At 67.8% G+C, this 55,140-nt stretch carries 62 protein-coding genes (1 of these 62 only partly in view); 45 read left to right on the top strand and 17 right to left on the bottom strand.

Annotated elements, in window-relative coordinates; genetic code table 11:
• Positions 1-105 precede the first annotated feature (105 nt).
• Positions 106-531, bottom strand: a complete 426-nt coding sequence (locus ACFV15_RS09100) for a hypothetical protein (protein WP_378349666.1) — start codon at positions 529-531, stop codon at positions 106-108.
• Positions 532-852: 321 nt separating this feature from the next.
• On the opposite strand from ACFV15_RS09100, the gene prmC reads away from it, so the two are divergent.
• The 3 genes from prmC to ACFV15_RS09115 are packed head-to-tail and all read left to right on the top strand — an operon-like array spanning position 853 to position 3,534.
• A complete protein-coding gene (gene prmC, locus ACFV15_RS09105; protein WP_378349667.1) occupies positions 853-1,725 on the top strand; it encodes a peptide chain release factor N(5)-glutamine methyltransferase in 873 nt (290 codons plus the stop codon).
• A 16-nt stretch (positions 1,726-1,741) separates the two neighbouring features.
• Positions 1,742-2,392: an L-threonylcarbamoyladenylate synthase gene (locus ACFV15_RS09110; protein ID WP_370944229.1), complete on the top strand. Its 651-nt coding sequence runs from the start codon at positions 1,742-1,744 to the stop codon at positions 2,390-2,392.
• Positions 2,389-3,534 (top strand): glycosyltransferase family 4 protein, encoded by a 1,146-nt coding sequence (locus tag ACFV15_RS09115; protein WP_378349668.1) that lies wholly within the window; start codon positions 2,389-2,391, stop codon positions 3,532-3,534. The genes ACFV15_RS09110 and ACFV15_RS09115 overlap by 4 nt, the downstream gene beginning before the upstream one ends.
• Before the next feature lie 57 nt (positions 3,535-3,591).
• Here the strand turns inward: ACFV15_RS09115 and ACFV15_RS09120 are convergent, their stop codons facing one another.
• Positions 3,592-3,969: a hypothetical protein gene (locus ACFV15_RS09120; RefSeq protein ID WP_378349669.1), complete on the bottom strand. Its 378-nt coding sequence runs from the start codon at positions 3,967-3,969 to the stop codon at positions 3,592-3,594.
• A 95-nt stretch (positions 3,970-4,064) separates the two neighbouring features.
• Between ACFV15_RS09120 and ACFV15_RS09125 the strand changes: the two genes are divergently transcribed.
• The 10 genes from ACFV15_RS09125 (at position 4,065) to ACFV15_RS09170 (ending at position 12,372) form a co-directional block, all read left to right on the top strand.
• Positions 4,065-4,511, top strand: coding sequence for a hypothetical protein (locus ACFV15_RS09125; RefSeq protein WP_378349670.1), 447 nt, complete (start codon positions 4,065-4,067; stop codon positions 4,509-4,511).
• 329 nt (positions 4,512-4,840) lie between these two features.
• Complete coding sequence (gene atpB / locus ACFV15_RS09130) at positions 4,841-5,638, top strand: F0F1 ATP synthase subunit A (protein WP_378349671.1); 798 nt, start codon at positions 4,841-4,843, stop codon at positions 5,636-5,638.
• Positions 5,639-5,699: 61 nt separating this feature from the next.
• Positions 5,700-5,957 carry an ATP F0F1 synthase subunit C gene (locus tag ACFV15_RS09135; protein ID WP_378349672.1) on the top strand — a complete coding sequence of 86 codons (258 nt, stop codon included), beginning with the start codon at positions 5,700-5,702 and terminating at the stop codon, positions 5,955-5,957.
• Between the two features lie 29 nt (positions 5,958-5,986).
• Positions 5,987-6,541, top strand: coding sequence for a F0F1 ATP synthase subunit B (locus tag ACFV15_RS09140; protein ID WP_378349673.1), 555 nt, complete (start codon positions 5,987-5,989; stop codon positions 6,539-6,541).
• Between the two features lie 6 nt (positions 6,542-6,547).
• The gene (locus ACFV15_RS09145) at positions 6,548-7,369 is read left to right on the top strand and encodes a F0F1 ATP synthase subunit delta (RefSeq protein ID WP_378349674.1); all 822 of its coding nucleotides are present in this window, start codon (positions 6,548-6,550) and stop codon (positions 7,367-7,369) included.
• 63 nt (positions 7,370-7,432) lie between these two features.
• Positions 7,433-9,073 (top strand): F0F1 ATP synthase subunit alpha, encoded by a 1,641-nt coding sequence (atpA, locus tag ACFV15_RS09150; RefSeq protein ID WP_378349675.1) that lies wholly within the window; start codon positions 7,433-7,435, stop codon positions 9,071-9,073.
• A gap of 11 nt (positions 9,074-9,084) precedes the next feature.
• Positions 9,085-10,008, top strand: coding sequence for a F0F1 ATP synthase subunit gamma (locus ACFV15_RS09155; RefSeq protein WP_378349676.1), 924 nt, complete (start codon positions 9,085-9,087; stop codon positions 10,006-10,008).
• A complete protein-coding gene (gene atpD, locus ACFV15_RS09160) occupies positions 10,008-11,432 on the top strand; it encodes a F0F1 ATP synthase subunit beta (RefSeq protein WP_378349677.1) in 1,425 nt (474 codons plus the stop codon). Before ACFV15_RS09155 ends, atpD begins: the two co-directional genes overlap by 1 nt.
• 114 nt (positions 11,433-11,546) lie before the next feature.
• A complete protein-coding gene (locus ACFV15_RS09165; protein ID WP_378349678.1) occupies positions 11,547-11,912 on the top strand; it encodes a F0F1 ATP synthase subunit epsilon in 366 nt (121 codons plus the stop codon).
• A gap of 25 nt (positions 11,913-11,937) precedes the next feature.
• Complete coding sequence (locus ACFV15_RS09170) at positions 11,938-12,372, top strand: DUF2550 domain-containing protein (RefSeq protein WP_378349679.1); 435 nt, start codon at positions 11,938-11,940, stop codon at positions 12,370-12,372.
• A 66-nt stretch (positions 12,373-12,438) separates the two neighbouring features.
• Here the strand turns inward: ACFV15_RS09170 and ACFV15_RS09175 are convergent, their stop codons facing one another.
• The gene (locus ACFV15_RS09175) at positions 12,439-13,017 is read right to left on the bottom strand and encodes a cob(I)yrinic acid a,c-diamide adenosyltransferase (protein ID WP_378349680.1); all 579 of its coding nucleotides are present in this window, start codon (positions 13,015-13,017) and stop codon (positions 12,439-12,441) included.
• Between the two features lie 61 nt (positions 13,018-13,078).
• Between ACFV15_RS09175 and murA the strand changes: the two genes are divergently transcribed.
• The gene (murA, locus tag ACFV15_RS09180; RefSeq protein WP_378349681.1) at positions 13,079-14,353 is read left to right on the top strand and encodes a UDP-N-acetylglucosamine 1-carboxyvinyltransferase; all 1,275 of its coding nucleotides are present in this window, start codon (positions 13,079-13,081) and stop codon (positions 14,351-14,353) included.
• 275 nt (positions 14,354-14,628) lie between these two features.
• On the opposite strand, the gene ACFV15_RS09185 is transcribed toward murA, so the two are convergent.
• The 4 genes from ACFV15_RS09185 to ACFV15_RS09200 form a co-directional block, all read right to left on the bottom strand.
• Positions 14,629-15,504 (bottom strand): trypsin-like serine protease, encoded by an 876-nt coding sequence (locus tag ACFV15_RS09185; protein ID WP_378349682.1) that lies wholly within the window; start codon positions 15,502-15,504, stop codon positions 14,629-14,631.
• A gap of 103 nt (positions 15,505-15,607) precedes the next feature.
• A complete protein-coding gene (locus ACFV15_RS09190) occupies positions 15,608-16,255 on the bottom strand; it encodes an LPXTG cell wall anchor domain-containing protein (protein WP_378349683.1) in 648 nt (215 codons plus the stop codon).
• 62 nt (positions 16,256-16,317) lie between these two features.
• Positions 16,318-16,944: a LysE family translocator gene (locus ACFV15_RS09195; RefSeq protein WP_378349684.1), complete on the bottom strand. Its 627-nt coding sequence runs from the start codon at positions 16,942-16,944 to the stop codon at positions 16,318-16,320.
• Positions 16,945-16,993: 49 nt separating this feature from the next.
• The gene (locus ACFV15_RS09200) at positions 16,994-17,698 is read right to left on the bottom strand and encodes a TetR/AcrR family transcriptional regulator (protein WP_378349685.1); all 705 of its coding nucleotides are present in this window, start codon (positions 17,696-17,698) and stop codon (positions 16,994-16,996) included.
• Between the two features lie 90 nt (positions 17,699-17,788).
• On the opposite strand from ACFV15_RS09200, the gene ACFV15_RS09205 reads away from it, so the two are divergent.
• The 3 genes from ACFV15_RS09205 to ACFV15_RS09215 all read left to right on the top strand — a co-directional run bounded on the left by ACFV15_RS09205 (position 17,789) and on the right by ACFV15_RS09215 (position 21,695).
• Positions 17,789-18,961: a DUF418 domain-containing protein gene (locus ACFV15_RS09205; RefSeq protein ID WP_378349686.1), complete on the top strand. Its 1,173-nt coding sequence runs from the start codon at positions 17,789-17,791 to the stop codon at positions 18,959-18,961.
• Between the two features lie 60 nt (positions 18,962-19,021).
• On the top strand, positions 19,022-19,588 hold the full coding sequence (locus tag ACFV15_RS09210; RefSeq protein WP_378349687.1) for a hypothetical protein: 567 nt from the start codon (positions 19,022-19,024) through the stop codon (positions 19,586-19,588).
• Positions 19,589-19,673: 85 nt separating this feature from the next.
• Entirely contained in the window at positions 19,674-21,695 is a 2,022-nt protein-coding gene (locus tag ACFV15_RS09215) for a protein meaA (RefSeq protein ID WP_378349688.1), read from the top strand.
• Here ACFV15_RS09215 and ACFV15_RS09220 read toward each other — a convergent pair.
• Positions 21,684-22,217, bottom strand: a complete 534-nt coding sequence (locus tag ACFV15_RS09220) for a cysteine hydrolase family protein (protein WP_378349689.1) — start codon at positions 22,215-22,217, stop codon at positions 21,684-21,686. The two genes, ACFV15_RS09215 and ACFV15_RS09220, sit on opposite strands and share 12 nt — an antisense overlap.
• A gap of 70 nt (positions 22,218-22,287) precedes the next feature.
• On the opposite strand from ACFV15_RS09220, the gene ACFV15_RS09225 reads away from it, so the two are divergent.
• The gene (locus tag ACFV15_RS09225; protein WP_378349690.1) at positions 22,288-23,229 is read left to right on the top strand and encodes a GlxA family transcriptional regulator; all 942 of its coding nucleotides are present in this window, start codon (positions 22,288-22,290) and stop codon (positions 23,227-23,229) included.
• An 11-nt stretch (positions 23,230-23,240) separates the two neighbouring features.
• The gene (locus ACFV15_RS09230; protein WP_378349691.1) at positions 23,241-24,014 is read left to right on the top strand and encodes an enoyl-CoA hydratase-related protein; all 774 of its coding nucleotides are present in this window, start codon (positions 23,241-23,243) and stop codon (positions 24,012-24,014) included.
• Here ACFV15_RS09230 and ACFV15_RS09235 read toward each other — a convergent pair.
• Positions 24,011-24,556 (bottom strand): NUDIX domain-containing protein, encoded by a 546-nt coding sequence (locus tag ACFV15_RS09235; RefSeq protein WP_378349692.1) that lies wholly within the window; start codon positions 24,554-24,556, stop codon positions 24,011-24,013. The genes ACFV15_RS09230 and ACFV15_RS09235 overlap by 4 nt on opposite strands.
• Positions 24,557-24,593: 37 nt before the next feature.
• Between ACFV15_RS09235 and nucS the strand changes: the two genes are divergently transcribed.
• From nucS to ACFV15_RS09305, 14 genes are all read left to right on the top strand, one after another.
• Positions 24,594-25,253, top strand: a complete 660-nt coding sequence (gene nucS / locus ACFV15_RS09240; protein ID WP_378349693.1) for an endonuclease NucS — start codon at positions 24,594-24,596, stop codon at positions 25,251-25,253.
• Between the two features lie 148 nt (positions 25,254-25,401).
• Positions 25,402-26,046 (top strand): hypothetical protein, encoded by a 645-nt coding sequence (locus tag ACFV15_RS09245; RefSeq protein WP_378349694.1) that lies wholly within the window; start codon positions 25,402-25,404, stop codon positions 26,044-26,046.
• A gap of 62 nt (positions 26,047-26,108) precedes the next feature.
• A complete protein-coding gene (locus ACFV15_RS09250) occupies positions 26,109-27,017 on the top strand; it encodes a hypothetical protein (protein ID WP_378349695.1) in 909 nt (302 codons plus the stop codon).
• A 648-nt stretch (positions 27,018-27,665) separates the two neighbouring features.
• Complete coding sequence (locus ACFV15_RS09255; protein ID WP_378349696.1) at positions 27,666-28,442, top strand: hypothetical protein; 777 nt, start codon at positions 27,666-27,668, stop codon at positions 28,440-28,442.
• A 60-nt stretch (positions 28,443-28,502) separates the two neighbouring features.
• Positions 28,503-28,973 (top strand): hypothetical protein, encoded by a 471-nt coding sequence (locus tag ACFV15_RS09260; RefSeq protein WP_378349697.1) that lies wholly within the window; start codon positions 28,503-28,505, stop codon positions 28,971-28,973.
• A 169-nt stretch (positions 28,974-29,142) separates the two neighbouring features.
• On the top strand, positions 29,143-29,643 hold the full coding sequence (locus ACFV15_RS09265) for a rhomboid family intramembrane serine protease (RefSeq protein ID WP_378349698.1): 501 nt from the start codon (positions 29,143-29,145) through the stop codon (positions 29,641-29,643).
• A gap of 42 nt (positions 29,644-29,685) precedes the next feature.
• A complete protein-coding gene (locus tag ACFV15_RS09270) occupies positions 29,686-31,383 on the top strand; it encodes a sodium:solute symporter family protein (RefSeq protein WP_378349699.1) in 1,698 nt (565 codons plus the stop codon).
• Between the two features lie 9 nt (positions 31,384-31,392).
• On the top strand, positions 31,393-31,641 hold the full coding sequence (locus ACFV15_RS09275; RefSeq protein WP_378349700.1) for a hypothetical protein: 249 nt from the start codon (positions 31,393-31,395) through the stop codon (positions 31,639-31,641).
• Positions 31,642-31,688: 47 nt separating this feature from the next.
• Positions 31,689-32,669, top strand: a complete 981-nt coding sequence (locus ACFV15_RS09280) for a DUF3558 family protein (RefSeq protein ID WP_378349701.1) — start codon at positions 31,689-31,691, stop codon at positions 32,667-32,669.
• Positions 32,670-32,738: 69 nt separating this feature from the next.
• Entirely contained in the window at positions 32,739-33,740 is a 1,002-nt protein-coding gene (gene dhaK, locus ACFV15_RS09285) for a dihydroxyacetone kinase subunit DhaK (protein WP_378349702.1), read from the top strand.
• A 2-nt stretch (positions 33,741-33,742) separates the two neighbouring features.
• The gene (dhaL, locus tag ACFV15_RS09290) at positions 33,743-34,375 is read left to right on the top strand and encodes a dihydroxyacetone kinase subunit DhaL (protein WP_378349703.1); all 633 of its coding nucleotides are present in this window, start codon (positions 33,743-33,745) and stop codon (positions 34,373-34,375) included.
• Entirely contained in the window at positions 34,372-35,043 is a 672-nt protein-coding gene (gene dhaM, locus ACFV15_RS09295; RefSeq protein WP_378349704.1) for a dihydroxyacetone kinase phosphoryl donor subunit DhaM, read from the top strand. The genes dhaL and dhaM overlap by 4 nt, the downstream gene beginning before the upstream one ends.
• Positions 35,040-35,954, top strand: a complete 915-nt coding sequence (locus tag ACFV15_RS09300) for a hypothetical protein (RefSeq protein ID WP_378349705.1) — start codon at positions 35,040-35,042, stop codon at positions 35,952-35,954. The genes dhaM and ACFV15_RS09300 overlap by 4 nt, the downstream gene beginning before the upstream one ends.
• A 95-nt stretch (positions 35,955-36,049) precedes the next feature.
• Positions 36,050-37,831: a 3-hydroxyacyl-CoA dehydrogenase family protein gene (locus ACFV15_RS09305; RefSeq protein ID WP_378349706.1), complete on the top strand. Its 1,782-nt coding sequence runs from the start codon at positions 36,050-36,052 to the stop codon at positions 37,829-37,831.
• Between the two features lie 55 nt (positions 37,832-37,886).
• Here the strand turns inward: ACFV15_RS09305 and ACFV15_RS09310 are convergent, their stop codons facing one another.
• Positions 37,887-38,366, bottom strand: coding sequence for an Lrp/AsnC family transcriptional regulator (locus tag ACFV15_RS09310; RefSeq protein ID WP_378349707.1), 480 nt, complete (start codon positions 38,364-38,366; stop codon positions 37,887-37,889).
• A 58-nt stretch (positions 38,367-38,424) separates the two neighbouring features.
• Between ACFV15_RS09310 and ACFV15_RS09315 the strand changes: the two genes are divergently transcribed.
• Positions 38,425-39,543 (top strand): trans-sulfuration enzyme family protein, encoded by a 1,119-nt coding sequence (locus tag ACFV15_RS09315; protein WP_378349708.1) that lies wholly within the window; start codon positions 38,425-38,427, stop codon positions 39,541-39,543.
• On the opposite strand, the gene ACFV15_RS09320 is transcribed toward ACFV15_RS09315, so the two are convergent.
• Positions 39,540-39,764, bottom strand: a complete 225-nt coding sequence (locus tag ACFV15_RS09320; protein WP_378349709.1) for a zinc ribbon domain-containing protein — start codon at positions 39,762-39,764, stop codon at positions 39,540-39,542. The genes ACFV15_RS09315 and ACFV15_RS09320 overlap by 4 nt on opposite strands.
• Before the next feature lie 99 nt (positions 39,765-39,863).
• Here ACFV15_RS09320 and ACFV15_RS09325 point away from each other — a divergent pair, with 99 nt between their 5' ends.
• Together ACFV15_RS09325 and ACFV15_RS09330 are read left to right on the top strand one after the other, a co-directional pair.
• On the top strand, positions 39,864-40,937 hold the full coding sequence (locus ACFV15_RS09325) for an alkaline phosphatase family protein (RefSeq protein WP_378349754.1): 1,074 nt from the start codon (positions 39,864-39,866) through the stop codon (positions 40,935-40,937).
• A 76-nt stretch (positions 40,938-41,013) separates the two neighbouring features.
• Positions 41,014-42,066, top strand: a complete 1,053-nt coding sequence (locus ACFV15_RS09330; RefSeq protein ID WP_378349710.1) for an NAD/NADP octopine/nopaline dehydrogenase family protein — start codon at positions 41,014-41,016, stop codon at positions 42,064-42,066.
• Here the strand turns inward: ACFV15_RS09330 and ACFV15_RS09335 are convergent.
• Positions 42,053-42,622 carry a class I SAM-dependent methyltransferase gene (locus ACFV15_RS09335; protein WP_378349711.1) on the bottom strand — a complete coding sequence of 190 codons (570 nt, stop codon included), beginning with the start codon at positions 42,620-42,622 and terminating at the stop codon, positions 42,053-42,055. The two genes, ACFV15_RS09330 and ACFV15_RS09335, sit on opposite strands and share 14 nt — an antisense overlap.
• Before the next feature lie 55 nt (positions 42,623-42,677).
• On the opposite strand from ACFV15_RS09335, the gene ACFV15_RS09340 reads away from it, so the two are divergent.
• Both ACFV15_RS09340 and ACFV15_RS09345 read left to right on the top strand, forming a co-directional pair.
• Entirely contained in the window at positions 42,678-43,424 is a 747-nt protein-coding gene (locus tag ACFV15_RS09340) for an AraC family transcriptional regulator (protein ID WP_378349712.1), read from the top strand.
• Positions 43,425-43,447: 23 nt separating this feature from the next.
• On the top strand, positions 43,448-43,741 hold the full coding sequence (locus ACFV15_RS09345) for a hypothetical protein (RefSeq protein WP_378349713.1): 294 nt from the start codon (positions 43,448-43,450) through the stop codon (positions 43,739-43,741).
• Between the two features lie 33 nt (positions 43,742-43,774).
• Here the strand turns inward: ACFV15_RS09345 and ACFV15_RS09350 are convergent, their stop codons facing one another.
• Entirely contained in the window at positions 43,775-44,281 is a 507-nt protein-coding gene (locus tag ACFV15_RS09350) for a GNAT family N-acetyltransferase (RefSeq protein ID WP_378349714.1), read from the bottom strand.
• Between the two features lie 39 nt (positions 44,282-44,320).
• On the opposite strand from ACFV15_RS09350, the gene ACFV15_RS09355 reads away from it, so the two are divergent.
• Positions 44,321-45,073: an alpha/beta fold hydrolase gene (locus tag ACFV15_RS09355; protein ID WP_378349715.1), complete on the top strand. Its 753-nt coding sequence runs from the start codon at positions 44,321-44,323 to the stop codon at positions 45,071-45,073.
• A 454-nt stretch (positions 45,074-45,527) separates the two neighbouring features.
• Here the strand turns inward: ACFV15_RS09355 and ACFV15_RS09360 are convergent, their stop codons facing one another.
• Positions 45,528-46,355 carry a phosphotransferase gene (locus ACFV15_RS09360; protein ID WP_378349716.1) on the bottom strand — a complete coding sequence of 276 codons (828 nt, stop codon included), beginning with the start codon at positions 46,353-46,355 and terminating at the stop codon, positions 45,528-45,530.
• Between the two features lie 126 nt (positions 46,356-46,481).
• On the opposite strand from ACFV15_RS09360, the gene ctaD reads away from it, so the two are divergent.
• The 6 genes from ctaD (at position 46,482) to ACFV15_RS09390 (ending at position 54,352) form a co-directional block, all read left to right on the top strand.
• Positions 46,482-48,263: a cytochrome c oxidase subunit I gene (gene ctaD / locus ACFV15_RS09365; protein WP_091289493.1), complete on the top strand. Its 1,782-nt coding sequence runs from the start codon at positions 46,482-46,484 to the stop codon at positions 48,261-48,263.
• Between the two features lie 75 nt (positions 48,264-48,338).
• Positions 48,339-49,568: a phosphoserine phosphatase SerB gene (serB, locus tag ACFV15_RS09370; RefSeq protein ID WP_378349717.1), complete on the top strand. Its 1,230-nt coding sequence runs from the start codon at positions 48,339-48,341 to the stop codon at positions 49,566-49,568.
• Complete coding sequence (locus ACFV15_RS09375) at positions 49,565-50,329, top strand: peptidyl-tRNA hydrolase (RefSeq protein ID WP_378349718.1); 765 nt, start codon at positions 49,565-49,567, stop codon at positions 50,327-50,329. Before serB ends, ACFV15_RS09375 begins: the two co-directional genes overlap by 4 nt.
• Before the next feature lie 21 nt (positions 50,330-50,350).
• Entirely contained in the window at positions 50,351-50,758 is a 408-nt protein-coding gene (locus ACFV15_RS09380) for an OsmC family protein (protein ID WP_378349719.1), read from the top strand.
• Between the two features lie 30 nt (positions 50,759-50,788).
• The gene (locus ACFV15_RS09385) at positions 50,789-52,534 is read left to right on the top strand and encodes a serine/threonine-protein kinase (protein WP_378349720.1); all 1,746 of its coding nucleotides are present in this window, start codon (positions 50,789-50,791) and stop codon (positions 52,532-52,534) included.
• Between the two features lie 42 nt (positions 52,535-52,576).
• Positions 52,577-54,352, top strand: coding sequence for a serine/threonine-protein kinase (locus ACFV15_RS09390; protein WP_378349721.1), 1,776 nt, complete (start codon positions 52,577-52,579; stop codon positions 54,350-54,352).
• On the opposite strand, the gene ACFV15_RS09395 is transcribed toward ACFV15_RS09390, so the two are convergent.
• The 3 genes in view from ACFV15_RS09395 to ACFV15_RS09405 are tightly spaced (at most 56 nt apart) and all read right to left on the bottom strand, a layout consistent with a single transcriptional unit that may run on beyond the window.
• The gene (locus tag ACFV15_RS09395) at positions 54,349-54,594 is read right to left on the bottom strand and encodes a hypothetical protein (RefSeq protein ID WP_378349722.1); all 246 of its coding nucleotides are present in this window, start codon (positions 54,592-54,594) and stop codon (positions 54,349-54,351) included. The genes ACFV15_RS09390 and ACFV15_RS09395 overlap by 4 nt on opposite strands.
• On the bottom strand, positions 54,591-54,938 hold the full coding sequence (locus ACFV15_RS09400; protein ID WP_378349723.1) for a hypothetical protein: 348 nt from the start codon (positions 54,936-54,938) through the stop codon (positions 54,591-54,593). Before ACFV15_RS09400 ends, ACFV15_RS09395 begins: the two co-directional genes overlap by 4 nt.
• Positions 54,939-54,994: 56 nt before the next feature.
• Positions 54,995-55,140, bottom strand: partial view of an ATP-dependent DNA helicase gene (locus ACFV15_RS09405; protein WP_378349724.1) — the 3' portion only. The gene runs 1,900 nt beyond the window's last position; only the last 146 of its 2,046 coding nucleotides appear in the window; its start codon lies off the right edge, out of view; the stop codon is at positions 54,995-54,997.

A 55,140-nucleotide genomic window follows, 5' to 3' on the forward strand; every position in this document is an offset into this window, starting at 1 on the left:
TGGTTCACCCCCCACCGGGAAGAGCGACGCGCCACCATTCCCGTTTTCGGTGTGTTGTGTTTACCCGACTGTTCGAACCGGGGGCAACACTCACGAGCCTTTCAATCAGAGGTTCTGGCAGGGCAGCCCGACGGAAACGTAACCCGATCCCGTCCATTCCCAGCCTTCGGCGCAGGTCTGGCCGGAACCCCGGCCTACTCCCGCCACGCCGGGGTACTCGCTGTCCTTGCCTTCAACCCACATACCGCCGGGTCCCCAGACATTGACGTGGCCGTAAAAGCGGTTGGAGCCCCTGTAGTAGCCACTCGTCTTGTAGCTGGAAGAGTTGCCGGTGACGTTGATGCACACCTTGTGGTTACAGCCGTACAGGTCAAGGACCGTGTCGGCGCCATCGGGGACGACGCGGATGCAGGCATCCCCGTCGCAGCTCCAGTTCGAGGAGCTTCCGGTGCTTTCGGTGGCACTCGCGGTGCCCGCCAAGCCCGCCAGGCAGGTCAGCGCGGTCGCCAAAACAACAAATGAACGTCGCATATCATCCCCAAGATTGTCATGAACGAAAGAGTGACCAGGGCGCGCGGAAACGTCGATCGGCCGAATCGACCCGAAGGCGCGCACGGAGAAGCACTCGTCGAATGAATGAACAGTCGGACGCCGGGACTCCCCAGATTGGTCCCGCTCCGGCTGACAGAGAACCAGCAGCTGGCTGCTTTCGAAACTAGCCAAACCCGCGAAAAGGTGGAATAGGCTGATCGGGTGGTTGATCTTGAAGTGGCCGCTCAGCGGGTTGAGCCGCAGGGCGGCCGCCGCGATCGATACCCTGGTGACTGACGACGAGCAGTGGAGAGGCGGACAGTGAAGCGGCAGCCCTTGCGCCTGGCGATCATCGAGGCGACCAGGATCCTGGAGGAAGCCGGTGTGTCCTCCCCTCGCTTCGACGCCGAGCTGCTCGCCGCGCACGTGCTGGGTGTGGAGCGCAGCCGCCTGCCGATGATCCCGCTGGTCGACCCGCCGGTCGTCGACGCGATCGGCCAGCTCGTCGCGCAGCGCGCGAAGCGGGTGCCGTTGCAGCACCTGACCGGCTGGGCCGCGCTCGGGCACATCACCGTCGATGTCGGATCCGGCGTTTTCATCCCCAGACCCGAGACCGAGCTGCTGCTCGAATGGGGCCTGAAACTGTTGCGCGGCAGGGAATTCCCGGTCGTCGTCGATCTCTGCACCGGGTCGGGCGCGCTCGCGCTCGCGGTGGCGCACGCGGTGCCGGACGCGGTCGTCTACGCCGTGGACATCGACGCGCAGGCACTCGCCTGGGCACGCCACAACGCGGACGCGCGCGCGGCGGAGGGGGACACCCCGATCCGGCTGTATTCCGGCGACATCGCCGACAGCACCTTGTTCGCCGAACTCGACGGGCTCGTCGACCTCGTGCTGTGCAACCCGCCGTACGTTCCCGAGGGCACCCCGGTCCCGCCTGAGGTCTCCGACTACGACCCGGCACGCGCCGTGTTCGCCGCCGAGAGCGGCCTGGCCGCGATCCGCCACGCATTGGCCGTTTCGGCCCGCCTGCTGCGCCCTGGCGGCGGCCTGGCCATCGAACACGACGACACTCACGGCGCTGCCGTTCCGGCGCTCGTACGGGCACGCAGGGTGCTCACGGACGTCGAAGGCCACCTCGACCTCACCGGCAGGCCCCGCTACGTCACCGCGAGGCGAGTGCAGGACGCGTGAGGGATAGGCTCCGGGCATGAGCTCGGTTTACGACTGCAGCCGCCGGGAATCACGGGCCGATGGCTTGGCGGCGGCGGCGGGCGCGGTGCGGTCAAGCCGCCTGGTCGTCCTGCCGACCGACACGGTGTACGGGATCGGCGCCGACGCCTTCGACGGCGGCGCGGTGCAATCACTGCTGCGCGCCAAGAATCGCGGCCCCGACATGCCGGTCGGCGTTCTGGTCGGTTCTTGGTCCACAATAGACGGTCTGGTGCTCGGCGTTCCGCCGCAGGCCCGCGCCCTGATCGAGGCATTCTGGCCGGGCGATCTGTCCATCGTGCTGCCGCACGCGCCGAGCCTGCAGTGGGACCTCGGCCAGTCGCGCGGCACGGTGATGCTGCGCATGCCGCTGCACCCGGTCGCGCTCGAACTGCTGCGTGACGTCGGCCCGATGGCCGTGTCCAGCGCCAACGTCTCCGGCCAGCCGCCCGCCTCCACCGTCGAGGAGGCGCAGGAGCAGCTCGGCGACTCCGTCTCGGTGTACCTCGACGGCGGCTCGTCCGGCGAGCCGGTGCCGTCGACCATGGTCGACCTGACCGGCGGCGACCCTGTCGTGCTGCGCGAAGGAGCGGTCAGCAAGGCCGCCGTCGCCGAAGTGCTCGGGATCCCGGCGGAATCGCTGGCATGAACGAAGGCCTCCCCATCAGGGAGTACCTGCTGGTCGCGCTCACCGCCACGGTGGTGACCTTCCTGCTGACGGGCGTGGTGCGGCGGCTGGCGATCAAGGTCGGTGCCATCGCCAACCCGCGTGCCCGCGACGTGCACGTCACGCCCATTCCCCGGATGGGTGGCGTCGGCATCTACCTCGGCGTGCTCGGCGGGATGGCGCTCGCGCACCAGCTGCCGGTGCTGCGGCGCGGCTTCGAGTTCTCGTACGACTCGGTCGGCGTGCTGCTCGCCGCGGGCGTGATCGTGCTGATCGGCGCGCTCGACGACCGGTTCGAGCTCGACGCCTGGACCAAGCTCGCGGGCCAGGTCATGTGCGCGGGCATCCTGGTCATCTTCGGCCTGCAGTGGGTGCAGTTCTGGGTACCGTGGGGCGGCGGCGCCGACTCGCTCGGCTCGGTGATCGTCCTCAACCAGACCCAGGGCGCGCTGCTCACGGTCATCATGGTCGTCGTCATGGTCAACGCGATGAACTTCGTCGACGGACTTGACGGACTCGCGAGCGGCTTGGGCTTCATCGCCGCGGCCGCGACCTGCGCGTTCTCGCTCGGCCTGCTCGGCAGCTCCGGCAACGCCGTCGAGGCATACCCGCCCGCGCTGATCGCCGCGACACTGGCGGGCGCGTGCCTCGGCTTCCTGCCCTACAACTTCCAGCCCGCCAAGATCTTCATGGGCGACTCCGGCTCGATGATGATCGGCCTGATGCTCGCGGCAGCCACCACCTCGGCGTCCGGCCGGGTCAGCTACACCCAGTTCGGCGCTTCGGACGCGCTCGCCCTGCTCTCGCCGCTGGTCGTGGTCGCTGCCGTGCTGTTCGTCCCGCTGCTGGACCTGATCATGGCCGTCATCCGGCGCACCCGGCGCGGGGAGAGCCCGTTCGCGGCGGACAAGATGCACCTGCACCACCGCCTGCTGGAGATCGGCCACTCCCAGCGCCGCGCCGTACTGCTCATCTACTTCTGGGCAGGCTTGCTCGCTTTCGGCGCCGTCTCGGTGACGCTGTTCGACAATCCCGCCGTGTTCTGGGTATTCGGCTGCGGACTGGTGTTCGCGATCCTCGTCTCGGTCATCCCGAGGCTCAAGTCGCGGAACCAGGGAGCCTGACGGTCGCCCCGCACGCCGGATCTGGCCGGTGTGCGGAGCGATCTGTCGCAGGGATATCTACAGCGGCACGGATTTGCCGCAGGTGACCATTTCTTCGTCCCGGCACAATTGTGCTCGCACTTCCGGGAAGTATCGCGAGGCGACATAGTCGACCTTCGTGCTGGAGGCTCCGCAGGTCGTCGCTTCCTTGTGATATCTCAGGAAACCGGGCTGGCCCGGGACGATGCCACCCGGTTCGCCGATCCACAGTGAATAGCAGCTCTTGTCCGTGCTGGACAGTTCGCCGCGCAATTGCGTGCGGGGGACGGCCTTTCCGGAAACCGAGGCCGTTTCGAACGCGAGCGAGAACGGATATTCCACGTCGGCGGACGCGCTGGTCGAGACGCCCGCGAAAGCGATGCCCGCGAGCACCGCGCCGGTCAGAATTCGCTTCATGACCGCAGCGAACCAGCGCACGCTGAGGCGGTCAGCGTCTGAACGGGCAGGCAGGCGGTCCGCCCCGCGGTCGGAGCCGGTTCTACACTGGCCTGGTGAGTGAACCCGCCGACGTCGCAGAGAAGCCGAACCCGCACGCTGAGTCAGTATTGAAGCTGGCCGGAGCGATGCAGAAGGCGACACTCGTCGTGGTGCCTCCGCTGATCGCGATCTGCGCGGTCATCTTCCTCATTGCCAAGGGCACGCCGGGATTGCTCGGCGCGCTGGTCGGCGGTGCGATCGCGCTCGCGTCCTCTTTGGTCACCATCGGGATGATGCGATTCTCCGCTGGCATGGATCCGATGTTCGTCATGGTCATCGCGCTCGGTGGCTACATCGTGAAGATCCTGGTCCTTTTCGTCGCGCTCAACCTGCTGCGGGGTGTCGAGTCGCTCCAGCCGCTCGCGCTCGGTATAACAATGCTCTCGGTGATCGTCATCGCCGCCGCGGTCGAGGTCAGGGCCTACAAGCGCACCAAGATCCCGACCATCATCCCGAACTGAGCTAGGCCGGACGGCGGCTTAGGAGTACGCCTGTACGGCGTCCGTGGACCGGCTGGTAGTGTCCGGTTCGTGGGAGACGCGGTCTAGGCCGCGCACCCGCCGACGAACCTCGATCAGCAGCGTGGCGACCGTGTTGGCTCGTCTTGTCTCCGCTGGTCGGACCCCGTTGAGCGGGAGTGGTCCCCTCATACGAAACATGACATTCATGTTCACCGTGTGGTGGGATGGCCGCCTCCGACTACCCGAAACTGATCGGGTACGTTACGTCCAGATCGTGACGATTCCCCCGGCGGAGTGAACGCCGGCCGGGAGAACCGGAAGGAGCCCAGTTGGGCGCGCTGGTATTGGCCGAGGGTGACACGTTCAAGCCCCCCGGTTCCGCAGACTTTGAGCTGCCTGCGATTTTTGGCTCGGGTGACTGGGGTAGCGTCACCAAGCCGATGATCATGGTCGTCTTCTCGGTCATCATCATCCTCGCTTACTTCCTGATCTCGACGCGCAAGCTCAAGGTCGTTCCCGGGAAGAATCAGTTCGTGGCGGAGTCCATCTACGACTTCAGTCGCAACAACATCGCGCGTGAACAGATCGGTGCGAAAGATTTCAGGCCGTTTGTGCCTCTTCTTTTCGCGTTGTTCACCTTCATCCTGGTGAACAACATCTACGGGATCATCCCGGTGTTCCAGTTCCCGACGATGTCGCGGATCGGCTTCCCGCTCGCGCTGTCGGTGCTCGTGGTCTACCCCGTGTACCACTACGTCGGCATCAAGCGGCACGGTTTCGGCCACTACATGAAGAAGGAACTGGCGCCGCCGGGCGTGCCCGGGTTCGTGCTGCCGCTGTTCATCCCGATCGAGTTCTTCTCGAAGTTCTTCATGGCCCCGCTGACGCTGGCCATCCGTGTTTTCGCCGCGATGTTCGCCGGTCACTTGATCATCATGGTCTTCACACTGGGCGGCAGCTTCTTGCTGACCGAGGTGGCCGGTCCGGTGAAGATCGTCTCTCCGATCGCATTCCTCTTCGCGATCGCGATGACCTTCCTGGAGGCCTTCATCCAGGTCCTGCAGGCGTACATCTTCGCGACCTTGGCCGCGAGCTACATCGGCGCCGCGCTGGCAGCGGAGCACTGAGTTACCAACAGAAGCCCCCGATCCGCGTGACCACGTGGACCGAGTTTGAAGGGAAATGCAAGTGAGCAACATCGTTCTTGCGGCTGAGACGTTCTCCGGCAACATCAACCCGGGCCTTGCTGCCATCGGTTACGGCCTTGGCGCCATCGGCCCCGGTGTCGGTGTGGGTCTGATCTTCGCCGCCGTCATCAACGGCACCGCCCGTCAGCCGGAGGCGCAGGGCAAGCTGCAGAACCTCGCCTTCACCACGTTCGTTCTGGTCGAGGTCCTCGCGCTGATCGGTATCGTTATTTACTTCATCGCTTCCGCCGGCGTCTGAGTTATCCGCTCACCGCGTAAGGAGACGTTGTGGTGAAGACTGAAATCTTGCTCGCGGAAGGTGCGCCGAACCCGATTCTGCCGCACTACCCCGAGCTGATCCTCGGCTTCATCTCGTTCCTGATCCTGCTCTTCGTGCTCAAGAAGTTCGTGGTTCCTCGTTTCGAGGCCGCGTACAAGGAGCGCACCGACAAGATCGAGGGCGGGATCGAGAAGGCCGAGCAGGCTCAGGCCAAGGCCGAGGCCGCGCTCGAGAAGTACACCGCGCAGCTGGCCGAAGCTCGTACCGAGGCAGCCAAGATCCGCGATGACGCCCGGCAGGAAGCCGAGCAGATCAAGGTGGAGCTGCGTGCCGAGGCGCAGGCGGAGTCCGAGCGGATCGTCGCTCAGGGCCACGCCCAGCTGCAGGCGCAGAAGCAGCAGATCGTCGCCGAGCTGCGTGCCGAACTCGGCCGCAACGCCGTCGAGCTGGCCAGCCGCATCGTCGGCGAGTCGCTCGAGGACGAGGTGCGCCGCCGGGGCACGGTCGACCGGTTCCTCGCCGAGCTCGAAACCAGTGCCGCTGCTACCGGAGCGGGGAAGTAGAACCAGATGACGCTGCATGCTGCGAGCCGCGAAGCGCTCGGCCTCGCTGAGACCCGTCTCAGCGAGGTTCTGGCGGACGCGGGTACCGACCCCGCCACCGTCGGCGACGAGCTGCTCTCGGTCGTCGACCTGCTCGGCAGGGAGATCACCCTGCGCCGGGCCGTCAGTGACGCCTCCGCTTCGGAGGACTCACGGAAGGCGCTGCTCAGGTCCGTGCTGGCGGGCAAGATCTCCGAGCCGACGCTGCAGGTGCTCGACACCGTGGCCGGCAGCCGGTGGTCCAGCCCCCGTGAACTGGTCGACGGTGTGGAGTCCCTCGGGCGCTCGGCACTGCTGACCAGCGCGGAGAAGAGCGGCAAGCTCGACGCCGTCGAGGGCCAGTTGTTCCAGGTTGCCCGTATCGTTGCAGGTGAGCCGGAGCTCGAACGGGCTCTGTCCGACCAGACGGCGCCCGCGGAAGCCAAGCGGAACCTGGTGCGTGGCCTGTTCGCCGACAAGGTGGACCTGGTCACCAAGACCCTGGTCGAGGCAGTCGTACTGCGCGCCAAGGGACACGGGCTCGGCGAAGCTCTCGACGAGCTGGTCAGGCTGACGGCCGAGCGCCGCGAACGCTCGGTCGCACACGTGACCAGCGCGAGCGAGCTGTCCGACGAGCAGAAGGCTCAGCTGGCCGAGAAGCTCACGCGCCTCTACGGGCGGGCCATCGCGCTGCACGTCGAGGTCGACCAGAAGCTCGGCGGCGGTCTCATCGTCCGGGTGGGCGAAGAGGTCATCGACGGCAGCGTCGCTGGACAACTCGAGTCGCTGCGCAAGCGGCTGGCCGGCTGACCCCAGCGTCGGCAACCACAGACTTTTTGACACTGGCAAGAACGAAGCGAGAGCGGGAACGAAATGGCGGAGCTGACGATCTCCTCGGATGAGATCCGCAGTGCGATCGAGAACTACGTCTCGAGTTACGCCCCGGATGTAAGCCGGGAAGAGGTCGGCGTCGTGCTCGACGCCGGTGACGGCATCGCCCACGTCGGGGGCCTGCCCTCGGCCATGGCCAACGAGCTGCTCGAGTTCCCCGGCGGGGTGCTCGGCGTCGCGCTGAACCTGGAGCAGCGCTCCATCGGTGCCGCGATCCTGGGTGACTTCGAGACGGTCGAAGAGGGCCAGCAGGTCAAGCGGACCGGCCAGGTCCTCTCGGTCCCGGTCGGCGACGGCTACCTCGGCCGCGTGGTGAACCCGCTCGGCGCGCCGATCGACGGCCTCGGCGAGATCGAGACCACCGACCGCCGCCCGCTGGAGGTCAAGGCCGCTTCGGTGGTCGAGCGCCAGCCGGTGTCGGAGCCGCTGCAGACCGGTATCACCGCGATCGACGCGATGACCCCGATCGGCCGTGGCCAGCGTCAGCTGATCATCGGTGACCGCAAGACCGGCAAGACGGCGGTCGCGGTCGACACGATCATCAACCAGAAGGCCAACTGGGAGACCGGCGACCCGCAGAAGCAGGTTCGCTGCATCTACGTCGCGGTCGGCCAGAAGGGCTCCACGATCGCCTCGGTCAAGAAGTCGCTCGAGGACGCCGGCGCGATGGAGTACACCACCATCGTCGCCGCCCCGGCTTCCGACTCCGCCGGCTTCAAGTGGATCGCCCCCTACACCGGCTCGGCCATCGGCCAGCACTGGATGTACGAGGGCAAGCACGTCCTGATCGTGTTCGACGACCTGACCAAGCAGGCCGACGCCTACCGCGCGATCTCGCTGCTGCTGCGCCGCCCGCCGGGCCGTGAAGCGTTCCCCGGCGACGTCTTCTACTTGCACTCGCGCCTTCTCGAGCGTTGCGCGAAGCTCTCCGACGAGCTGGGCGCCGGCTCGCTGACCGGTCTGCCGATCATCGAGACGAAGGCCAACGACGTTTCGGCCTACATCCCGACGAACGTCATTTCGATCACCGACGGCCAGTGCTTCTTCCAGTCGGACCTGTTCAACGCCGGCCAGCGCCCGGCCATCGACGTGGGTATCTCGGTCTCCCGAGTCGGTGGCGCCGCGCAGGTCAAGGCGATGAAGTCGGTCTCCGGCTCGCTGCGTATCGACCTGTCGCAGTACCGCGAGCTGGAGGCGTTCGCCGCCTTCGCCTCGGACCTCGACGACGCGTCGAAGGCGCAGCTCGAGCGTGGTGCCCGCCTGTACGAGGTGCTCAAGCAGCCGCAGTACTCCCCGATCCCGGTCGAGGAGCAGGTCGTCACGGTGTACCTGGGCACGAACGGTCACTTCGACTCGGTCCCGACCGAGGACGTGCGCCGCTTCAACCACGAGCTCGCCGACTCGCTGCGCCGCCGCCACGCGGACCTGTTGAAGGACATCCGCGAGAGCGGCAAGTTCTCCGACGAGACCGCCAAGGGCGTCGTCGACGCGACCGAGGAGTTCAAGAAGGAGTTCACCACCTCCGAGGGCAAGCCCCTGGTCGAGGCCGGTGCCGACGCGATGGACGCCGACAAGGTCGGGCACGAGACCGTCAAGGTCAACAAGCCCGCGCCGAAGAAGTGAGCTGGTAGCTCATGGCCGCACAACTCCGAGAACTCCGGTCGCGGATCAAGGCGACGAAGTCGATCGGCAAGATCACCAAGGCGATGGAGCTCATCGCCACCTCGCGCATCACGAAGGCGCGTGCCAAGGTGGCCGCTTCCCGCCCGTACGCCGACGAGATCACCAACGTGCTCTCGGCGCTGGCGAGCGGCGCGTCCACTTTGGACCACCCGCTGCTGACCGAGCGGGCGAACCCCAAGCGGGCCGCCGTGCTGGTCGTGACCAGTGACAAGGGGCAGTGCGGTGGTTACAACTCCAACGTGCTGCGTGCCACCGAAGAGCTGCTCTCCCTGCTGCGTGAAGAGGGCAAGGAGCCGCAGATCTACCTGGTCGGCAACAAGGGGCTGAGCTACTACCGGTTCCGCGGCCGCGAGGTCGTCCAGAGCTGGACGGGCTTCTCCGACCAGCCTGGCTACGTCAACGCGGTGGACGCCGGTGAAGCGCTGGTGGAGACCTTCCTCGCGGGGGTCGACGACGCGTCGAAGGGCGTGGACGAGATCCACGTCGTCTACACCGAGTTCATCTCGATGCTGACCCAGAAGCCGGTCGCGAAGCGGGTCGCCCCGCTCGACGTGGAGTACACCGACTCCGAGGCGGAGCAGGCCAGCGATGGCCTGCAGTCCACCTACGAGTTCGAGCCCAGCGCCGAGACGCTGCTGGGCGCGCTCCTGCCGAAGTACATCAACACGCGGATCTACGCGGCGTTGCTGGAATCGGCCGCGTCGGAGCTCGCCGCCCGCCGTACCGCCATGAAGGCGGCGTCGGACAACGCGAACGAACTGGTCGGCACGCTGACGCGGGAGATGAACCAGGCCCGTCAGGCGCAGATCACCCAGGAGATCTCAGAAATCGTCGGTGGCGCGAACGCGCTCACCGCTGCAGGAAGTGATGACTGATGACCAGTACTGAAGCCCGCGCCAAGGGGCGCATCGTCTCGGTGACCGGCCCGGTCGTCGACGTCGAATTCCCGCGCGGTTCCGTTCCCGACCAGTTCAACGCGCTCAAGGTCGAGATCGAGTTCGAGCAGCTCCGCAAGACCGTGACCCTCGAGGTCGCCAGCCACCTCGGCGACAACCTCGTGCGCACCATTTCGCTCCAGCCGCAGGACGGCCTGGTTCGTGGTGCCGAGGTGACCGACACCGGCGGCCCCATCACCGTGCCCGTGGGTGACAAGGTCAAGGGTCACGTCTACAACGCGCTCGGCGAGTGCCTCGACACCCCCGGCTACGGCGACGACCTGGAGCGGTGGGGCATCCACCGCAACCCGCCGTCGTTCGACCAGCTCGAGGGCAAGACCCAGATGCTGGAGACCGGCCTCAAGGTCGTCGACCTGCTGACCCCGTACGTGCAGGGTGGCAAGATCGGCCTGTTCGGCGGTGCCGGCGTCGGCAAGACGGTGCTCATCAAGGAGATGATCACCCGTGTCGCCCGTAACTTCGGTGGCACCTCGGTGTTCGCCGGTGTCGGCGAGCGCACCCGTGAGGGCAACGACCTCTTCCTGGAGATGAGCGAAGACGGCGTCATCAACGACACCGCACTCGTGTTCGGCCAGATGGACGAGCCGCCGGGCACGCGTATGCGCGTCGCACTGTCCGCGCTGACCATGGCGGAGTACTTCCGCGATGTGCAGAACCAGGACGTGCTGCTGTTCATCGACAACATCTTCCGGTTCACCCAGGCGGGTTCCGAGGTGTCGACCCTGCTGGGCCGCATGCCTTCCGCGGTGGGTTACCAGCCGACGCTGGCCGACGAGATGGGGCAGCTCCAGGAGCGGATCACCTCGACCAAGGGCCGTTCGATCACCTCGATGCAGGCGATCTACGTCCCCGCGGACGACTACACCGACCCGGCCCCGGCGGCGACGTTCGCCCACCTGGACGCCACCACCGAGCTTTCCCGGTCGGTGTTCCAGAAGGGCATCTTCCCGGCGGTCGACCCGCTGGCGTCGACGTCCACCATCCTCGACCCGGCCATCGTCGGTGAGGAGCACTACCGCGTCGCGTCCGAGGTCATCCGGATCCTCCAGAAGTACAAGGAGCTCCAGGACATCATCGCGATCCTCGGTATGGACGAGCTGTCCGAAGAGGACAAGCTGACTGTCCAGCGCGCCCGCCGGATCGAGCGGTTCCTCTCGCAGAACATGCTGGTCGCGGAGGCGTTCACGCAGATCCCGGGCTCGACCGTGCCGCTGGCCGAGACGATCGAGTCGTTCGACCGCATCGCCAAGGGTGACTTCGACCACTACCCGGAGCAGGCGTTCCTGGGTATCGGTGGCCTCGAAGACCTCGAGAAGAAGTACAAGGAAATCACCAAGAAGTGATTTCCGGTCGCGGCGGGGTTTCGGTGTCCTTTGTGGACCCGGGCCCCGTCGTTCTCGTAACTGGACTTGGAACTATTACACTCGGTTGTAGCGCCCGAGTTGAAGGAGTGCGACGTGGCTGAGATCGCTGTCGAGCTGGTGGCCGTCGAACGCCGTCTGTGGTCGGGCACGGCCTCGTTCGTGGTGGCCCAGACCACCGAGGGTGAGATCGGCATCCTGCCCGGTCACGAGCCCGTGCTGGGTCAGCTCGTCGAGGGTGGCGTGGTGAAGGTGACCACCACGGACGGTGAGACGGTGTGCGCCGCGGTGCACGGCGGTTTCCTGTCGGTGACGGCCACCGGGGTCAGCATCCTGGCGGAGAGTGCCGAGCTGTCGGACGAGATCGACGTGGCCGAGGCCAAGGCCGCTTTGTCGGCCGACGACGAGGCCGAACGAGCCAAGGCCGCCGCGAGGCTTCGCGCCGCCGGCCAGTCGGTCTAGAGCGAGTGACGGGCAGGGGCCGGACGTGACGATCACCTTGGTTGTCCTCGGGCTCCTGCTCGTGCTCGTCGTGGTGGCGCTGTGGTACTCGCTGCGATGGGTACGCATGCGCCGTGGCGGCGGCGTCAGTGTCGCGCTGCGCTGGAGCCCCGATTCGGCCCGCGCGGGCTGGCATCTGGGGCTCGGCCGCTACGAAGGTGAGTCTTTCGCCTGGTACCGGGTCTGGAGCCTGCGTACCGGCCCCGATCGCGTCTTCGAACGCGACGCTCTCGAAATCGCCGACCGCCGTGACCCGTCCGGCTCGGAGGCGTACGCCGTCCCCGCCGGTTCGACGGTCCTGCGGTGCGAGTCGGACACCCAGGAAGCGATCGAGATCGCGATGGGCCCCGGCGCGCTGACCGGCTTCCTCTCGTGGCTCGAATCGGCCCCGCCCGGGCACCGCATCCGCCGCGCCAGCTGAAAGGGTCGTGAGCGTTGGGGGGGGGGGGGAAACCCCCCCCCCCCCCCCCCAACGCTCACGAGTCCTTCAGCGCGCTTCGACGCCGCCGGGCGTCCAGAGGATGTCGCCGTCAGGGTTCGCCAGTCGCGACAGGATGAACAGCAGGTCCGAGAGCCGGTTCAGGTACTTCACCGCGAGCGAGTTCGTGCGCTCGGCGTCGTCCTCCATCAGCGCCCAGCCGGACCGCTCGGCGCGACGTGAGACCGTCCGCGCCTGGTGCAGGAAAGCGGCCCCAGGTGTCCCGCCGGGCAGGATGAACGACGTCAGCTTCGGGACGCGCTCATTGAACGTGTCGCACCAGTCCTCGAGCCGCGAGATGTACGGCTCGGTGATGCGCAAGGGCGGGTAAGGCGGGTCCGGCACCACGGGGGAGCACAGGTCCGCGCCCACGTCGAAGAGGTCGTTCTGGATCGACCGCAGCACCGAGACGATCTCTTCGGGCAGCGAGCCCAGCGCTATCGCCAGGCCGATGACCGAGTTGGTCTCGTCGACGTCGGCGTACGCGGCTAGGCGCACGGAAGTCTTGGGTACACGCGAACCGTCACCGAGTGCGGTCGTGCCGTTGTCGCCGACCTTGGTGTACACGCGATTGATCCGAACGGGCATAACCCGACACTACCGCCCCTGCCGCACAGCAAAACCAGGCGAGAAGGCATGATTGGCCCCCATGAGCGAGCACTTCGACGTCCATGGCGGGGCACGGCTGGTCGGCGAGGTAGAGGTCGTCGGCGCGAAGAACAGCGTGCTCAAACTGATGGCCGCGGCTTTGCTGGCCGAGGGCACCACGACCATCACCAACTGCCCCCAGATCCTCGACGTCCCCCTGATGGCGGACGTACTGCGCAGTGTCGGCTGCGAGGTCGTCATCGACGGCGGCACGGCCACCATCACCACCCCGGCGGAACTGTCGCACCGCGCCGACTCGGCCGCGATGGGCAAGCTGCGCGCGTCCGTCTGCGTGCTGGGCCCACTGGTCGGGCGGCTTAAGAAGGCCATCGTCGCGCTGCCGGGCGGCGACGCGATCGGCCAGCGCCCGCTGGACATGCACCAGAGCGGCCTGCGCAAGCTGGGCGCCACCACGACCATCGAGCACGGCTGTGTCGTCGCGGACGCGGAGTCGCTGCAGGGCGCGCAGGTCTGGCTCGACTTCCCGAGTGTCGGCGCCACCGAGAACATCCTGATGGCCGCCGTGCTCGCCGAGGGCACCACGGTCATCGACAACGCCGCGCGCGAGCCCGAGATCGTCGACATCTGCACGATGCTCATCGAGATGGGCGCCAAGATCGAAGGCGCGGGCACCTCGACGCTGACCGTGCACGGCGTCGAGACGCTGCACCCGACCGAGCACCGGGTGATCGGCGACCGGATCGTCGGCGCGACCTGGGCGTTCGCCGCCGTCATGACCCGCGGCGACCTGACCGTCACCGGCGTCAACCCGCATCACCTCGACCTCGTGCTGGAGAAGCTGCGGCACGCGGGCGCCGAGATCACCACGTTCGACGGGAAGGGCTTCCGGGTCGTCCAGCGCGACCGGCCGAAGTCGGTCGACTTCGTCACGCTGCCCTACCCTGGCTTCGCGACCGACCTGCAGCCGTTCGCGGTCGCGCTCTCCGCGATCTCCGAGGGCACCGCGATGATCACGGAGAACCTCTACGAGGCCCGTTTCCGTTTCATCGAGGAGATGATGCGCCTGTCGGCCGACGCGCGCACCGACGGCCACCACGCCGTCGTCCGCGGTGTCGAGCGGCTTTCGAGCGCGCCGGTATGGGCGTCGGACATCCGCGCGGGCGCCGGGCTGGTGCTGGCCGGGCTGTGCGCGGACAGCGTCACCGAGGTGTGGGACGTCTTCCACATCGACCGCGGCTACCCGCACTTCGTGGAGAACCTGAACCGCCTCGGCGCGCGGATCCAGCGCGTCGCGGGCGAACCCGAGCGCGCCTAGGCGTCGTGAGTGTTGCCGACGGTTCTATTGGGCGGGAAGCCAAAGGTGGCGTGCTCGGTGTGAGGTGAGGGGGCCGTTGGGTGCGTAGTACGCATTCGGGGGCACCCTCGCTTCGCGATGAGGCTCTGGCAAGCGGTCGTGAGTGGTACGGCCGGTTCTAACCGGTCTAAACACTCACGACCCAAGCCTCCCGAAGCGAAGACCCCGCCGGCCCGCCCGGAGCGCGCCACCTTTTGCCCTTCCCCTCAATAACCGTCGGCAACACTCACGACCACTTACGGCAGGGCCACGAACGGCGCGAGGAAGGTGCGCGCGGTCGGGGTGTCCAGCCGGTAGGTGACATTGGTGGCGTAGCACGGGCTGTCGCCGGTGATGGTCGTCGCGACCAGAACGAGCTTTCCGCCGATGGTGGCGAAGTTCGGGCCGCCGGAGTCGCCGTAGCAGGCGCCGCCGTTGCCCTGCGGCGCCGTCATGGCGAGCCGGACCCAGGTCTTGTTCAGCGCGTCGAAGGTGACCGGCGCCTTCATGCGCACTCCGCCGCCGGGATGCGTCTGGCCGCCAGGCCCGTTGACCGCCTCTTGCGTGCCGTAGCCCGCGACCAGGAACGGCGTCGCGTTCAGCGCCTGCGGGCCGAGCTTGTCCAGCTGCCCGGCGCCGGGCAGCGTGGCAGGCTTGAACGTCCAGCGTGCGGCGACCTGCTTGGCGGGCAACTGGACGACGGCGATGTCGTGTGAGTCGGCGGAGTTGCCGGGGTAGCCGGACTCCGTGTGCGAGGTCCCTGCCACCGCGACGGCCTTCGCGATCGCGGTCGGGTCGCCGGGGTACTTCTTCGCGGCGTTGTCCAAGCCGGTCTGCACGTCCTGGTCGAGTGAGACGTAGAACCGCACGTTGGCAGGCCAGTCGCTGGTGCAGTGCGCGGCGGTGAGGAACGTGTCAGCGTCGACCATGGTGCCGGAGCAGACCCAGTCGACGCGGTCGGGCGTCGCCGGGTTTCCGTCGTTGTCCCAGGTGGCCACGAGCGCACCGACCTCGGTGCGTTCGGGGGCGGGCGTCGCGTTGTACGAGTTGATCGCCGGTACCGCGGTGGCGGTGGCCAGTGTCGCGGCCGCCGCCACCGCGGTGACGGTGACAGCGCGTGTGATGACTCCCAAGGAATGACTCCCGTGCCAGGGGACCGTCCCCGCTGAACGGCCCTGGACCCGGGAGTCAACACGGACGATCGGCGAATGAACACCAACTGCCGGTAAAAAACCTTCAGTCCGTGCGGCGGCGCCTCGCCACCGCCACGGCCACGCCGCCGGCCCCGAGCAGGCCGAGCCCGGCGAGCAGCGGCAGTTCGAGGTCGAAACCGGTCTGTGCCAGCGATTGCGCGCGTTCGGTCGCGACGTCGGCCGGTGCCACGGCCGCCATGACGAGTGGCGGAGCTTCAGGTGCCGGGCCGGCGGGCGGCTGCCCGACGGGAGGCGTCTTGCCGGGCGGCACGTTCGGCGTGCAGCCGGTGTGTGCCGGGTTGCCCCGGCCGACACCGTGGTTGGTGTCGCATTCGTAGCCCGCGTTGGCGTCCGAGCCACCGGGCAGCTGGCCGTGCGGGTTCTTGTTGTCCGCCTTGCCGACACAGCCGGCGCACGGCTTGCCGTTGGCCTGGCCGCCGCCGTTGCCGTTCGCCGAGGCCGAGCCGTCACGGGTGGAGTCGTAGGGACCGTGCGTGTTCGCGCCGTTGCCGGAGAAGTCGGCGCCGGACGGTGGCTGCGGACCGCTCGTGTCCGATGTGGACTTCGAGTTCTTGGCGTGTTCCTGCGCGTTCGCATTCGGATTGCCGCCCTGGTCCGCCCATGCGGGGCTGGTGAGCAACAGCATGGTCAGCAGTGCGGCCGGTGCGCTCAGCACGGTCTTGGTCCTCATCGACGCCTCCGAAGCTCTGCCCCTTGACGACAAGATCGGCGACCATGTGACCTGCGTTACAGTCAGTTATCCAACGCCAGCGCCGCGCCGAAACCGACGAGCGCGGTGCCGGTGACGCCGTCGAGTGCTCGGCGGACCTTGCGCTTGCCGAGCCACGCGCGCACGCGGTGGATGAAGAACATCAGGACCAGCAGCCACGCCATGCCGAGCACGGCGACGGTGTACGCGAGTAGCAGCGCGTCCCAGGTCGACGTCGTCGCCGGGTCGAGGAACTGCGGCAGCACCGACAGGTACAGCACCAGCACCTTCGGGTTGGTGATGTTCGACAGGAACCCCTCGCGCCAGCGGCGGAAACCCTTGGTACGCGAGCGTCCGGAGTCCTCGAGCCCGGTGTAGTCACCGCGCCACGCGCCGCGCAGCGCCTGGAAGCCCAGGAACGCCAGGTAGGCGGCGCCGACCCACTTGAGGGTGACGAAGACGGGTTGTGACCTGGCGATGACGACGCCGAGGCCGAGCGCCGCGGCGCTGCCCTGCACGGCGTTGCCGACGAAGATGCCGAAGCTCGCCAGCAGCCCGCCGCGCCAGCCGCCCGCGAGCGAGTTCTTCAGCACGACCATGGTGTCCGGGCCGGGCGCGAGCACGATCAGCACGACGATCAGCAGATAGCTGCCGTAAACACTCCAAGTCACGGCTTCCGACAGTAGACGGCCTGGCCGGGTGAACGCTCGCGGATTTCCGTCACAGTGCTCGGGCGATGGCGGCCTCGGTCCCGTCGAGCAGCCGTTCCAGCCCGAACGCGTAGTCGTCGCCCGGCGTCTGGAACGTGGGCGAGGCGAACAGTTTCGCGGTCTCGGGGAAGCGCTCGGGATCGATCAGCTTCATGAGCGCCATGCCGTAGCGCTGCTCCTCTTCGACCCGGTCTTCGCCCAGTTCCTGGAACAGCAGTGCGTGGTTGCGGTTGTACCCGCTGAACAGCATCAGCGTGCCGACCTTCGACGGCCAGGCGAGCCCGGTGTCCCGCAGCACGCGCAGCGCGCTTTCCATCCACGCGATCTGGTTCGGCCCGGACGGCGGGCCGCTGACCGGCACCTGGGGCAGCCACGGCCGCCGCTGGTAGACCGCCAGTTCCGCGTACGCCCACAGCGTCAGGCCCTCGCGCCAGCCCGCATCCGGTGAGATCTCGGGCGCGGGCCCGACCGCGAAGTCACGCATGAGCACCAGCAGCTCGTCCTTGGAACCGACGTACCGGTAGAGCGACATCGGCGTGACGCCGAGTTCCTTCGCCACCTTGGGCAGGGTCACGCCTGCCAGCCCGTCGCGGTCCGCCAGGTCGACGGCGGCACCGACCACGCGCGCGACGTCCAGCTCGGCCGGACGCCCGAGCCGGGACTCCAGCGGTACTCCCCAGAGCCTGCGCAGCTGGTCTGGCAGGTCGTCGGTCATGGCATCCCCTCCCGAAGGTGGTTGCAGTATGTCGCACCGATATAGTATAACTCATATAGTTTATTACATATGGAAAGTTCGGGGGAACTCATGACTGTTCACGCGGCCACTCGTGGCCCGGTCCACCGCACCGAGCGGGCACTGGCGCCCGACCTCGCCCGTGGGGGAATGCTGCTGTTCATCGCGGTGGCCAACGCGCTCGGCTGCGTCGCGGGCGGCATGCCCGGTTTCGTCCCGTCGGCGTCCGGCATCGACCGCGGGCTCGACTTCTTCATGTTCACGTTCGTGCACAGCCGCGCGTACCCGGTGTTCGCGGTGATGTTCGGCTACGGCCTCGTTCAACTCGCCCGCCGCCAAGAGCGCGCGGGTGCGGAGCCGCGCCAAGTGCGTTCGGTACTGCTCCGGCGCAACGCCTGGCTGGTCGGTTTCGGCTTGGTGCATGGGGTTTTGCTGTACTTCGGTGACTTCTTGGGCGCCTACGGCCTGGTCGGTATCGTCGCGACGCTCTTGCTGTTGCAGCGCAGTGATCGCGTCTATCGCTTCGTCCCGTGGATCTGGGGCTTCCAGCTCGTCTACGCACTCGTGCTGTTCGTGATCACGCTGACCGGGGTCACCACCGGCACCGCGAGCGTTCCGTTCGAGCAGGTCGGGTCGCTGGTCGCGCCGGACTACGCGACCTCGGTGCTCGACCGGCTCGGTGAGTGGCCGACGCACACCGCGACCGTGCTGGGCTTCATCCTCATCGTCTGGCTCGGCATGTGGGCGGCGCGCAAACGTCTGCTGGAGGACCCGGCGAGCAACCGCGTCCTGCTGCGCCGGGTCGCGATCGGCGGGCTGAGCATCGCCGCCGCCGGTGGCCTGCCGATCGCTTTGGTCAGCGCCGGGGCGCTTTCGGTCGACGAGCCGTCCGCGTCGGCGATGCTGATGCTGCACGGCGTGAGTGGCATGTTCGCCGGTCCCGGTTATGTCGCGCTCTTCGGCCTGCTGGCGTTGCGGCTCACCAAGCCGAGCCCGTTCGTGGGATCGATCGCCGCGCTGGGGCAGCGCTCGCTTTCGGGCTACCTGCTCCAGTCGGTCGTGTGGTTGCTGGCCCTGGCGCCGTTCACGCTCGCGCTGGGCACCCGCTTCGGCAGCCCGACGGTCACCGCGATCCTGCTCGCGGTCGTGGTGTGGCTGGTCAGCGTGTTCGCGGCGGGCAAGCTCGGTTCGCGGCCAGGCCCCGCGGAGTTCGTGCTGCGGCGGCTGACCTACGGCCGCCGGTGAGCCGGCGTCCCCCGGCGCAAGGGGTGGGCCGGGGGACGCCTCATGGCGTACGGTTCCGCCATGTACCTGGGGGAATTCGACCTTTTGCCCGGTGAGCGCCTGCTGTGGTCGGGTGCGCCGAAGCGCTATCCGGTCTTCGATGAGTCAGACAAGTTGTTCGTCCCGTTCATGCTGTTCTGGCTGGCGTTCGTCGGGTTCTTCACGTTCAGGGCTTCCAGCGGTGGTGCCGTTCTTCCGTTGGTCATCGGCCTGCTCTTCGTCAGCGTCGGCCTGTATGTCGCCTTCGGCAGGCTCTTCATCCGGTGGCGGCGGCTGACCAGGACGACCTACGCGGTGACCGATCGCCGCGTCATCGCCCGATGCGACGGCAAGGAACAGACGGAGTACCTCTCACAGATCAAGCCGCCGTCGATCAAGGCCGACGTCAACGGAATCGGCACAATCACCTTCGGCGATGTCGGTGGCTGGGCGCAGCTGAGGCAGGCTCAGGCGAAGCAGGCGCAGAGCGGCAAGCTCACTCCTATGTACCACCGGCCGCTGATGTTCATCGCCATCGAAGAAGCCGAGCGGGTTCGCGGCATCCTGGCCACCGCGCGGGAGGATTCAGTTCGCAAGGACGCCCCCTAGACACACCCCAGACGTGTCCGATTCCACTGGGTCGAGCATGTTACCGACGGGTATAGTCGATGAATCGTCCATCGGGAGGTTCACCGTGCCCTATCCAACGGATCGCGAACGGGACCGGCCGTGGGTTATGCGCACCTACGCGGGCCATTCGTCGGCGGCGGCGTCGAACGAGCTCTACCGCCGTAACCTCGCCAAGGGGCAGACCGGGCTTTCGGTCGCCTTCGACCTGCCGACGCAGACCGGGTACGACGCCGATCACCAGCTGTCCAAGGGCGAGGTCGGCAAGGTGGGCGTGCCGGTCGCGCACATCGGCGACATGCGGCGGCTGTTCGACGGCATCCCGCTCGCCGAGGCCAACACCTCGATGACGATCAACGCGCCCGCGATGTGGCTGCTCGCGCTCTACGTGAGCGTGGCCGAAGAGCAGGCGAAAGCCGAAGGCCGCGATGTGGCCGAGGTGCTCGCGAAGCTGACCGGCACCACGCAGAACGACATCATCAAGGAATACCTGTCCCGCGGGACCTACATCTTCCCGCCGGGGCCGAGCCTGCGGCTGATCACCGACATGATCGCGTGGACCGTGCACCACGTGCCCAAGTGGAACCCGATCAACATCTGCAGCTATCACCTGCAGGAGGCAGGCGCGACGCCGACGCAGGAGGTCGCGTACGCGCTGTGCACCGCGATCGCCGTGCTCGACGCCGTCCGCGACTCCGGGCAGGTCGAAGCCGACGACATGGCCAAGGTGGTCGCCCGCATCTCCTTCTTCGTCAACGCCGGTGTGCGGTTCGTCGAGGAAATGTCGAAGATGCGCGCGTTCACCGCGCTCTGGGACGAGATCACCCGCGATCGCTACGGCGTGACCGACGCGAAGGCCCGCCGTCTGCGCTACGGCGTGCAGGTCAACTCGCTCGGGCTGACCGAGGCGCAGCCTGAGAACAACGTCCAGCGCATCGTGCTGGAAATGCTCGCGGTCTCGCTTTCGCGCGGCGCGCGGGCGCGGGCGATCCAGCTTCCCGCGTGGAACGAGGCGCTCGGGCTGCCGCGTCCGTGGGATCAGCAGTGGGCGCTGCGGATGCAACAGGTGCTCGCGTTCGAAACCGATTTGCTCGAATACGAAGACATCTTCGACGGCTCGCACGTCATCCAGGCCAAGGTGGACGAGATCATGGCGGGCGCGCGTGAGGAGATCGCGCGCGTGCAGGATCTCGGCGGCGCGGTGGCGGCCGTCGAAAGCGGTTACATGAAGTCGCAGCTCGTGACCTCGCTCGCCGAATACCGGCGTGGCATGGAAAACGGCGAGCGCATCCTGGTCGGTGTCAACAAATTCGACACCACCGAGCCGAGCCCGCTGCAGGCCGAGGGTGCCAAGGCGATCGAGACGATCGACCCGGCTGTGGAGAAGCAGGCCGTCGCGGCGATCGAGGAATGGCGAGCGCACCGCGACAACGACCTCGTCGCGAGTTCGCTGGAACGGCTCAAGCTCACCGCCAAGACGACGGACAACCTCTTCGACGCCACGCTCGCGTGTGCGCGCGCCGGCGTCACCACCGGCGAATGGTCCGGCGCGCTGCGCGAGGTGTTCGGCGAGTACCGGGCGCCGACCGGGGTTTCCGCCTCGGCCATGTCCGCCACCGGCAACGCCGAGCTGCTGCGCGTGCGCGACCGCGTCAAGGCGACCGGCGAGGAGATCGGCGAGCGGCTGCGCATCCTGGTCGGCAAACCCGGTCTCGACGGCCACTCGAACGGCGCCGAGCAGGTCGCCGTCCGCGCCCGCGACGTCGGGTTCGAGGTCATTTACCAGGGCATCCGCCTCACTCCGGAGCAGATTGTCGCGGCGGCCGTCCAGGAAGGCGTGCACGTCGTCGGGCTTTCCGTGCTCTCCGGCTCGCACCTGGAAGTCGTCCCGCAGGTCGTCGACGGCCTGCGCGACGCGGGCGCGGGCGATGTCCCGGTGATCGTCGGCGGCATCATCCCGCCCGACGACGCGAAGCTGCTGACAGACCGGGGCATCGCCCGCGTCTTCACGCCCAAGGACTACGAGCTCACCGACATCATGGACGGCATCGTGAGCCTGGTGCGCGAGCGGCATGGGCTAGCGGGCTAGCACGTCACGGGTCTTGACCACCTTGGCGAAGCCGCCGCCGCCCAGATTCGCGGCGGTGGCTTCGCTCAGCTGATCGGCGGTCAGGCCTTCCAGATCGAAGGTGTACGTCGCGTCGAGTGCGAAAGTGACGTCGTAGCCGAGGTTTCCGCCGACGCGGGCGGTGGTCTCGCAGCACATGTTGGTCTGGATGCCCGCGATCACGATGCTCGTGATGCCGCGTGTCTTCAGCCAGCCGTCGAGGTCGACGTCGCCGTGGAACGCCGAGTTCACCTTCTTGCCGAACACCAGGTCGGCGCGCACACCGTCCAAAATGGACTGGAAGTCGTTGCCTTCCTGGCCGGGCCGCAGCGGTGATTCCGGCTTCGGGGAATCGTGGTGCACCAGCACGATCGGCTCCCGGCGCTCCTGCCAGGCGTCGAGCAGTGCCTTGATGTTCGACTCGGCGTCGGGGTTGTTGCGCTTGCCCCAGAACGGTTCGTCGAAGCCCTTTTGTACGTCGATGACGATCAATGCGGTGGTCATACGACTAGTTTGAGTGCGTTCCCGGCGCCAGGGGAGTGGCAAAGAACGCGCGATGCGGTACTTTTCTGCCATGCGAACCGTGGGTGTTCTCCTGCTGCCCGGCAGCCGGTCGTTCGACCTGGCCGTGATCGGGGAGGTCTGGGGCGTCGACCGCACCGACGACGGCATCGGCCCGTTCGAGCTGCGCCTGTGCAGTGCGGGCCGCGCGCCCGTCGAACTGCATCCGGTCGGCAAGATCGGTGCCACACAAGGGCTTTCCGGGCTCAAGGGTTGCGATCTCGTGCTGACGACTGGCCGTGTCGACCCGCTCGCGCCCGTCCCCGATTCGGCCATCCGCGCGCTGCGGAGCGCGGACCGGGTCGCCGCGCTGTGCTCCGGCGCGTTCACCCTCGCCGCCGCCGGGTTGCTCGACGGCCGCGCCGCCACCACGCACTGGCGCCTGCTCGATGACCTCGAACGCGCCGCGCCCGCCGCGGACGTCCAGCGCGACGTGCTGTTCACCGACGACACCGACGTGCTCACGTCCGCGGGTGTCGTCGGCGGCCTCGACCTCTGCCTGCACCTCGTGCGCAAGGACCATGGCGCGGACGTCGCCGCCGCACTCGCCAAGCGGCTGGTCATGCCGCCAGCCAGGGAAGGCGGGCAGCGCCAATATGTCGACATGCCGGTGCCGCCACGGCCTTCGCGGCCCGGCATAGCGTCCACAATGGACTGGGCGATGGCCAGGCTCGGCACCGGGATCGGCGTCGACGACCTGGTCGCGCACGCCGGGATGAGCGCGCGGACGTTCCACCGCGAATTCACGGCCGCCGCGGGCGCCACCCCCGGCCGCTGGCTGCGGATGCAGCGCGTCCGGCACGCGCAGCGCCTGCTCGAGGCCACCGAGCTGCCGGTCGAGCGGGTCGCCCAGCGCTCGGGGCTCGGCACCGCGGCGAACCTGCGCCGCCGGATGCACGCCGAACTCGGCGTCGGCCCCGATTCCTATCGGCGCACCTTCCGGCAAAGCGCGTAACGTCCCTGACCATGGCTGAGTACGAGCACATCCTCGTGAAGCGCGAGGAAGACACCATCACCATCACGATGAACCGGGCATCGCGCCGCAATTCGCTGTCCGACCAGCACCTGGCCGAGCTGCTCGTCGCGTTCCTGGAGGCGGGGGACTCGGACGCGACCGGCGTCGTGCTCGCCGGCGCCGGGCCGGTCTTCTCCGCCGGGCACGACTTCGCCGACGTCTCGTCGCGTGACCTGATGGGGGTGCGCGAGCTGCTGCAGCTGTGCACCGAGCTGATGGCGACCATGCAGTCCGTCCCGCAGGTCGTCATCGCCAGGGTGCACGGCCTCGCCACCGCGGCAGGCTGCCAGCTGGTCGCCTCGTGCGACCTCGCGGTCGCCGCCGAGTCGGCCGGATTCGCGTTGCCCGGCGGTAAAGGCGGCTGGTTCTGCCACACGCCCGCGGTGCCCGTCGCCCGCGCGGTCGGCCGCAAGCGGCTGATGGAACTCGCGCTGACCGGCGACGTCATCGACGCCGCGACCGCGCTCGACTGGGGCATGGTCAACCGCGTGGTCCCCGACGCCGAGCTCGACACGGCCGTCGCCGACCTGCTCGCCCGCGCGACCAGGGGCAGCCGCGCGAGCAAGGCACTGGGCAAGCAGACGCTCTACGCCCAGCTCGACCGTCCGGAGAAGGACGCCTACGCGGTCGCGCTCGAAGTGATGGCCGCGGCGTCCCAGCTGCCCGGCGCCCGCGAAGGCATGGCGGCGTTCCTCGAAAAACGCCAGCCGGAGTGGACCGACTAAGCCTTGTCCCGTTCGTAGAGCAGGAGATGCGCGTAGGCGGCGATCGACTGTGAGTCGGTGATCATGCCGGTGGAGATCATCTTCTCGACCTCCGCGCGGCTGAACCAGGCGCTGCGCATGTCCTGCTCTTCGGTCTCGCGCTCGGGCTCGCCCTCGGTGAGCTCGGTCGCGAGGAAGACCCGCCCGCGCTGGCTGACGAACCCCGGCGCGCAGTCGATCAGCCCGAGTTCGACCATGGAACCGGCTCGCAGCCCGGTTTCCTCGCGCAGCTCCCGCGCGGCGAGCTCACCAGGCTCGGCGTCGGCTCGGTCGGGCGCGGTGCCCTGCGGGAATTCCCAGCGTCGCATGCCCAGCGGATATCGGAACTGCTCGACCAGCCGGAACCGGTCGCCGTCGAACGGGATGACCAGCGCGTAGGCCGGTTTCTCGACCACGCCGTAGATCCCGGCGGAACCGTCAGCCCGCCGGATCCGGTCTTCGCGCACGATCATCCAGGCGTTGCGATACACCTCGCGTGAGCTCACGCTCTCAATGGGGTCCACCCGATCAGTATCTCCGGTGTTGTCCTACCCTCGGCGGGTGCGCCTCGTTCTCGCTCGCTGCCAGGTCGACTACGCCGGCCGTCTGACCGCCCACCTGCCCATGGCGAACAGGCTGCTGTTGGTCAAGTCGGACAACTCCGTGTCCGTGCACTCCGACGACCGCGCCTACAAGCCGCTGAACTGGATGACGCCGCCGTGCTGGCTCATCGAGGACGGCAAGACGTGGATCGTCGAAAACAAGGCAGGCGAGAAGCTCGTCATCACCATCGAAGAGATCTTCCACGAGCACAAGCAGGAACTCGGTGCCGAGCCCGGCCTCCAGAAGGACGGCGTCGAGGCGCACCTGCAGGAACTGCTCGCCGAGCACATCACCACCCTCGGCGAGGGCCACACCCTGGTCCGCCGCGAGTTCCCCACGGCCATCGGCCCGGTCGACATCATGGCCCGCGACGCCGACGGCCGCAGTGTCGCCGTCGAGATCAAGCGCCGCGGCGAGATCGACGGTGTCGAGCAGCTCACCCGCTACCTCGAACTGCTCAACCGCGACCCGCTGCTCGCCCCGGTGCAGGGCGTCTTCGCGGCCCAGATCATCAAGCCGCAGGCCCGCACCCTCGCCGAGGACCGCGGCATCCGCTGCCTGACCCTGGACTACGACGCGCTGCGCGGTATCGAAAGCGACGAGTTCCGCCTGTTCTGAGGCGTTGGTGGCTCAGGCCACCGGCAAGAAATTCCGCAGGTCTCCCGGCCGAAATTCCCCAAGCAACTGCCGGACGCGGTACCGTGGTGCACGTGCATCTGACACATGCATTTGCACAGTCGAACCTTGGGCGAGGGGATACTTCGACATGAGCGCTGAGCCCCCGGATCTGCCGCGCTACCGAGTCATGCTGGCGCTGGACATCGAAGGCTCGACCGCGAGAACGAACCCGGCCAAGGCCGAACTCCGCCGTGTCATGTACGAGCTGCTCGAGGAGGCCCTGCGCGCCGGCGGCATCTCCGAGGCCCACCGCGACGCACTGGTCGACCGCGGTGACGGCGTGCTCGTGCTGATCCGCCCCGTCGACGAGGTCCCGAAGACGGCCTTGCTCAACCCGGTCATCCCCACCTTGACCAAACTGCTGGCCGCCCACGACGCACTCCACCCCGACCACCGCTTCCGCCTGCGCGCGGTGGTGCACGCCGGCGAAGTCCACTACGACGGCCACGGCAACTTCGGCGAGGCGCTCGATGTCGCTTTCCGGCTCTTGGACGCGCCCGCGGTCAAAGCGGCCCTGGAGCAGACCGACGCGCCGGTCGCGTTGGTGGTTTCCGACGACATCTACCGCTGCGTGGTGAAGCACGGCTACGAGGGCATCGATGTCGTCCGATTCGATCCGCTCGTCACGTTGCAGCTCGCGGGCATCCAGCACCGCGGCTGGGTGCATATCCCAGACGAGGACGCCGCCGCCCGGCAATGCAACGAGTACGCATCGAAAGTGAGCTTTCGGTAGCGGTGTAAACGCCCTGAGCGACACCTTGGACTTGGGATGGGTGAACCGAGGGGAGGAGGTCCGTGACCGCGGGCGGTGAATTCCGGAATGCCTTCACCAAACGGTTTTTGTCCTTGATCGCCGAGTTGGAGAATCTGGTACACCGGCACGGATATCTTCGCGTGTTCGCCGGCGTCGTCCCCTTGCTCGGTATCGCCGGGCTGCTGGGTCAATTACTGGGGATCGCCTGGCTGCGCACGACCATCGCGACAATACTGGCGCTGCTTTTCCTGCTCGCGAGCGCTATCGCTTTCGCCGGGACGGAAGCGTTGCGAGCGCGGAACAGGAAGAACATCGAGCTCCTGCACGAATACGCCGACGCGCTGTACACCGCGTCGCCGGTGGTGGTCCGCGAGTGGCGGCAGACGGTGACCATCGAGCGCAACGGCGATGCCGACATCAAACGGGAACTCATCCTGGAAGCGGCTTCCAACGGGGTGCCGAGGCATCTGGCCGTCAACCTCGTCTACTACGGCAGTTCGCCGCTGACCGAACGGGACAAGCGGCGGATCGAGTGCACCGCCTTGCATGCCAATGGCAGGGATCCCCGCAATGCCACGCGCGCCAACGCGACGTCGACCTGGGCCACTTCGCGGAACAAGCGGCCGAAGCTGAACGTCTACGTGCATTTGGGCAACGTGGTCGAGGCGGGCGACGTGGTCACCGTGCGGTGGCGCTGGCCGGGGTACTCCGCCGATCTCATGAACGGCCGGGAGCCGGAGACGTTCGACGTGTACTTTATGCACAAGGTCGCGAAGTTCGAGCACAAGGTGATCTTCCGCGGCGCCGCGGCCGACAACTCGTTCATGACCAGGAACTCGGGTGCGCCCAACCTCAAGCGGGAGGACCTGGGTACCGATGTGGTCATCAAGTTCTCGCAGAAGAACCCGATGGCTTTCCAGTACTACGCGTTCATCGCCGACTTCAGGTGACCGGATGACAAAAAACTACCCAGAGGCAAGATTTCCCGCCCGGGTAGTTTTTCGCCTGCTTTTCGGCTGTTCGGCGTCAGTTGCCGCCGGACTCGGAACCGCCACTCATGCTGACTCCTTGGTCTGTACGGCCAAGCATAGACCCGCTCGGCCTAACATCGGACGGCTAGGGTTACAGGGTGGAGTGCCGTTGTCAAGAATTGAAACCACTTTCGGGTTAGGTTGGCAGGATCAAGGAGCCTTTCGCGCAACGCGGTGCGCTACGTTCCGTTAGAGCACCCTTGCGAGCAGTGTTCGACTGCCCTGTGGCCGGTCCGGCGTGCCGGTGATCTTTCCTCTGTGGATCCGAGACCGAACCGTTTCCTGTTTCGCGTATTTAATGCGCGGCCAGCGCCTCTCCTGGATGCGAGAAAGTAACGGATTAGCTTAGTTGAATGGTGCACGATCATTACTTTTCCGGAAATCGATGCGCCATTCAGGTGAGGTGAGGGCGCGGCCGTTGTGTGCTGTGTCACACTCGAATTCGAGGAGCGATGACGGACGCCCGTCATCGCTGGAGGGTGGCACCAAGTCGCACGACTTACTGTCGTACCAATGGTTTTCGTCCGCCTCCGTGCTCGCCCGCCGTAACGGGACAGGAGGAATCCCATGCGTTATCGCCCGATGGACACCGATCCGGCCGACCCCAGACTCGGCCGTTTCATCCCGGATGACTGGCGCCATGTCGAGCGTTATCCGCTGACCGCGCTCGCGGCCGACGAACTGCCCACGCGCGTGCCGGTCGTCATCGGCGTCAACTGGTACGCGGAATTCGACAAGCCGGAGAAGGACGCCGTTTCCGGCGAGTTCTTCGTCGCGAAGAAGGGCGCGAAGTCGCTCACCCGCATCCGCGGCGGGCACTGCGTCTGCCTGGAGCCGGGCGGCGAGCCCGACACCGACGGGCGGCAGAAGTTCTACGACCAGGGGCGTGAAGGCGCCTGTGTCGGCTTCGGCTGGTCGCGTGCCATGTCGATCTTCAATTCGGACCTCTACGCGGCGCGCTGGCTGTGGGACACGGCCAAGAAGCGCGACCAGTGGCCCGAGACGAACCCCGGCGACGACAACGGCACGTCGGTGCGCGCGGCCGCCGAGGCGCTCGTCGAGCTCGGGCACGTGACGTGGAGCGACATGTACGTCGACGACGACTGGCAGAAGCGCGAGAAGTACACCCCCGACGCGAAGAACGGCCTCAAGGTCTTCCGCTGGGCCAAGAACGTCGAGGACGTCCACGCCGTGCTCGGCAACGAGCGTGCCGACAAGCTCGGCGCCGTGCCGTTCCTCAACTCGTGGGGCATGGGCTACCCGCACCGCACCTACATGCCCGACGACGTGCTCGCCCGGCTGCTCGAGGAGGAGGGCGAGATCGCCGTCCCGACCGACCGCTGAGCCTCCGGCCGCCGGGCAGGCCCGCCTTGCCCGGCGCTTGCCCGCGCTACGTTGTGAACCGTGGACACGAACGGGCAAGCCGCCCGATTTCTTGCGGATTGCCAGCGCTGCGGCGCGCCCACGGAAGGCTGGGTCGCCCAGGTCGTCCGCGACGGCAGGCTTCGATGGGAGGTCGATCTGCAGTGCTCCGCCTGCGGGCTAGCCTCGTGTGACTGGGGTTGGGAGCCTGCCGCGGCGTGGGTGCGTGACGAGCTGTTGGCGCGGCACGGGCCCCGCCGCCTCGAACTGGTCGACCCGGAAGCGCGTGGCGGGCACGTGCTGAAAGCGTTCCGCGACGGGCTCGGGTTTTCCCTGGGCGAGGCTCAGCGAGCGGCGCGCACGTTGCGGCGATCCGGGTACGAGGCCACCTATGCGGAAGCGCGCCTGGTCGCCGACTTGCTGGGACGGGCGGGGATCGACAGCACGCTTGGCCCAGCCGACACACTGCCACCCAACCGGACGGCAGTGCCATTTGTCACGGGAGACCAGTGACAGACGATGGGCGTTTCGGCGGTGGCGGCTTCTTAAGCTCGCGCCATGACCGAAAGAGCCGCCGCTCTACCGCCTCTGCCTGATGTGCGGATCCGTGTCCCGGTCGCCGCGATCGTGGTTCTCGCCTGCTGGGCGATATGCACCGCGCTGTACCACCTAGGGGCCACCGATGTTGTTCCTTGCGGTGCGGCGGGATCCGGAAGCGCTGGCGGCCGGCCAGGTATGGCGGCTCGTTTCACCCGTTCTGGTTCAGCCGGATCCGTTGCCGTCCGTCATCGGGCTGGCCGCGCTGGCCGCGGTGGTCGGCACCATCGCCGAGCGGACGCTGGGTACCGGTCGCCTGGCCGTGCTCCTGGCAGCGGGGGCGCTCGCCGGTCATGGCGTTGGGGAGTGGTGGCAGCCGTATTCCGGTGGTGTGTCCGTGGCGTTCTGCGGCCCGCTCGGCGCGTTGGCCGTGTACGCGTTGATCGAGCGGAGCCGCCCTGTGCCTGCCGCGGTGGTGCTCGTCGGCGCGGTCGTGCTGAGCGTGATCACCGACATCCATGGGCCCGCGATTCCTGGCCGGCGCGGCCGCCGGGTTCCTCGTCGTGCGGCCGGGCAAGCACAGCCGACGGACTGTCACCCGGCCGGGAAGCAGAGCCTGAATCCATGCAGTAGGGTCCGCGATTAACGCGATACCAGCGTTTTTGGTGGACAACTGGAGGTGGCTCGAGTGCACGTCCTTGCGGAGGCGAATCTGCGACTGGACGCGAGCGCGATCGACTACGTGCTGCTGGCGTTCTACTTCGTTCTCGTGCTGGGGATCGGCGCGCTGGCCAGGAGGCAGGTGTCGAGCAGCCTCGACTTCTTCCTCTCCGGCCGCTCGCTGCCCGCCTGGGTCACCGGTCTCGCGTTCATCTCGGCGAACCTCGGCGCGGTCGAGGTCATGGGCATGTCCGCCAACGGCGCCCAGTACGGGATGCCGACGTTCCATTACTTCTGGATCGGCGCGGTGCCCGCGATGCTGTTCCTCGGCATCGTGATGATGCCGTTCTACTACGGCTCGAAGGTGCGCAGCGTTCCCGAGTTCATGCGCCGCCGGTTCGGCAAGCCCGCGCACCTGGTCAACGGCATCAGCTTCGCCGCCGCGCAGGTGCTGATCGCGGGTGCGAACCTGTTCCTGCTGGCCAGTGTCGTAAACCTGCTGCTCGGCTGGCCGCTTTGGGTATCGATCGTCGCCGCCGCGTTCATCGTGCTCTCCTACACCGCGCTGGGCGGGCTCTCCGCCGCGATCTACAACGAGGTGCTGCAGTTCTTCGTGATCGTCGCCGCGCTGCTGCCGCTGACGATCGTCGGCCTGGTCAAGGTCGGCGGCTGGCAGGGACTGGTCGACAAGGTCACCAACTCGCCCGGCGGCTCCGAACAGCTGCACTCGTGGCCCGGTGACAACCTCACCGGCTTCGGCAACAACTTCCTCTCCATTCTCGGCCTGGTCTTCGGTCTCGGGTTCGTGCTCTCGTTCGGGTACTGGACGACGAACTTCGTCGAGGTGCAGCGCGCGATGGCGTCGAAGAGCATGTCGGCGGCCCGCAGGACGCCGATCATCGGCGCCTTCCCGAAGATGTTCATCCCGTTCATCGTGATCATCCCCGGCATGATCGCCGCGGTCAGCGTGTCCGAGTACGTCAAGGACAAGCAGGTGCTGCTCGACGGTGGCAAGGCCGAAAGCGGCGTCACCTTCAACAACGCGCTGCTGCTGCTCATGCGCGACCTGCTGCCGAACGGCATGCTCGGCGTCGCGATCGCCGGTCTGCTGGCCTCGTTCATGGCCGGCATGGCGGCGAACCTGTCCGCCTTCAACACGGTGTTCACCTATGACATCTGGCAGACCTACGTCAAGAAGGACAAGCCGGACGGCTACTACCTCCAGCTCGGCCGGATCGTCACCGCCGCGGCCACCGTGTTCGCGATCGGCACCGCCTTCATCGCGTCGAACTCCGCGAACATCCTGAACTACCTGCAGGACCTGTTCTCCTTCTTCAACGCTCCGCTGTTCGCGACGTTCATCCTGGGCATGTTCTGGAAGCGGATGACGCCGGCGGCCGGGTGGATCGGCCTCGTCGCCGGTACGGGATCGGCCATCACCATCTGGGCGCTGTCGCAGGCCGAGGTGATCGGGCTGAAGGGGCAGGGCACCAGCTTCGTCGCCGCCGGTGTCGCGTTCGCCGTCGACATCCTGGTGAGTGTGGCCGTTTCGCTGGCCACCAAGCCGAAGCCGGACAGCGAACTCGTCGGGCTCGTCTATTCGCTCACACCGAAGGACTCGCTCAAGCACGACGACACCGGCGAGAACTCCGGCTGGTACCGCAAGCCCGCGCTGCTCGCCGGCATCGTGCTGGTCATCACCATCGTCCTCAACATCGCCTTCTAGGAGGTAGCCATGTCTGCTCCCAAAAAGGCCGGTGCCTTCGACATCCGCCTGATCATCGCGTTGCTCACCGGCGTGTACGGGCTGGTGCTGACGATCATGGGCATCGGCTTCACCACCGACGCCGACCTGGCGAAGGCGGCAGGCGTGAACATCAACCTGTGGGCCGGGATCGGCATGCTGGTGTTCACCCTGCTCTTCGTGGTGTGGGCGAAGGTCAGGCCGATCGTGGTGACCCCGCCGGAAGAAGAGGGCGAATAACCGGGTTGTCCCAGCACGCCGCCGATCAGCCCGCTACCGTGCTCCGCGTGCTACCTCGACACCGTCTCACGCCCTTGTTCAGCGCCTTCCTGCTCGGCGCCGTCCTGCTGACCGGCTGCGGCGCCGACCTGGGCAAGGAGAACTTCGCGCGCACCACGATCCCCGCGGCGAGCGGCGACGGCGCGCCGACAGGTGAGATCACCGACAAAGCGGTGTCCGCCGACGCGCTGCGCGCGATCGACACGTGCAAGCTGATCGACAAGACGGCGCTCGCGGACCTGGGCACGGCCGGCGAGCAGCGGATGTCCGATCCCACGCAGTGCCGGACTGAGGTCAAGGACGTCGGCGGCAAGAAGATCGAGATCTCGCTGGAGCTGGGCACCAGCATTCTCCAGGCGTCCAACCCGCAGGGCGTCGTCGCAGGACTTCCGCAGGTGCTCAGGCCCGGTAAGGACGGCGCCCCGGAGTGCACGCTCGGCGCCGTGACGTCCAAGCAGCTGGGGATCGGCATCTCGGTCACCGTGACGTATCAGGGCGGCGACTCGTGCAAGACCGCGACCACGCTGATGGAGAAGGTGGTCAAGCGGCTGCGTGACGCGAACCCGCCCAAGTACACCGTGGCGAAGGGCTCGCTGCTCACCCTGGACCCGTGCACGAGTGTGGACGACGCGGTGGTCAAGGAGCTGGCGCCCGCCGGCAACAAGGTGATCGTCGACCTGCACCACTGCACCTGGAGCGGCAGCGGTCAGCGGCTGACGGTCGAATACGACGACGATGGTCTTGCACCCACGGAGGGCCGCGGCTACGTCAAGGCCGACGTGCCCGGGGTGACCGCGTTCCAGAAGCCGGAGACCGGCACCGCGAAATGCACCGTCAAGTGGACGCACCTGCCGGTCGAAGGCGACCGGGTCGAGGTCGTCACGGTCGGCTTCCAGAACGACCACAGCAAGGACTCCGCCGCGGACGGCTCCTGCGCCAAGGCGGTCAAGGCCGCGAAGACCGTCGTGCCGAAACTGCCGAAGCCGTAACGGGTTGTCGTCAGCTCCGCTGCGCGGTAGACAGGCTGTGCCCTGTCCGAAGATGCACGGAGGCAAGTCGTGAAGAAGATCATCAACGATCCGGCGGACGTGGTCGCGGAGTCACTGCGCGGGCTCGCGCTCGCCCACGGCGACGTGCTGCGGGTCCAGGAAGACCCGGCGCTGGTCATCCGCGCCGACGCGCCGGTCGAGGGCAAGGTCGCGGTGATCTCCGGCGGTGGTTCCGGGCACGAGCCGTTGCACGGCGGCTTCGTCGGCACCGGGATGCTGCACGCCGCCGTGCCGGGCGCGGTGTTCACCTCGCCGACGCCGGACGCGGTCGAAGCCGCCGTCGCGGCCACCGCCGGTCCGGCAGGCGCGCTGCTGATCGTCAAGAACTACACCGGTGACGTGCTGAACTTCGAGACCGCTGCCGAGCTCGCCGAGGCCGAGGGCACCCCAGTCCGCAGCGTGGTGATCGACGACGACGTCGCGGTCAAGGACTCGACCTACACAGCGGGCCGCCGAGGCGTCGGCGGCACTGTGCTGCTGGAGAAGATCGCCGGTGCGGCCGCCGAGCGCGGCGACTCACTCGATGACGTGGAAGCGTTGGCGCGCAAGGTGATCGGCCAGGTCCGCTCGATCGGCGTCGCGCTCACCGCGCCGACCGTGCCGCACGCGGGCACCCCGAGTTTCGAGCTCGCCGACGACGAGATCGAGTTCGGCATCGGCATCCACGGCGAGCCAGGGCGTGAGCGGATACCACTCGAATCCGCCGACGCGCTCGTCGCGCGGCTGATCACGGCCGTCGTCGAGGACCTGCCGTTCGGCTCGGGTGACGAGGTCCTGCTGTTCACCAACTCGATGGGCGGAACCCCGCTGGTCGAGCTCTACCTGGCGCACGGCATCGCGGAAAAGCTGCTCGGGGAGCGCGGGATCACCGTCGCGCGCAGACTGGTGGGACCGTACATCACCAGTCTCGAAATGCAGGGGATCAGCTTGACACTGTTGAAGCTCGACGACGAACTCACCGCGCTCTGGGACGCACCGGTCAACACGCCCGCGTTGCGCTGGGGGATCTGACCATGGGCTGTGGAGCCGAAGGGGTGACGAAGGCCGTGCTGGCGGCGGCCGGCGTGGTCGCCGAGCATCGGACGGAACTGATCGAGCTCGACCGGGCGATCGGCGACGCCGACCACGGGGAGAACATGAACCGAGGGTTCACCGTGGTCGTGGCGGCACTCGCGGACGCCACTCCGGAAACCCCGGGTGAGGTGCTGAAGATCGCGGCCAAGACGTTGATCTCGAAGGTCGGCGGTGCGGCGGGTCCGTTGTACGGCACGGCTTTCCTGCGTGCCGCGACCAAGGCGGCCGATCAGTCCGAAGTAGACGGGCAAGCCGTCGTCGAGCTGCTGCGCGCGGCGCTCGAAGGCGTACAGGCGAGGGGCAAGGCCGAGGTCGGCGACGCGACGATGGTCGACGCGCTGGCACCGGCCGTGGCGGCCGCCGAAGCGGCCGCGGCACTGGACGGCGCGGACATCGCGGCCGTGCTGACCGCGGCGGCCGATGCCGCCGACCAGGGCGCCGAGTCCACAGTGGACCTCGTGCCGCGCAAGGGCAGAGCGTCGTATCTGGGTGAACGGGCGGTCGGGCACATGGACCCCGGCGCGCGGTCGACCGCGTTGATCCTGCGCGCGTTCGCGGAGGCGGCACGGTGACCGTCGGCCTGGTTCTCGTTTCACACAGTGCGAAACTCGCCGAAGGCTTGGCCGAACTGGCCGCGCAGATGGCACCGGACGTGGTGATCATCCCCGCGGGCGGCCTCGAGGACGGCAGCATCGGCACCGACTACGACGAAGTGGTCGCCGCCGCGCAGCGCGCCGACTCCGGCGACGGCGTGGTGCTGCTCTACGACCTCGGCAGCGCGCAGATGACGGCCGAACTGGCCGTCGAGTCGCTGCCCAACCCGTCGACCGCGCTCGTCGCCGACGCCCCGCTGGTCGAAGGCGCCGTCGCGGCCGCCGTCGCCGCGCAAGGTGGCGCCTCGGTTTCGGACGTCGCCGGCGCCGCCGCGGCGGCGGGCGCGCCGCCGGAGTTCGACGAGCTGCCGGAAGCCGACGGTGATCTCGTCGTCGAACTGCGGCTGCGCAATGACGTCGGCCTGCACGCCAGGCCCGCGGCGCTGCTCGCGCGCAGCATCGCGGACCTCGACGCGGAGGTCAGCGTCCGGCTCGGCGAGCAGGAGGCCGACGCGCACAGCGTGCTCGCGCTCATGTCGCTCGGCGCGCGCCAAAACGACCGGATCGTGGTTCGCGCGCGGGGCGCGCAGGCCGCCGACGCCGTCGCGAAGGTCAAAGGCCTGGTGGAAGGTAACTTCGGGGAATGAGATTCGCCGCGGTGCTCGCCGCCGTGCTGGCGCTGGCGGGGTGCACCGCGACGGTTCCCGAAGATCCTGGGAGGACCCCGGACTACCTGCAGCTGGCCGGAACCGTGGTTTTCGGTGACTTCAACACCGTCGATTACTGCAGCCTGCTCGACCCGGCCTCGGCGACCAAGCACGGCGGCACGGAGCCGACCAAGGGGCTTTCGTCGTTCGACTACTGCTCACTGCTGGTCAAGGTCGGCGGCAAGGAGGTCACCGTCGAGGTCGGCTACCTCGGCACCAAGGAATCCCGCCGGGCGGGCGACCGTGTTCCCGACGAAACCAAGAAGCTCCCGCACGGCCTCGTCGCCGAGCGCGGCACCACGTCCGGTGCAGGCGACTGCGCGTACTACCTGCGGTTCGTCGACCAGGTCACCGTGCGCGCGACCGCGAGCCGGTACGCGGCGGACGCGGTGCCGAAGCCGGCGTTGTGCGAGATCGGTTCCGACGTGCTGGACGGGATCGTCGCCTCGGTCTCGGCGAACCAGGTCCGCCACCAGCTCTTCCGGCCGGGCTCACTCGGCACGGTCGACGCCTGCGCACTGCTCGACGACGCGCGGGTGAGCGCGGAGATCGGCGCGGCGATGACGAGATCGGTCCTCGCGTCGAAGCATCGTTGTGAGTGGGTGACACCGGGTGGGTCCTCGGTGTTGCTCAATTTCGTCAACGACGTGCTGCCGCCGGGCGCGGCGGAGGTCACTCCGTACCCGCCGAAGCTCTGCAAGGTCCAGAAGGTGCTCGGCCCCGCGCCCGGCGCGAAGGTCGGCGAGGTCGAGTTCGCCTCGTTGACCGTCAACTCGACGACCGGCAAGGAGCCGTGCGCGGTGGGGCGCGCGCTCGCCGCCGTCGCCTGGCCGAAGCTGCCCGCGGCGTGAGTTAGGTCGTTCTGACTCGATTCCGACAGGCTTCAGGGGGTCTCGCATGGCACTATCAGGAGAAACTACCAGCGAGTAACCACCGGAGGCCGGTTGTGGCACGGGAAATCGCGAGTGTGGGAGTGATCGGTCTCGGCACCATGGGTGCGGGGATCGCCGAGGTCCTGGCCAGGAGCGGGGTGCCGGTAGTCGCTGTCGAAATCGACGACGAGGGCGTCAAGCGGGGGCGCGGGCACCTCGAGCACTCCACCGAGCGAGCGCTGAGCGGTGGCAAGCTGGATCAGGCGTCTCGGGTGGAGTTACTCGATCGGGTGCGGTACACGACCTCGCTCTCGGATCTGTCCGATGTGGACCTGGTGATCGAGGCCATCCCGGAGAGCTTCGACGCCAAGGCCGACCTGTTCATCCAGCTGGACAAGATCACCGGCCCCGACACGATCTTCGTGTCCAACACCTCGTCGCTGTCGATCACGGAGATCGGCGTGCACACCTCGCGCCCCGGCAAGGTCGTCGGTATGCACTTCTTCAACCCGGCGCCCGTGTTGAAGCTGGTCGAGATCGTCCGCAGCGTGGTCACCGAGCCGGACGTGGTCGCCGACGTGGTCGCGTTCGCCGAGAAGCTGGGCAAGACGCCGGTGGTCATCGGCGACCGGGCGGGTTTCATCGCCAACGCGTTGCTGTTCGGCTATCTCAACCACGCCGTGCGGATGTACGAGCAGCGCTACGCCACCCGCGAGGATCTCGACGCCGCGATGCGGTTCGGCTGCGGCTACCCGATGGGCCCGCTGGCGCTGCTGGATTTGATCGGGTTGGACACCGCGTACGAAATCCTCGACACCATGTACCACCAGTCGCGCAATCGTTTGCACGCACCGGCCCCGCTGCTGAAGCAGATGATCACCGCCGGTCTGCTCGGCCGGAAGTCCGGCCGCGGCTTCTACAGCTACGACGGTGTCGATTCGCCCAACGTGGTCACCGACGCCGAGACGCCATCGTCCACTGTGGATTCGTCGGCCGTGCGGCCGGTGCACAAGGTCGGTGTGGTCGGCACCGGCACGATGGCCACCGGCATTGTCGAGGTCTTCGCCAAGCGTGGCTTCGACGTCATCCTGCGAGCACGCAGCGCGGACAAGGCGGCGGCCTCGGTCGCGCGGGTGAAGAAGTCGCTGGACAAGGCCGTCGTGAAAGGCAAACTGTCCGAAGAGGACGCCGCGGCGGCGCTGTCCAGGATCACGCCTGCGGTCGAGTTCGAGGAACTGGCCGACGTCGACCTGGTGATCGAGGCCGTCGCCGAGGACCTCGCGATCAAGCAGGCCGTTTTCGCCGCACTCGACGACGTCGTGAAGCCGGGCGCCATCTTGGCGACGACCACGTCTTCCTTGCCGGTCATCGAATGCGCGGCCGCGACCGCCCGGCCGTCCGATGTGGTCGGACTGCACTTCTTCAACCCGGCCCCGGTGATGAAACTGGTCGAGATCGTGTCGACGATTTCGACCGCGCCCGACGTGCTCGCGACCGCGCGGGCGCTGTGCGGTTCGCTCGGCAAGCACCCGGTGCGCTGCGGCGACCGGGCGGGTTTCATCGTCAACGCGTTGCTGTTCCCGTATTTGAACGACGCGGTGAAGATGCTGGAGGCGCACTACGCGCAGGCCGAGGACATCGACACGGCCATGAAGGTCGGCTGCGGCCTGCCGATGGGACCGTTCGAGCTGCTGGACGTCGTCGGCCTCGACGTCTCGTTGGCGATCCAGCGCACCCTGTTCGACGAGTTCCACGAGGAGGGCTTCGCGCCCGCTCCGCTGCTGGAGCACCTGGTGACGGCGGGACGGCTCGGGCGCAAGACCGGCAAGGGCTTCAAGGACTACACCGCGAAGTAAAGCTCGTGAGCGTTGCTGGCAGCTCCAACCGCATGTTCTGACTCGCCCGCAACGCTCACGAGTCCTTCGGTGGCAGCAACGGCCCGCCCGCCCAATGCTGGAACACGAGGTTCGTGTGCACGCGTGCGACTTCGTCGCGTGCGGTGAGTTCGTCGAGGACCAGGCGCTGGAGGTCGCCCGCCGAGGTGGTGGCGACATGCGCGAGGAAGTCGTCGGGCCCGGTGAGGTGGTAGACGGCGCGGACCTCCGGCTGGGCGAGCAGGTGCTCGATGAACGGGTCGACGAGCGGCCGGCGGTGCGGGCGGACCTGGACGAACAGGAACGCCTCGAGCGGGCGGCCGAGTTTCGCGGCGTCGACCGTGGCGCGCTGGCCGGTGATCACGCCGGTGGTGCGGAGGCGGTTGACGCGGTCGAGGCAGGTCGAGGGCGCGATGCCGACGGCCGCCGCGAGCTCCTTGTTCGTGACCCGCGAATCGTTCTGCAGGATGCGCAGGATTTCAAGATCAACCGTACTCAGTTCGACAGATGCCGTCATTCGCGAATTATATCCGTACCCATTGCGGGCTATCCGGTGAACGAGCGACCCTGCGTCCATGACCTCAGCGATGCGGACCCGAGCCGTGCATGCCGGGCGTGACGATCTCACCGACCTCGGCCTGCACGCTGCCCCTCTCGACCTGTCCACCACCTACCCGTCCCGCGACAGTGCCGACGAGGCGCGCAGGCTGGACGTGTTCGCGACCGGCGCGCTCGATCCGGGCACCCCGGTCTACGGCCGGATCTCCAATCCCACCGTCGAGCGGTTCGAGCGGGCCATCGCCGAACTCGAAGGCTTCGAGCACGCTGTCGCCTTCGCCAGCGGGATGGCCGCGGTCTCGGCGAGCCTGCTCGCGGCCGTGGCGCAGGGCAAGCGGCACGTGGTCGCGGTCCGGCCCGTTTATGGCTGCACGGACCACATTCTGACCTCAGGGCTGCTCGGTACCGAGGTCACTTGGGCCTCGCCGGAGACACTCGCGAGCGAACTCCGGCCGGACACCGGCCTCGTTTTCGTCGAGACACCGGCGAACCCGACGCTGAGCGAGGTCGACATCGCCGAGCTCGCCGCCGTCTGCGGCGAGGTGCCGTTGCTGGTCGACAACACCTTCGCGACGCCGGTGCTGCAGCGTCCCGGCAGGCACGGCGCGAGCCTGGTGCTGCACAGCGCGACCAAGTTCCTCGGCGGACACGGCGACGTCATGGGTGGCGTTGTCGCTTGCGGTGCCGAAGAAGCCGCGCGTTTGCGTCAGATTCGCTTTGCCACCGGCGGGATCCTGCACCCGCTCGCCGCGTACATGTTGCTGCGCGGGCTTTCCACGCTGCCGTTGCGTGTGACGGCCGCTTCGGCGACAGCGGCCGTTCTGGTCGAACGGCTTCGCGAGCACTCCGGCGTCCGTGCCGTGCACTACCCGGGTATCGGGGGGCCGCTGATCGCGTTCGAGGTCGAGGGCGATCCGCACGCGGTCATCGCCGCCGTCCGGCTGATCACGCCCGCGGTCAGCCTGGGCAGCGTCGACACGCTGATCCAGCACCCGGCGTCGATCAGCCACCGCATCGTCGAAGAGGGCGACCGCCACGGCGCGGGCGTGACCGACAACCTGCTCCGGATGTCCGTCGGCCTCGAAGACGTCGAGGACCTGTGGCACGACCTCGACCAGGCGCTGAAGGCGGCCTAGCCGCAGCACCCGCCGCCGCAGCAGCCCCCGCCCCCACCCGAGGGCGCGGGGGCGCTCCCGCCGGAACCGGATCCCGATCCGGTGAGTGCGACGGTGGTAAGGAGTTTGACCGTGTCCTGGTGCCCGTCCGGGCAGGTGGCAGGGGTGCCGGACTCGCTCATCGGGCGCATCAGGTCGAAGGTGCCGCCACATTCACGGCAGCGGTAAGCGTAAGTCGGCATACCCGGATTATCGCCGCACCGGGCGTCGGGTGGGAAGCTGACCCGGTGCATCTGCCGCTACCCGACGACCGCCCGCACCTGAGCCAGGTCGTCCCGTCGATGCTTGCCGCGCTCGGCGTCGACGGTTTCGCCAACACCCTCGATTTTCCGGATGTCGCCCGCACCTGCGTGCTGCTCGTCGACGGCCTCGGCTGGGAACTGCTCGCGGAGCACGCCGACTGCGCGCCCGTGCTCAGCGAGCTCGTGAAACGCCCGCTGCGGGTCGGGTTTCCGTCCACTACCTCCGCAGGGGTCGCCGCGATCGGCACCGGCGTCGCCTCGGGTGAGCACGGGATGGCCGGGTACACCTTCGAGGTGCCGGGCGCCGGCGTGCTCAACGCACTGCGCTGGACCAGCCACGTCGACGGTTCGAACCTGCTGGGCGTGCTCGTGCCCGAGGAGGTGCAGCCGCTGCCGACGACCTTCGAGCGTGCGGCCAGCGCCGGGGTCACCACGAGTGTCGTCAACTACGCGCAGTTCAAACGCTCCGGCCTGACCAGGGCGGTGCAGCGCGGCGGGCAGTACGTGGGCGTCCGCGCGTTCGGCGATCTCGCCGCGCAGACATTGCGCGCGATGGAGGCGAAGCCGAGCTTCTGCTACGCCTACCACAGCGAACTCGACATGCTCGGCCACGTTTACGGCCCCGGCTCAACCGCGTGGCGGATGCAGCTGCGGCAGGTCGACCGGCTTGTCGAGTCGATCATCGAGAATCTGCCGCCCGGCGCGATGCTCGCCGTCGTCGCCGACCACGGCATGGTGACCGTCGAGGACGCACTCGACGTCGAAGCGACGCCCGACCTCCTCGAAGGCGTGCGTGCGATCGGCGGCGAGGTACGCGCGCGCCATGTCTACACCGAGGAAGGCGCCCAAGCCGACGTGCTCACCGCCTGGCGCGCCGTGATCGGCGAACGCGCCTGGATCCTCTCGCGCGACGAGGCGATCGCGGCAGGCTGGTTCGGCCCGCGGGTCAACGACTGGGTCCGCCCGCGGATCGGCGACGTCGTGGCGGCCGCACGCGACCGGTTCGGCATGAAGCTGGAGATGGCGGAGGCCGTCGAGTCCTCACTGGTCGGTCAGCACGGTTCGCTGACGACGGCCGAGCAGCACGTCCCGCTCGCACTCGCGTTTTCGTGAATCCCGTCCGATGAGAGAGGAACTTTCCCCCTCTTCCGCCCGACCACTCCTGCGCAGAGGTCGAGCGCGAGGAGGAATGGTGACGCTGAACGGAATCGGGGTCGTCGGAGCCGGTGGTGAGGGGCGGGCTCTCGCGGCCTACCTGGCGTCACGAGGGCTGCCCGTGCATCTCTGTACCCGAGACACCCGGGTGGCCGGCATCCTCAAGGCGCGGGGCCGTCTCAAGGGCGAGTTCCGGCTCAGCCTGGTCACCGACGATCCGGCGGAACTGCTGGCCGCCTGCCGGGTGGTCTTCATCGCGACCGTGACCACCGCCTACCCGGAAGTCGCCGCCAAGCTCGCGCCGCACCTGACGCCGGACCACGTGGTGGTGCTTTTCTCGAGCAAACTGTGCGGCAGCGTCGAGTTCTCGTGCCTCCTTCGCCAAGCAGGCGTCAGTGGTATCGACGTCGTCGAGACCGACGCGTTGTTCGCGGCCCGTCCCGACGGCGATGACAGCGTGGACGTGCTCGGCATGAAGGGCTGGAACCTCATCTCGGGTGCCACGCCCGGTGCGGTCGACCGGCACGCGGACATGCTCACCGAGTGGTTCCCGATGCTCGAACGGGCCCGCAACCCCATCGAGCGTGGCCTGACCGACTTCGGCGCCGTCGCGCACGTGCCGATCGCGCTGGCCAACCTCGGCACCATCGACCGTGCCGAAGATCTGCTGTTCTACGCCGAAGGCCTGTCCGAGCGCACGGTCGTCCTGCTGGAACACGTCGAGCGCGAGTTCGGCGCGGTCGCCGCCGCCTACGGCGCCAAGCTGCTTCCGATGACCGAGGTGCTCGACCGGTACTACGGCTGCACGACCACGAGCCTGCTCGACGCGATCCGTTCGGTCGAGCCGTACAAGGCGATCCAGGCGCCGCAGAGCCTCGACCACCGCTTCCTGCGCGAGGACATCGCCTCGACGCTCGTCCCGCTCCAGGCGCTCGCCGCGCGAGCGGGCGTCGCGACACCGATGGTCGACGCGGCGATCACCATCAAGTCGGCGATCGGCAGGGCCGACTACGCGGCGAGTGGCCGGACACTGGCCCGCCTGGACTGGGAAGCCTTGTCGCACAAGGAGATCCTCAGCCGGATTTGACCGCCGAGAACTTGACGATCCGCTTCGGGGCGTGCTCGATCTCGACCTCGGAGAACCCCGCGCCGGCGAGCCGGTCCGAGAGGGTGGACACGTCCAGGACGTTCATCGTGTCGCCGATGTGCAGCAGCCGGAACCAGAAGCTCAGCTGGCTGTCGGTGGCCCGGATGATGCCGCCTGGCCGCAACACCCGACAGGCCTCGGCGAAGATCGCGTCCTGGAGCGCGGTCGTCGGCACGTGGTGGAGCATCGTGAAGCAGACGACCGCCGAGAAAGTGTTGTCCTCGAACGGCATTCTCGCGCCATCGCCGTGCACGACCGTCACGCGATCCCCGAACTTCGCGCGCAGATGCGTTACCGAGGCGTCGTCGATTTCGAGCGACGTGAGCTTCGGTGCGAGATCGGCCAGCACGCTGGTGGTCGCCCCGAACCCGGGCCCGAGTTCCAGCACGTTGTCGCCCAGTTCGAAGCCCGCGAGCCGCCGGGGCAGTTCCTCGGCGACGAAGCCCGCCCATTTTTCCGACGAGCACAGCTTGCGGTGGAGCAGGTTCATTGGCATGCGTCGACGCTAAGAGGCAGGGGTGATTGGCCGAAAGGCGATAGTCTGACAACTGATGTCGCAATCCAGACTCTCGTCCTCCTCCACGGCCATGATCCTGGGTGCCTTCGACCTGCCGGCGGGCACCTGGTTTCCATGGCACGCGCACGAGTCGCACCAGCTGGCCTGGTCGGCGCAGGGTGTGGTCGCGGTGAACGTCGGCGACGCGCAATGGGTGCTTCCGCCGACCAGGGCGCTGTGGATCCCGGCAGGTGTCGTGCACCGGACCGGCGCGATGGATCACGCGTTGCTGCGCGGCATCTACGCCGAGGTCGGCCGCTGCCCCGTCAGCTGGCCGGAGCCGAGACTGCTCACCGTCCGGCCCTTGCTGCGCGAGCTGCTGGAATACCTGACCGGCGACATCGAGGACGAACCCCGCCGCCGGGCCGAAGCGGTGGCGTTCGACCTGCTGGAGCCGGTGGACGTCGTACCGATCACCGTGCCGATGCCGAGTGATCCTCGCGCTCGCCGGGTGGCCGAGATGCTGATCGCCGATCCGGCCGATGATCGGGGGCTCGCCGGCTTCGGGCAGGTGGTCGGTGCCGCGGAACGCACGCTCGCCCGGTTGTTCCTGGCCGAGTGTCATCTGACCTTCGGCGCCTGGCGGACGCAGGCGCGGCTCAGGGCGGCCCTGCCTTGGCTTGCCGGGGGTCTGCCGCTCGACGGGGTGGCCAGGAGGGTCGGCTATTCGTCGGCGAGCGCGTTCGTGGCGGCCTTCCGGCGGGCCGTCGGGGTACCGCCGGGTCAGTACTTCTCCGGCTAGAAGTGCGCGTTAGCGTGGAGCACGTGCCTCGACGCAATCGCCCTGATCCCGGCCGCCGTGCACCCGAAATGGGAGCTTCGATGGGCTGGGCGCGGGCCGAGGCCGGTCAGGACGGCGAATGGCTGGTGCGCAGCGTGCCGGGCGCGCAGGCGACCAAGGAGTACCGCTGTCCCGGCTGCGACCACGAGATCCGGCCGGGTACGCCACACCTGGTGGTCTGGCCGGCCGACGAGACCGGGTCCGTCGCCGACCGCAGGCATTGGCACCGGCCGTGCTGGGAGGCACGGGCCAGGCGGCGGCCGAGTCAGCGCCGGTAGCGCTCGAGCTCGCCGGTAGTGCCGCTATCAGGCTCACCGGCGGTAGTGCCGACTCATCAGGCCCGCGTAGGTCTCGGAGACGTAGTCCTTGAAGCCGAGACGTTCAACGAGCCGCCATGACGGCTCGTTGACCTCCGCCGCGCTGATCACCACGGGGAATTCCGGCAGCTCCCGCTCGGCCCACTCGACGATCGCGCGTGCCGTTTCGAGCGCATAGCCCTTGCCCCAGGCGCTGGGGCGGAACCGGTAGTAGAGGTTCAGCATCCGCCTGCCGTGAAAGCGCCGGTGACGGACGCCGCCGATGCCGATGACCTCATCTGAACCCGCTTCGAGCACGGCGACATAGCCATAGCCGTACTCAGTCCAGTGTTCGAGCCAGTTGCCCAGCTCCTTCACCGCGGTCCGCTCGTCCGGCGGGTCGGGGTGAAACCGGTTGGTCTCCGGATCGGTCTGGATTTCGACCACCGCCTGGCGATCCGTTTCACGGACCTGGCGCAGCAGCAGGCGGGCGGTGGCCAGGTCCCCGAACTTGATCGTCATAACGAGGACGGTAGCGGCGATGTCCGACAGAATGCTGTCATGCCCGAACTGCCTTTGGTCCTGCTGCACGCCTTTCCCGTCGACGCCCGCATGTGGAACGCGGTCCGAGCGCCGCTCGCCGAGCGGATCCGGCTGATCACGCCGGATCAGCGCGGGCTGGGCAGGTCACCGCTGCCCGAGACGGACCGAGAACCCACGCTCGAAGACGCCGCGCGCGACGTGATCGCCCTGCTCGACCGGCTGGAGCTGGACGAGGTCGTGCTCGGCGGTTGCTCGATGGGCGGCTACCTGACACAGGCCGTGCTGCGCGTCGCGCCGGAACGGATCGGCGGGCTCATCTTCATCGACACCAAGGCGACCGCCGACGCGCCGGAGGCCGCACAGGCCAGGCTGGACCTGGCGAAGCGAGCGGAGGCAGACGGCATCACGGGCTGGCTCGCCGACGCCGCCATGCCACTGATGTTCGCGGACGCCACGCTCGCCGAGCGGGCCGACCTCGTCGCCTCGACCCGCGAGCTGATCGAAGCGCAGTCCGCCTCCGGAATCGCATGGGCGGCCCGAGCGATGGCCGCCAGGCCGGACTCGCTCGACCTGCTGCGAGAGACCGGCGTTCCGACGCTCGTGCTGGTCGGCGAGCACGACAAGGTCACCCCGGTCGATCAGGCGAAGCTGATGGCCGGGGCCGCGCCGAACTCGACGCTCGAGGTGTTGCCCGAGTCAGCGCACCTGACGCCACTGGAAGTGCCCGATCTCGTCTCCCGCGCGATCCTTGACTGGTATCCGCGCGGCTGACGACATCGTCGACGAGCACGTCTGTGCCGTGTGTCCGGGGTCGTGACCGCTCAACCCGTGCCGGTCGGGCTGAGCGGTCACCATCCCCCTGTCCGTACTGTGCAGACCGGATCGGCGAGTTCCTCCGGACAAGGAGCTGTCACCACTCCAGGAACTCGTCGAGCCAGCCCGGCGAATTGGCCACTTCGCCGATGACGGCCGGAACCCGCGTTCAATGCGTCGCTCGGTGCGTCCCCCTCCGGTCCGGCTGACTCCCGGGAAGCCAGTGGATACCGGAAAAAGCGCACCTCGCCCACGTGATAGCCAGGTTCCGGACCGTCTTTTCGGGACAGTCCAGCACCGGTCGGCTCAGTGGTGAGCCGACCGATTCCAGTGCGGCGCGTCAGTGCCGCGAGCTCGGTGTGAGGTTGTCAATCTTCACGCTCAGGACGCTAGCCGTGGGCACCGACAACTTTCACGCGAAGTACCTCGCGAGGCACTCGCGGGCCGCTTCGATTTCGTCCGGAAACCGTTGCGCCACAATGAATCGCCAGGGCACTTCAAAAAGTTTCCGCAAATTTTCGAACGGGTCCAGCGCGGCCGGACCGGGGTGCGCGGGGTAGGCGTCGAGTGCCTCCGGGAAGGTGCCGCGGAGTACGCCGAGATCCCAGGCGAGCGGTCCGCGCCAGGTGTCTTCGAAGTCGAGCCAGCACGGCCCGGCAGCGGTGGCGATCAGGTTCCCCGGATGCGCGTCACCGTGCAGTGCCTGCGCCGGCCCGGCCGGCAGTGTCGCGGCGATCCGGTCAGCTTCGTCGCGCAGCCGGTCGGCGGCCCCGTCGAGCACGTGCTCCCAGAGATCGAGCGCCCGATAGGTCTCCGCGAGCGGCCCGTCGGAGGGGAGCGGGCCTTCGTAGTCACGGAGCGCGACGTGGACCGCGTGCAGCGACGTCGCGACCTCTGAAGCGGTGAACCGGTGGTTCGGGTCATGCGGGGTGAAATGCCACAAAGTGACCCAGTGACCTGCGGCGAAGTGCGGGCCAGGCCCCGGATCTGACAAAGGTGAGACAACTCGCACACCACGCTCGGTGAGGAACGACGACACCGCGACATCACGCGCCAGCCAATCGTGTGGCTCCGGCCGGACCAGGCCGGTGGTCGCGGGCACGCGCGCGACCACCGAACCCAGTCTCACCAGCACGTTCGACCGCTGGTGGAGCAGTTCGGGGTCCTCGTGCGGCAGCCCCAGACGCTTGGCCACTTGCACGGCGGCGGCCACCCCTGAAACCGTGTACTCGTCGCGCATCGCGTGATCTTGCCAGCCGGTGCGCGCGACTGTCGGTAGTGAGGGCTACGATCCCCTCAGCCGTCGAAGTGGGCCCGAGCGCGCTTCGACGACCCGATGATGACCACCACAGTGTTGGAGGCAGGAGTGACGGCCGTAGCCCCCAAGCCGATCGCCACGCGCCCATACCCCGCGCGCGAGTCGGTTAAGGGTTCGTACCTGCTGCGGTTGTTCCGCACGACGGACCACAAGCAGATCGGCATCATGTACCTCGTGACGTCGTTCGCCTTCTTCATGGGCGGCGGCGCGATGGCGATGCTCATCAGGACGGAGCTGGCCCGCCCAGGGCAGCAGTTCCTTTCGCAGGAGCAGTACAACCAGCTCTTCACCATGCACGGCACGGTGATGCTGCTGCTGTACGCGACCCCGATCCTCTTCGGCTTCGCGAACTTCATCCTGCCCCTGCAGATCGGCTCGCCCGACGTCGCGTTCCCGCGGTTGAACGCGTTCTCGTACTGGCTGTACCTGTTCGGCGGCCTCATCGTGATGTCCGGCTTCCTCACCCCTGGTGGCGCCGCGGACTTCGGCTGGTTCGCCTACACGCCGCTGTCCGACGCGATCCACTCGCCGGGTGTCGGCGCCGACCTCTGGATCTCCGGCCTGGTGGTGTCCGGTCTCGGCACCATCCTCGGCGCGGTCAACATGATCACCACGGTGATCTGCCTGCGCGCGCCCGGCATGACGATGTACCGGATGCCGATCTTCACCTGGAACATCCTGATCACCGGTATCCTGATCCTGCTGGCGTTCCCGATCCTGACCGCGGCCCTGATGGGCCTGCTGGCGGACAGGCATCTCGGCGCACACGTCTTCGATCCGGCCAACGGCGGCGTGATCCTCTGGCAACACCTGTTCTGGTTCTTCGGCCATCCAGAGGTCTATATCGTCGCGCTACCGTTCTTCGGGATCGTGTCGGAGATCTTCCCGGTCTTCAGCCGCAAGCCGCTGTTCGGCTACAAGAGCCTGGTCTGGGCGACGCTGGCGATCGCCGCGCTGTCCATCGCGGTGTGGGCGCACCACATGTACGCGACCGGTTCGGTGCTGCTGCCGTTCTTCTCCTTCATGACCTTCCTGATCGCGGTCCCGACCGGCGTGAAGTTCTTCAACTGGATCGGCACGATGTGGAAGGGGCAGATCTCCTTCGAGACGCCGATGATCTTCTCCATCGGCTTCCTGGTGACCTTCCTCTTCGGTGGCCTGACCGGCATTCTGCTGGCCGCGCCCGCGATCGACTTCCACGTCTCGGACAGCTACTTCGTCGTGGCGCACTTCCACTACGTGCTCTACGGGACGATCGTGTTCGCCACGTTCGCCGGTATCTACTTCTGGTTCCCGAAGATCACCGGCCGGATGATGGACGAGAAGCTCGGCAAGTGGCACTTCTGGACCACGTTCATCGGCTTCCACGGCACCTTCCTCGTCCAGCACTGGCTGGGTAACGAGGGCATGCCGCGCCGGTACGCGGACTACCTGGCCGGCGACGGGTTCACCACGCTGAACACGATCTCCACGATCGGCGCGTACATCCTCGGCGCCTCGACGCTGCCGTTCATCTGGAACGTCTTCAAGAGCTACCGCTACGGCGAGATCGTCACGGTCGACGACCCGTGGGGCTACGGCAACTCGCTGGAGTGGGCGACCTCGTGCCCGCCGCCGCGGCACAACTTCACCTCGCTGCCGCGCATCCGTTCGGAGCGCCCGGCGTTCGAGATGCACTACCCGCACATGGTGGAGCGGCTGCACGCCGAAGGCGAGATCGGCTTCTTCGGCAACCAGAAGCCCAACTCGCACGCGAAGGCGCCTTCACAGGTGCTCACCGAAGCCGCGATGCCGGGGTCCCATGACAAGGACAACGCGAGCGAGCAGTAAATGGACCGAAAAACGACGCGTGTCTGTTCCTTGGGCACGCGTCGTTTTTTATGCGCCGACTAAAGGAAGACCACAGTGACGCAGACACCAGTCCTGATCACCACCACCGGCCCCGACAAGCCCGGTGTGTCCTCCGCGCTGTTCGCCGTGCTGACCCGGCATGACGTCGACGTGCTCGACGTCGAGCAGGTCGTCATCCGCGGCAAGCTCATCCTGGGTGTGCTCGCCGGGGTCTACCGCGACCCGGAGGGGCTGCAGGAGTCCGTCGAGCAGGCGATGGCGTCGGTCGGCATGCAGGTCGACGTGCGGATCGGCTCGGAGATCGGCGAGGACCCGTTCGCGCTGGGGCGGATCGACTCCACCCACGTCGTGGTCGTGCTCGGCCGTCCGGTGACCGCGCGCGGGTTCGCCGAGGTCGCGCGGGGACTGGCCGGGATCGGGGCGAACATCGACTCGATCCGCAGCGTCGCCGACTACCCGGTGACCGGCCTCGAAATGTACGTCTCGGTCGCCGAAGACACCGAAAAGGCCGACGCGCAGCTGCGCTCCGAGCTGGCCGACCTGGCGGCGAAGGTCGAGCTGGACCTGGCCGTCGAGCGGGCCGGTATCGCGCGGCGCGCGAAGCGGCTGGTCGTGTTCGATGTCGACTCGACGCTCATCCAGGGCGAGGTCATCGAGATGCTCGGCGCGTACGCCGGGAACGAGGCGCGGATCCGCGAGATCACCGAAGCGGCGATGCGCGGCGAGCTGAACTTCTCGGAGTCGCTGATCAAGCGGGTCGCGCTGCTCGAAGGACTCCCGGCCACCGTGCTCAAGGAGGTCGCGGACTCGCTGGAGCTGACGCCGGGAGCGCGGACGACCGTGCGGACGCTGAAGCGGATGGGCTTCAAGTGCGGTGTCGTCTCCGGCGGGTTCCTGACGATCATCGACAACCTGGTCGAGGACCTCGGGCTGGACTTCGCGGCGGCCAACGAGCTGGAGATCGTCGACGGCAAGCTGACCGGGCGGGTCGTCGGGGACATCGTCGACCGGGCGGGCAAGGCGACGGCGTTGCAGCGGTTCGCCGCCGAGTACGAGATCCCGCTCGAACAATGCGTCGCGGTCGGCGATGGGGCGAACGACATCGACATGCTTTCGGTGGCGGGGATGGGCGTCGCGTTCAACGCGAAGCCCGCCTTGCGGGAAGTCGCGGACACCGCCATCTCGCACCCGTACCTGGACGCGGTGCTGTTCGTACTGGGTGTCACGCGTGCCGAGGTCGAGGCGGCCGACGCCGCCGACGGGCTGGAATCGCTGCGGCCATGAGCGTGCTGGAATCGCTCGGTGCGCGCTACGCCTACTGGCTCGGACTGCCCGCGGAGGACACGAACGACACCTCCGACGAGGTGCCCGAGCTGGTCAGGGCGATGCCGATCATCCTGCGGATCGAGCGAGCCGAGCCGCCGGGGCGGACCGCGCTGCTCGAGGCAGCGGCGGCGGCTTCGATCGCTGTCTGCCTGGATGAGCGTGCCGAGCCGGAAGGCGAATGGCATGCCGAGGTGAGCGCGTGGGTCGATGAGCGGATCCGCAAGGTCGCGCGGCGGGCACGGGGTGCGCATTGGCAGGCCGTGCAGGCGCTGCCGGGTGTCACGGTGACGGTCGACGGCGCCGAGGCGCGCGCGTTGGTGCCGGGACTGGTCGTCGAGGCGCCGAAAGAGGTCAGCAGGCTGCAGATCTCGGGCAGCGAGCTCCCCGCCGACGAGCCGGGGCCGGTGCCGGACGGGGTGCCGGTGCTGTGGCTGAACCCCGAGGTGCCGATGACGGTCGGCAAGGCGGCGGCGCAGGTCGGGCACGCGACGATGATCCTGGCTTCGCTGCTGGACGCCGCGCAGATCGAAGCGTGGGCTTCGTCGGGCTATCGGTGCGCGGTGCGGACGCCGAGCGTCGCACTGTGGAAGGAACTGCATCCCGGCGGCGACCCGGCCAGTGCTTGGCGTCAGCGCCGCGTGATCGCGGTGCGGGACGCCGGGTTCACCGAGGTGGATCCGGGGACTGTGACCGTGCTCGGGCAGTGGAACAACGGCTGAGCGAAGGCGGTTCTACCCGATATGGCACTGGAAGTTCAGCGTGAAGGCGAGCACGACTTCGTCGGGCGTAACGAGCGTGGGGCCGAGGTCCGTATCGGCCGGAACGGGCAGCAGGGGTCGTTTTCGCCCGCCGAGTTGCTGCAGATCGCCGCTGCCGGGTGCTCGGCGGTGACCGCCGAAAACCTCATCACCCGGCGGATCGGCGAGGACTCGAAGTTCCGGGTCGAGGTGACGGCCGACCGGCGTGAGGGCGCTTCCGAACTGGACGCGGTGCACGTCGAATTCGATGTCGACCTGTCCTCTCTGGACGAGGAACAGCGGGTGGCGCTGGCCGCGGCCGTGGATCGCTCGATCGAGCGGCTTTGCACGGTGAGCCGGACGCTGAAAAAAGGCATTCCCGTGACAGAAAATCTGCCAACAGGCATTTAGCCCGCTTGTCCGCCTCTACACTTTCCCGCCATGGGTGGGAGGTTGATCGCGGAACGTTACCGCTTGGAAGAGCGGATCGGCACCGGCGGCATGGGCGTCGTCTGGCGCGCCACCGACCTCGAACTACGCCGGGTGGTGGCGCTCAAAAGGTCGCACGACGACGGTGACGGTGGCCAGATCCGGCGCGAGGCGCGGATCGGTGCCGGGCTGCAGCATCCGAACGTGGTCAGCGTCTATGACGCGGTGGTCCATGACGACGACCGCTGGCTGGTGCTGGAGTACCTGCCTTCGCGATCCCTGGCCGAAATTCTGGACTCCGACGGGCCGATGGCGCCGACGGCGGCCGCCAAGATCGGCGCGCAACTGGCCGGCGCGCTGGTGGCGATGCATGCCAAGGGGATGGTGCATCGGGACATCAAGCCGGGCAACATACTGGTGGCCGACGACGGCACTGCCAAGCTGACCGATCTCGGCATCGCGCAGTGGGCGGAAGTGACCCGCGCGGATACGGGCCTGATCAGTGGCACGCCCGGCTATCTCGCTCCCGAGGTGGCCGACGGCGGGGATTCGGGTGCGCCCGCGGACGTGTTCTCACTGGGCGCGACCTTGTTCGCGGCGGTGGAGGGCGGCTCGCCGTGGGGTACGACGGAATCGCCGTTCCGGCAGCTGCGGCGTGCGGCTGCGTTCGAGATCGAGCAGGCGCGGCAAGCGGGTCCGCTCGCTCCGGTGCTGGACGCGTTGCTGCAGCGGCGACCGGCGGCGCGCCCCACCGCGGCCGTGGCCATGCGCATGCTGGCCGAGATCGGCGGAACCATCATGCCGGAGCCACCGCGGCGGCGGTTCCGGATGCCACGCCGCGCGCTCGCGATCGCGGCGAGCGTCGTCGTCCTGGTCGCGGTCGCCTCGGTCGCTTTGTTCGGTCTCGGAAACTCGGTCATCGCCGACACGACTGGTGATCAGCGGACAGCGGATCCGTGTGCGATGTTCGACAAAGAGAAATTGAGCCAGTTCGGCAAGGTCACTGTGGTCACCGATCGAGGCGCGATCAACGAGTGCCGCGCGCTGGTGGCCGTGTCCACCGGCGACCCCAGGGACGTGGTCGAGGTCAAGGCGGTGCTCGATCTGCCGGATTCGCCGCCGGTGACGCGACCGGAGCCGGGCGAGTTGCCCATGCCGGACACACCGTTGGCGGAGAAGGGCGAGTGCACCCGGGTCATCCCGTTGCCGGACGGGAACGTGTTCACCATCAGCGTCAAACACCTCAACGGGTTTGAAGCCAGGCTTTGTGAAATCGCCAATTCTGCGACCGTTTCGGCATTGGCCGTGCTCAATCGTGGGCAGATTCCCAGGCGGCCGCCCCCGTCGGCGAAGTCGTTGGCAAGCCTGGACGCGTGCAAGCTCCTTTCCGCACAGGAAGTACCGACAGTGGTCGGCGGGACTGTGACGCCCAGCCCCTACTTCGGTTCTTGGATGTGCGAATGGCGGTTCGCCGCCAAGGAATTGACCATCGGCTTCGACCGGGAGAAGGTCACGTCCGATGTGGACGGCGCCAGGGAGACGACGGTCGGCCCCTACCGTGCGCACGTCAAAGCGGGCACCGGCAACTGGGAAGGGACCTGCTTCCTCAAACTCGAGTATCGGCGCTTCGCGGGATCTGACGTCGAGCGGGTGGAGGTCCTCGAGTTCTTCTTCGGCGAGAAGGGCAGGCCGTGGACGGAGAGCTGCGCCGGAGTCGAGGCGGCGGCGAACCTGGTCGCCGCCCGGTTACCCCGATAGCAGGGGTCGTTCACGGCCGTTCGCACCACTACACTGCCCGGCATGGGCGGGAGACTGGTCGCTGAGCGCTATCGGCTGGAGGAACAGGTCGGTGCCGGCGGTATGGGCGTCGTCTGGCGCGCCACCGACCTGGAACTAGGGCGGACGGTCGCGCTCAAGCGGTCGCAGTCCGGTGACGGCGGGCAGATTCGCCGCGAGGCGCGTATCGGGGCCGGGCTGCAGCATCCGAACGTGGTCAGCGTGTACGACGCGGTCACCTACGACGATGACCGCTGGCTGGTCATGGAGTACCTGCCCTCGCGAAGCCTGGCGACGATCCTCGAGACCGACGGCGTGCTGTCCCATGAGGAAGCTGCCCGGATCGGGCTGCAGCTCGCGAGCGCACTGGCGGCGATGCACGACAAGGGGATCGTGCACCGCGATATCAAGCCGGGCAACGTTTTGGTGGCCGAGGATGGCACGGCGAAGCTGACCGATCTCGGGATCGCGCGGTGGGCCGACGAGACCCGGACGGAGACCGGGCTGTTCGGCGGCACCCCCGCCTATTTGGCGCCCGAAGTGGCCGATGGGCTCGACGCGACCAAGGCGTCGGACGTGTTCTCGCTGGGCGCGACCTTGTTCGCCGCGGTCGAGGGTGGATCGCCGTGGGGCGCCTCCGAGGACACCCCGCTGCGGCAGCTGAGACGCGCCGCGGCGTTCCAGCTCGAAGCGCCTCGCAAGGCGGGCGTGCTGACACCGGTGCTCACCGAATTGTTGCGCAGGCCGTCCGCGGCGCGGCCGAGCGCGCGCGAGGCCGCGCGCATGCTGGCGGAGGTCGCCGGCGAGACGGTGCCCGAGCAACGCGCGCCGAGGAGGCGGCGCCGGCTACCGCGGCGTGCGCTTGTCGCGGGTGCCGCGGCGCTGGTCGTTTTGCTCATCGCGGGGTTGTTGTTCGTGTTTCGTGGTGACACGGTCTCCGCCGCGACCGTCGGAGATCAGCGCACGGCGGATCCGTGTTCGCTGCTCGACCCGGCAGTACTCGCCCAGTCCGGGCCGGTGAACCCGGATCCCGATTACGGGAACTTCAACGGCTGCGAGGCCCATATCAGGCGCGGCCCCGAGAAGGGCAACGTCGTCGACGTCCGGGTCGAGATTCAGCTGCCCGGTGAATTGCCGCCACCTCCGAAGCTGCCCGAACCGGGGCACATCGGCATACCTGAGCGCCCACCCGCGAAAGACGACAAATGCGAGAGGATCATTTGGCTGCCGGACGGAAACCAGGTCAAGTTGGTGGTCAAACACAACAGCGGTGACTGGTTCGACGACCTTTGCGGGATTGCCGAGCCACTTGTCGACGGGGCGCTGAAAGTGCTCAACCGGGGGCAGATTCCCCGACGCCAGCATCCGCCAGCCCAGGGATCACTGCAAGCGCTCGATGCTTGTGCGTTGGTCAGCGCCCAGGAAAGCTCGAAAGAGCTTGGTGGGCGAGCGACAATGGCGGCCGGCTACGGCAATTGGAGCTGTTACTGGACGAGCCAGAATCGTCAACTGACAGTTGAGTTCGCTCGCGAGTGGTCGCCGTTGGATGCAGACGAGGGCACCCGCGAAATCATCGGCGGGCGCGAGACCTACGTCGAGGCCGGCGGTGATGGCTGGGAGGACGGCTGCAAAGCGGAAATCGCGCATCGGCAGTTCACCGGATCCCCTGGATCGCCGAGCCAGCACTGGGTCGAGACGGTGATGCTGCATGTCGAACAACGAGGCACCAAGGGATCGGAACACTGCGGTGTCGCGAAGGCCGTCGCGGGGATGGTCGCTTCCCGGCTGCCCGCGATCTAGTCGCCGTAGTCCTCTGTGGAGCCCTCGTCGAGGTGCCTGGCGAGAAGGGTGCGGCTGACGCAGGGGAAGACCGTGCCGCAGTCGCGGCAGGCACGGGCTTTCGAGACGTCGAGCTTGGGACGGGACTTGAACATGCCGGTGCGAGGCTTGAGCGTGAAGGTGATGGCAGTCGTTCCCGGCACCTGAATCTCGCCGGGCGGGGTCAGCCGCTCGGAGCCGCAGACCCCGCAGCGCAGGGTCACTTCGACGCCTTGTCGGCGCTCCACACCACGTAGGCCTCGTCGGCGTCCGTGGTCATGGCCTCGACGAACTTCTCGTGGTTGAAGCCGGGGAGCGTCTGGAGGCGCTCGATCAGCGCGTCCGCCGCCGGGTCCGCGCTGGGGATGGCGGTTCCCTTGCCGTCGGCGCCCGCGAGCATGAAGAACACGTCTTCTTTCGAGAGGCCCTCGGGGATCACTCTGATCACGACCGCGGTCAGTTCCTGCCAGGTGACGGCTTCTTCGCTGCCGTCGGCGAGCTGGCGTCGGACACCGGTGTCGTCGACGCTGACGGTACGGGACTGTGCGTTGGCCGAGTCCTGGGACAAGCGGTTCTCCTAAGAACTTCTGATTCCTTAACGGTAGCCGGGCGCGCTGGGTGAGCTCAGGCGGGGGCCGCCGCGTCGAGCCTGCGGAGCGCGTCGCGCACCACTTGGGGATCCGTGGTCGGCCAGAGCGGGGGCAGCGAGGCGCGCAGGAACCCGCCGTAGCGCGCGGTCGCGATGCGTGAGTCGAGCACGGCCACGACGC

Origin of the sequence: Amycolatopsis sp. NPDC059657 (genome assembly GCF_042734395.1) — a bacterium.
GTDB lineage: Bacteria > Actinomycetota > Actinomycetes > Mycobacteriales > Pseudonocardiaceae > Amycolatopsis.

Bases quoted from the DNA above. Each gene is read 5' to 3' on its own strand.
- ACFV15_RS09100 (WP_378349666.1), bottom strand. From the start codon at position 531: ATGCGACGTTCATTTGTTGTTTTGGCGACCGCGCTGACCTGCCTGGCG.
- ACFV15_RS09110 (WP_370944229.1), top strand. From the start codon at position 1,742: ATGAGCTCGGTTTACGACTGCAGCCGCCGGGAATCACGGGCCGATGGC.
- ACFV15_RS09115 (WP_378349668.1), top strand. From the start codon at position 2,389: ATGAACGAAGGCCTCCCCATCAGGGAGTACCTGCTGGTCGCGCTCACC.
- ACFV15_RS09120 (WP_378349669.1), bottom strand. From the start codon at position 3,969: ATGAAGCGAATTCTGACCGGCGCGGTGCTCGCGGGCATCGCTTTCGCG.
- ACFV15_RS09145 (WP_378349674.1), top strand. From the start codon at position 6,548: ATGACGCTGCATGCTGCGAGCCGCGAAGCGCTCGGCCTCGCTGAGACC.
- atpA (WP_378349675.1), top strand. From the start codon at position 7,433: ATGGCGGAGCTGACGATCTCCTCGGATGAGATCCGCAGTGCGATCGAG.
- ACFV15_RS09155 (WP_378349676.1), top strand. From the start codon at position 9,085: ATGGCCGCACAACTCCGAGAACTCCGGTCGCGGATCAAGGCGACGAAG.
- atpD (WP_378349677.1), top strand. From the start codon at position 10,008: ATGACCAGTACTGAAGCCCGCGCCAAGGGGCGCATCGTCTCGGTGACC.
- ACFV15_RS09175 (WP_378349680.1), bottom strand. From the start codon at position 13,017: ATGCCCGTTCGGATCAATCGCGTGTACACCAAGGTCGGCGACAACGGC.
- murA (WP_378349681.1), top strand. From the start codon at position 13,079: ATGAGCGAGCACTTCGACGTCCATGGCGGGGCACGGCTGGTCGGCGAG.
- ACFV15_RS09190 (WP_378349683.1), bottom strand. From the start codon at position 16,255: ATGAGGACCAAGACCGTGCTGAGCGCACCGGCCGCACTGCTGACCATG.
- ACFV15_RS09200 (WP_378349685.1), bottom strand. From the start codon at position 17,698: ATGACCGACGACCTGCCAGACCAGCTGCGCAGGCTCTGGGGAGTACCG.
- ACFV15_RS09205 (WP_378349686.1), top strand. From the start codon at position 17,789: ATGACTGTTCACGCGGCCACTCGTGGCCCGGTCCACCGCACCGAGCGG.
- ACFV15_RS09210 (WP_378349687.1), top strand. From the start codon at position 19,022: ATGTACCTGGGGGAATTCGACCTTTTGCCCGGTGAGCGCCTGCTGTGG.
- ACFV15_RS09220 (WP_378349689.1), bottom strand. From the start codon at position 22,217: ATGACCACCGCATTGATCGTCATCGACGTACAAAAGGGCTTCGACGAA.
- ACFV15_RS09225 (WP_378349690.1), top strand. From the start codon at position 22,288: ATGCGAACCGTGGGTGTTCTCCTGCTGCCCGGCAGCCGGTCGTTCGAC.
- ACFV15_RS09230 (WP_378349691.1), top strand. From the start codon at position 23,241: ATGGCTGAGTACGAGCACATCCTCGTGAAGCGCGAGGAAGACACCATC.
- ACFV15_RS09245 (WP_378349694.1), top strand. From the start codon at position 25,402: ATGAGCGCTGAGCCCCCGGATCTGCCGCGCTACCGAGTCATGCTGGCG.
- ACFV15_RS09255 (WP_378349696.1), top strand. From the start codon at position 27,666: ATGCGTTATCGCCCGATGGACACCGATCCGGCCGACCCCAGACTCGGC.
- ACFV15_RS09265 (WP_378349698.1), top strand. From the start codon at position 29,143: ATGTTGTTCCTTGCGGTGCGGCGGGATCCGGAAGCGCTGGCGGCCGGC.
- ACFV15_RS09275 (WP_378349700.1), top strand. From the start codon at position 31,393: ATGTCTGCTCCCAAAAAGGCCGGTGCCTTCGACATCCGCCTGATCATC.
- dhaL (WP_378349703.1), top strand. From the start codon at position 33,743: ATGGGCTGTGGAGCCGAAGGGGTGACGAAGGCCGTGCTGGCGGCGGCC.
- ACFV15_RS09300 (WP_378349705.1), top strand. From the start codon at position 35,040: ATGAGATTCGCCGCGGTGCTCGCCGCCGTGCTGGCGCTGGCGGGGTGC.
- ACFV15_RS09310 (WP_378349707.1), bottom strand. From the start codon at position 38,366: ATGACGGCATCTGTCGAACTGAGTACGGTTGATCTTGAAATCCTGCGC.
- ACFV15_RS09315 (WP_378349708.1), top strand. From the start codon at position 38,425: ATGACCTCAGCGATGCGGACCCGAGCCGTGCATGCCGGGCGTGACGAT.
- ACFV15_RS09320 (WP_378349709.1), bottom strand. From the start codon at position 39,764: ATGCCGACTTACGCTTACCGCTGCCGTGAATGTGGCGGCACCTTCGAC.
- ACFV15_RS09325 (WP_378349754.1), top strand. From the start codon at position 39,864: ATGCTTGCCGCGCTCGGCGTCGACGGTTTCGCCAACACCCTCGATTTT.
- ACFV15_RS09330 (WP_378349710.1), top strand. From the start codon at position 41,014: ATGGTGACGCTGAACGGAATCGGGGTCGTCGGAGCCGGTGGTGAGGGG.
- ACFV15_RS09335 (WP_378349711.1), bottom strand. From the start codon at position 42,622: ATGCCAATGAACCTGCTCCACCGCAAGCTGTGCTCGTCGGAAAAATGG.
- ACFV15_RS09340 (WP_378349712.1), top strand. From the start codon at position 42,678: ATGTCGCAATCCAGACTCTCGTCCTCCTCCACGGCCATGATCCTGGGT.
- ACFV15_RS09350 (WP_378349714.1), bottom strand. From the start codon at position 44,281: ATGACGATCAAGTTCGGGGACCTGGCCACCGCCCGCCTGCTGCTGCGC.
- ACFV15_RS09355 (WP_378349715.1), top strand. From the start codon at position 44,321: ATGCCCGAACTGCCTTTGGTCCTGCTGCACGCCTTTCCCGTCGACGCC.
- ACFV15_RS09360 (WP_378349716.1), bottom strand. From the start codon at position 46,355: ATGCGCGACGAGTACACGGTTTCAGGGGTGGCCGCCGCCGTGCAAGTG.
- ACFV15_RS09375 (WP_378349718.1), top strand. From the start codon at position 49,565: ATGAGCGTGCTGGAATCGCTCGGTGCGCGCTACGCCTACTGGCTCGGA.
- ACFV15_RS09380 (WP_378349719.1), top strand. From the start codon at position 50,351: ATGGCACTGGAAGTTCAGCGTGAAGGCGAGCACGACTTCGTCGGGCGT.
- ACFV15_RS09385 (WP_378349720.1), top strand. From the start codon at position 50,789: ATGGGTGGGAGGTTGATCGCGGAACGTTACCGCTTGGAAGAGCGGATC.
- ACFV15_RS09390 (WP_378349721.1), top strand. From the start codon at position 52,577: ATGGGCGGGAGACTGGTCGCTGAGCGCTATCGGCTGGAGGAACAGGTC.